Origin of the sequence: Aquitalea aquatilis, assembly GCF_005155025.1 — a bacterium.
Classification (GTDB): Bacteria; Pseudomonadota; Gammaproteobacteria; order Burkholderiales; family Chromobacteriaceae; genus Aquitalea; species Aquitalea aquatilis.
On the sequence record NZ_CP039731.1, the window covers coordinates 4,226,804 to 4,284,474 of the forward strand.

50 protein-coding genes and 2 riboswitches (2 of these 52 running past the window's edge) are annotated in these 57,671 nt (G+C 61.5%); of the genes, 20 read left to right on the forward strand and 30 right to left on the reverse strand.

The genetic code is table 11. The features are described 5' to 3' along the window. Both rpsA and cmk read right to left on the reverse strand, forming a co-directional pair. Nucleotides 1-1,626 carry the 5' portion of a 30S ribosomal protein S1 gene (gene rpsA / locus FAZ30_RS19620; RefSeq protein WP_103525166.1) on the reverse strand. 66 nt of this gene lie to the left of the window's left edge, so 1,626 of the gene's 1,692 nt are visible here — the first part of the coding sequence; it begins with the start codon at nt 1,624-1,626; the stop codon falls past the left edge of the window. A gap of 94 nt (nt 1,627-1,720) precedes the next feature. Continuing rightward, nucleotides 1,721-2,389 carry a (d)CMP kinase gene (gene cmk / locus FAZ30_RS19625; RefSeq protein WP_124642014.1) on the reverse strand — a complete coding sequence of 223 codons (669 nt, stop codon included), beginning with the start codon at nt 2,387-2,389 and terminating at the stop codon, nt 1,721-1,723. A gap of 283 nt (nt 2,390-2,672) precedes the next feature. Here cmk and aroA point away from each other — a divergent pair, with 283 nt between their 5' ends. The 3 genes from aroA to FAZ30_RS19640 all read left to right on the forward strand — a co-directional run bounded on the left by aroA (nt 2,673) and on the right by FAZ30_RS19640 (nt 5,157). Then, on the forward strand, nt 2,673-3,959 hold the full coding sequence (aroA, locus tag FAZ30_RS19630) for a 3-phosphoshikimate 1-carboxyvinyltransferase (protein ID WP_124642012.1): 1,287 nt from the start codon (nt 2,673-2,675) through the stop codon (nt 3,957-3,959). A 133-nt stretch (nt 3,960-4,092) separates the two neighbouring features. Continuing rightward, nucleotides 4,093-4,536, forward strand: a complete 444-nt coding sequence (locus tag FAZ30_RS19635) for a pyrophosphohydrolase domain-containing protein (RefSeq protein ID WP_124642010.1) — start codon at nt 4,093-4,095, stop codon at nt 4,534-4,536. A gap of 72 nt (nt 4,537-4,608) precedes the next feature. After that, a complete protein-coding gene (locus FAZ30_RS19640; protein ID WP_124642008.1) occupies nt 4,609-5,157 on the forward strand; it encodes a cytochrome b in 549 nt (182 codons plus the stop codon). A 54-nt stretch (nt 5,158-5,211) separates the two neighbouring features. Here FAZ30_RS19640 and FAZ30_RS19645 read toward each other — a convergent pair whose 3' ends face one another. Continuing rightward, nucleotides 5,212-6,729 carry an MFS transporter gene (locus tag FAZ30_RS19645; RefSeq protein WP_124642007.1) on the reverse strand — a complete coding sequence of 506 codons (1,518 nt, stop codon included), beginning with the start codon at nt 6,727-6,729 and terminating at the stop codon, nt 5,212-5,214. A gap of 90 nt (nt 6,730-6,819) precedes the next feature. On the opposite strand from FAZ30_RS19645, the gene FAZ30_RS19650 reads away from it, so the two are divergent. Continuing rightward, nucleotides 6,820-7,728, forward strand: coding sequence for a LysR family transcriptional regulator (locus FAZ30_RS19650; RefSeq protein WP_124642005.1), 909 nt, complete (start codon nt 6,820-6,822; stop codon nt 7,726-7,728). A gap of 49 nt (nt 7,729-7,777) precedes the next feature. Here FAZ30_RS19650 and FAZ30_RS19655 read toward each other — a convergent pair whose 3' ends face one another. Continuing rightward, on the reverse strand, nt 7,778-9,367 hold the full coding sequence (locus FAZ30_RS19655) for an MORN repeat-containing protein (RefSeq protein ID WP_137010081.1): 1,590 nt from the start codon (nt 9,365-9,367) through the stop codon (nt 7,778-7,780). 156 nt (nt 9,368-9,523) lie between these two features. After that, a complete protein-coding gene (locus FAZ30_RS19660; RefSeq protein ID WP_124642001.1) occupies nt 9,524-10,504 on the reverse strand; it encodes a LacI family DNA-binding transcriptional regulator in 981 nt (326 codons plus the stop codon). Nucleotides 10,505-10,745: 241 nt separating this feature from the next. On the opposite strand from FAZ30_RS19660, the gene ptsP reads away from it, so the two are divergent. The 9 genes from ptsP to FAZ30_RS19705 all read left to right on the forward strand — a co-directional run bounded on the left by ptsP (nt 10,746) and on the right by FAZ30_RS19705 (nt 24,434). Beyond that, nucleotides 10,746-13,250, forward strand: coding sequence for a phosphoenolpyruvate--protein phosphotransferase (gene ptsP / locus FAZ30_RS19665; protein ID WP_137010082.1), 2,505 nt, complete (start codon nt 10,746-10,748; stop codon nt 13,248-13,250). Continuing rightward, nucleotides 13,247-14,203 carry a 1-phosphofructokinase gene (pfkB, locus tag FAZ30_RS19670; protein WP_124641997.1) on the forward strand — a complete coding sequence of 319 codons (957 nt, stop codon included), beginning with the start codon at nt 13,247-13,249 and terminating at the stop codon, nt 14,201-14,203. The genes ptsP and pfkB overlap by 4 nt, the downstream gene beginning before the upstream one ends. A gap of 98 nt (nt 14,204-14,301) precedes the next feature. Continuing rightward, entirely contained in the window at nt 14,302-16,011 is a 1,710-nt protein-coding gene (locus FAZ30_RS19675) for a fructose-specific PTS transporter subunit EIIC (RefSeq protein WP_137010083.1), read from the forward strand. A 242-nt stretch (nt 16,012-16,253) separates the two neighbouring features. Next, nucleotides 16,254-17,627, forward strand: a complete 1,374-nt coding sequence (locus FAZ30_RS19680; protein WP_124641993.1) for an MFS transporter — start codon at nt 16,254-16,256, stop codon at nt 17,625-17,627. A gap of 1 nt (nt 17,628) precedes the next feature. After that, a complete protein-coding gene (locus FAZ30_RS19685) occupies nt 17,629-19,998 on the forward strand; it encodes a beta-glucosidase family protein (protein WP_124641991.1) in 2,370 nt (789 codons plus the stop codon). A 390-nt stretch (nt 19,999-20,388) separates the two neighbouring features. Beyond that, complete coding sequence (locus tag FAZ30_RS19690; protein WP_124641989.1) at nt 20,389-20,748, forward strand: translation initiation factor Sui1; 360 nt, start codon at nt 20,389-20,391, stop codon at nt 20,746-20,748. Between the two features lie 208 nt (nt 20,749-20,956). Beyond that, nucleotides 20,957-21,547 (forward strand): helix-turn-helix domain-containing protein, encoded by a 591-nt coding sequence (locus tag FAZ30_RS19695; protein ID WP_158613545.1) that lies wholly within the window; start codon nt 20,957-20,959, stop codon nt 21,545-21,547. Between the two features lie 299 nt (nt 21,548-21,846). Next, complete coding sequence (locus tag FAZ30_RS19700; RefSeq protein WP_124641985.1) at nt 21,847-23,154, forward strand: NAD(P)/FAD-dependent oxidoreductase; 1,308 nt, start codon at nt 21,847-21,849, stop codon at nt 23,152-23,154. Nucleotides 23,155-23,276: 122 nt separating this feature from the next. Beyond that, the gene (locus FAZ30_RS19705; protein WP_124641983.1) at nt 23,277-24,434 is read left to right on the forward strand and encodes a type III PLP-dependent enzyme; all 1,158 of its coding nucleotides are present in this window, start codon (nt 23,277-23,279) and stop codon (nt 24,432-24,434) included. 46 nt (nt 24,435-24,480) lie between these two features. Here the strand turns inward: FAZ30_RS19705 and FAZ30_RS19710 are convergent, their stop codons facing one another. The 3 genes from FAZ30_RS19710 to FAZ30_RS19720 are packed head-to-tail and all read right to left on the reverse strand — an operon-like array spanning nt 24,481 to nt 27,181. Then, nucleotides 24,481-25,515 carry a DUF2157 domain-containing protein gene (locus FAZ30_RS19710; RefSeq protein ID WP_137010085.1) on the reverse strand — a complete coding sequence of 345 codons (1,035 nt, stop codon included), beginning with the start codon at nt 25,513-25,515 and terminating at the stop codon, nt 24,481-24,483. 27 nt (nt 25,516-25,542) lie between these two features. Further along, on the reverse strand, nt 25,543-26,289 hold the full coding sequence (locus FAZ30_RS19715) for an SDR family oxidoreductase (RefSeq protein ID WP_124641979.1): 747 nt from the start codon (nt 26,287-26,289) through the stop codon (nt 25,543-25,545). 1 nt (nt 26,290) lies between these two features. Continuing rightward, complete coding sequence (locus tag FAZ30_RS19720) at nt 26,291-27,181, reverse strand: prephenate dehydrogenase (RefSeq protein WP_124641977.1); 891 nt, start codon at nt 27,179-27,181, stop codon at nt 26,291-26,293. A 119-nt stretch (nt 27,182-27,300) separates the two neighbouring features. Here FAZ30_RS19720 and FAZ30_RS19725 point away from each other — a divergent pair, with 119 nt between their 5' ends. Continuing rightward, nucleotides 27,301-27,591 (forward strand): DUF4936 family protein, encoded by a 291-nt coding sequence (locus tag FAZ30_RS19725; protein WP_124641975.1) that lies wholly within the window; start codon nt 27,301-27,303, stop codon nt 27,589-27,591. 38 nt (nt 27,592-27,629) lie between these two features. On the opposite strand, the gene FAZ30_RS19730 is transcribed toward FAZ30_RS19725, so the two are convergent. The 11 genes from FAZ30_RS19730 to FAZ30_RS19780 all read right to left on the reverse strand — a co-directional run bounded on the left by FAZ30_RS19730 (nt 27,630) and on the right by FAZ30_RS19780 (nt 37,359). Further along, nucleotides 27,630-28,508, reverse strand: coding sequence for an EAL domain-containing protein (locus tag FAZ30_RS19730; protein WP_124641973.1), 879 nt, complete (start codon nt 28,506-28,508; stop codon nt 27,630-27,632). A gap of 189 nt (nt 28,509-28,697) precedes the next feature. Further along, nucleotides 28,698-29,513: an aminodeoxychorismate lyase gene (pabC, locus tag FAZ30_RS19735; protein WP_124641971.1), complete on the reverse strand. Its 816-nt coding sequence runs from the start codon at nt 29,511-29,513 to the stop codon at nt 28,698-28,700. Then, nucleotides 29,513-30,805, reverse strand: a complete 1,293-nt coding sequence (locus tag FAZ30_RS19740; protein ID WP_137010086.1) for an aminodeoxychorismate synthase component I — start codon at nt 30,803-30,805, stop codon at nt 29,513-29,515. The genes pabC and FAZ30_RS19740 overlap by 1 nt, the downstream gene beginning before the upstream one ends. 128 nt (nt 30,806-30,933) lie before the next feature. Then, the gene (fabF, locus tag FAZ30_RS19745; protein WP_137010087.1) at nt 30,934-32,175 is read right to left on the reverse strand and encodes a beta-ketoacyl-ACP synthase II; all 1,242 of its coding nucleotides are present in this window, start codon (nt 32,173-32,175) and stop codon (nt 30,934-30,936) included. Nucleotides 32,176-32,339: 164 nt separating this feature from the next. Beyond that, the gene (acpP, locus tag FAZ30_RS19750) at nt 32,340-32,579 is read right to left on the reverse strand and encodes an acyl carrier protein (protein WP_019103041.1); all 240 of its coding nucleotides are present in this window, start codon (nt 32,577-32,579) and stop codon (nt 32,340-32,342) included. Nucleotides 32,580-32,687: 108 nt separating this feature from the next. Then, nucleotides 32,688-33,425 carry a 3-oxoacyl-ACP reductase FabG gene (fabG, locus tag FAZ30_RS19755; protein WP_103525189.1) on the reverse strand — a complete coding sequence of 246 codons (738 nt, stop codon included), beginning with the start codon at nt 33,423-33,425 and terminating at the stop codon, nt 32,688-32,690. 64 nt (nt 33,426-33,489) lie between these two features. Then, complete coding sequence (fabD, locus tag FAZ30_RS19760; protein WP_137010088.1) at nt 33,490-34,419, reverse strand: ACP S-malonyltransferase; 930 nt, start codon at nt 34,417-34,419, stop codon at nt 33,490-33,492. A 154-nt stretch (nt 34,420-34,573) separates the two neighbouring features. Beyond that, entirely contained in the window at nt 34,574-35,533 is a 960-nt protein-coding gene (locus tag FAZ30_RS19765) for a beta-ketoacyl-ACP synthase III (RefSeq protein ID WP_124641963.1), read from the reverse strand. Nucleotides 35,534-35,540: 7 nt separating this feature from the next. Further along, nucleotides 35,541-36,578 (reverse strand): phosphate acyltransferase PlsX, encoded by a 1,038-nt coding sequence (gene plsX, locus FAZ30_RS19770; RefSeq protein ID WP_124641961.1) that lies wholly within the window; start codon nt 36,576-36,578, stop codon nt 35,541-35,543. A gap of 65 nt (nt 36,579-36,643) precedes the next feature. Further along, nucleotides 36,644-36,823 (reverse strand): 50S ribosomal protein L32, encoded by a 180-nt coding sequence (rpmF, locus tag FAZ30_RS19775; protein WP_103525193.1) that lies wholly within the window; start codon nt 36,821-36,823, stop codon nt 36,644-36,646. Nucleotides 36,824-36,858: 35 nt separating this feature from the next. Further along, nucleotides 36,859-37,359, reverse strand: a complete 501-nt coding sequence (locus FAZ30_RS19780) for a YceD family protein (protein WP_124641959.1) — start codon at nt 37,357-37,359, stop codon at nt 36,859-36,861. A gap of 59 nt (nt 37,360-37,418) precedes the next feature. Between FAZ30_RS19780 and FAZ30_RS19785 the strand changes: the two genes are divergently transcribed. The 3 genes from FAZ30_RS19785 to pncB are packed head-to-tail and all read left to right on the forward strand — an operon-like array spanning nt 37,419 to nt 39,921. Further along, complete coding sequence (locus FAZ30_RS19785) at nt 37,419-38,000, forward strand: Maf family nucleotide pyrophosphatase (protein ID WP_124641957.1); 582 nt, start codon at nt 37,419-37,421, stop codon at nt 37,998-38,000. Continuing rightward, complete coding sequence (locus FAZ30_RS19790) at nt 37,997-38,701, forward strand: SAM-dependent methyltransferase (protein ID WP_124641955.1); 705 nt, start codon at nt 37,997-37,999, stop codon at nt 38,699-38,701. The genes FAZ30_RS19785 and FAZ30_RS19790 overlap by 4 nt, the downstream gene beginning before the upstream one ends. A gap of 20 nt (nt 38,702-38,721) precedes the next feature. After that, entirely contained in the window at nt 38,722-39,921 is a 1,200-nt protein-coding gene (gene pncB / locus FAZ30_RS19795) for a nicotinate phosphoribosyltransferase (protein WP_199730961.1), read from the forward strand. Nucleotides 39,922-39,950: 29 nt separating this feature from the next. Here pncB and FAZ30_RS19800 read toward each other — a convergent pair whose 3' ends face one another. Further along, on the reverse strand, nt 39,951-40,808 hold the full coding sequence (locus tag FAZ30_RS19800; RefSeq protein WP_137010089.1) for a Rossmann-like and DUF2520 domain-containing protein: 858 nt from the start codon (nt 40,806-40,808) through the stop codon (nt 39,951-39,953). A 109-nt stretch (nt 40,809-40,917) separates the two neighbouring features. Here FAZ30_RS19800 and FAZ30_RS19805 point away from each other — a divergent pair, with 109 nt between their 5' ends. From FAZ30_RS19805 to FAZ30_RS19815, 3 genes are all read left to right on the forward strand, one after another. Then, entirely contained in the window at nt 40,918-41,490 is a 573-nt protein-coding gene (locus FAZ30_RS19805; protein ID WP_137010090.1) for a LemA family protein, read from the forward strand. Between the two features lie 3 nt (nt 41,491-41,493). Next, complete coding sequence (locus tag FAZ30_RS19810) at nt 41,494-42,435, forward strand: hypothetical protein (protein ID WP_137010091.1); 942 nt, start codon at nt 41,494-41,496, stop codon at nt 42,433-42,435. Nucleotides 42,436-42,567: 132 nt separating this feature from the next. Then, nucleotides 42,568-43,026, forward strand: coding sequence for a BLUF domain-containing protein (locus FAZ30_RS19815; protein ID WP_137010092.1), 459 nt, complete (start codon nt 42,568-42,570; stop codon nt 43,024-43,026). A 59-nt stretch (nt 43,027-43,085) separates the two neighbouring features. Here the strand turns inward: FAZ30_RS19815 and FAZ30_RS19820 are convergent, their stop codons facing one another. The 10 genes from FAZ30_RS19820 to FAZ30_RS19865 all read right to left on the reverse strand — a co-directional run. Further along, on the reverse strand, nt 43,086-44,363 hold the full coding sequence (locus tag FAZ30_RS19820) for an O-acetylhomoserine aminocarboxypropyltransferase/cysteine synthase family protein (RefSeq protein WP_137010093.1): 1,278 nt from the start codon (nt 44,361-44,363) through the stop codon (nt 43,086-43,088). 169 nt (nt 44,364-44,532) lie between these two features. Next, entirely contained in the window at nt 44,533-45,207 is a 675-nt protein-coding gene (locus FAZ30_RS19825; RefSeq protein ID WP_137010094.1) for a TetR/AcrR family transcriptional regulator, read from the reverse strand. 189 nt (nt 45,208-45,396) lie between these two features. Then, entirely contained in the window at nt 45,397-46,980 is a 1,584-nt protein-coding gene (locus tag FAZ30_RS19830; protein ID WP_137010095.1) for an ABC transporter substrate-binding protein, read from the reverse strand. A 118-nt stretch (nt 46,981-47,098) separates the two neighbouring features. Further along, a complete protein-coding gene (locus tag FAZ30_RS19835; protein WP_137010096.1) occupies nt 47,099-49,081 on the reverse strand; it encodes a putative bifunctional diguanylate cyclase/phosphodiesterase in 1,983 nt (660 codons plus the stop codon). A 386-nt stretch (nt 49,082-49,467) separates the two neighbouring features. Continuing rightward, a complete protein-coding gene (gcvP, locus tag FAZ30_RS19840) occupies nt 49,468-52,320 on the reverse strand; it encodes an aminomethyl-transferring glycine dehydrogenase (protein WP_137010097.1) in 2,853 nt (950 codons plus the stop codon). Nucleotides 52,321-52,566: 246 nt separating this feature from the next. Beyond that, nucleotides 52,567-52,950, reverse strand: a complete 384-nt coding sequence (gene gcvH, locus FAZ30_RS19845) for a glycine cleavage system protein GcvH (protein WP_124641931.1) — start codon at nt 52,948-52,950, stop codon at nt 52,567-52,569. A gap of 65 nt (nt 52,951-53,015) precedes the next feature. After that, nucleotides 53,016-54,104 (reverse strand): glycine cleavage system aminomethyltransferase GcvT, encoded by a 1,089-nt coding sequence (gene gcvT / locus FAZ30_RS19850; protein WP_124641929.1) that lies wholly within the window; start codon nt 54,102-54,104, stop codon nt 53,016-53,018. Nucleotides 54,105-54,144: 40 nt separating this feature from the next. Next, a riboswitch (glycine riboswitch) is annotated at nt 54,145-54,251 on the reverse strand. Between the two features lie 10 nt (nt 54,252-54,261). After that, nucleotides 54,262-54,353, reverse strand: a riboswitch (glycine riboswitch). A 287-nt stretch (nt 54,354-54,640) separates the two neighbouring features. Beyond that, on the reverse strand, nt 54,641-55,585 hold the full coding sequence (gene arcC, locus FAZ30_RS19855; protein WP_124645612.1) for a carbamate kinase: 945 nt from the start codon (nt 55,583-55,585) through the stop codon (nt 54,641-54,643). 548 nt (nt 55,586-56,133) lie between these two features. Beyond that, nucleotides 56,134-57,144, reverse strand: a complete 1,011-nt coding sequence (locus FAZ30_RS19860; protein ID WP_124645613.1) for an ornithine carbamoyltransferase — start codon at nt 57,142-57,144, stop codon at nt 56,134-56,136. A gap of 92 nt (nt 57,145-57,236) precedes the next feature. Then, nucleotides 57,237-57,671: the 3' end of an arginine deiminase gene (locus tag FAZ30_RS19865; RefSeq protein WP_137010098.1), read on the reverse strand. Its footprint extends 801 nt past the window's final position; the window shows 435 of its 1,236 coding nt (coding positions 802-1,236); its start codon lies beyond the right edge, outside the window — the gene reads right to left on this strand; it ends in the stop codon at nt 57,237-57,239.

Below are 57,671 nucleotides of genomic sequence, written 5' to 3' on the forward strand. Positions count from 1 at the left end.
GCTGTCAACCGACAGGTTCTTCATGGCGGTGCTGTCTTCCTGAGCATCCTTGGCCTTGATGGACAGGCTGATATTGCGGGACTTGCGATCCACGGCAATGATCACGGCTTCCACTTCTTCGCCATCTTTCAGCAGGGTACGGGCATCTTCCACGCGGTCACGGGACAGCTCGGAAGCACGCAGGTAGCCTTCAACGTCCATGTCCAGGGAGATAACTGCACCCTTGGCATCAACAGCCTTCACGGTACCCTTGACCAGAGCGCCCTTGTCGTTCATGGCAACGTAGTTGTTGAACGGATCACCTTCCAGTTGCTTGATGCCCAGGGAGATGCGTTCTTTTTCCACGTCGATGGACAGAACAACGGCTTCAACCTCGTCACCCTTCTTGAACTTGCGCACGGCATCTTCGCCGGTTTCGTTCCAGGACAGGTCGGACAGGTGAACCAGGCCGTCGATACCGCCCGGCAGGCCAACGAACACACCGAAGTCGGTGATCGACTTGATGGCGCCCTTCAGCTTGTCACCCTTGTGGAAGTTGTCAGCAAACTCGTTCCACGGGTTGGCCAGGCACTGCTTCATGCCCAAGGAGATACGACGACGGTCTTCGTCGATTTCCAGGATCATGACTTCAACTTCATCACCAACCTGAACAACCTTGGACGGGTGTACGTTCTTGTTGGTCCAGTCCATTTCGGACACGTGTACCAGACCTTCGATGCCTTGTTCGATTTCAACGAAGGCGCCGTAGTCGGTCAGGTTGGTTACCTTGCCGAACAGACGGGTGCTGGCCGGGTAGCGACGGGACAGACCAACCCACGGATCTTCGCCCAGTTGCTTCAGACCCAGGGATACACGGTTCTTCTCTTGGTCGAACTTCAGGACCTTGGCTTCGACTTCGTCGCCAACAGCCAGAACTTCGGACGGGTGCTTCACACGACGCCATGCCAGGTCGGTGATGTGCAGCAGGCCGTCGATACCGCCCAGGTCAACAAACGCACCGTAGTCGGTGATGTTCTTGACGATACCCTTGATAACGGCGCCCTCTTTCAGGGTTTCCAGCAGAGCCTTGCGCTCTTCGCCCAGGGTTTCTTCCAGAACCGAACGACGCGAAACAACCACGTTGTTACGCTTGCGGTCCAGCTTGATAACCTTGAATTCGATGTTCTTGTTTTCGTACGGGGTGGTGTCTTTCACCGGACGCACGTCAACCAGGGAACCCGGCAGGAAGGCGCGGATGCCGTTGACCATAACAGTCAGGCCACCCTTGACCTTGCCGCTGATCAAGCCGGACAGGATCTTGCCGGTTTCCAGCGCTTCTTCCAGCTCAACCCATGCAGCCAGACGCTTGGCTTTTTCACGGGACAGCTTGGTTTCGCCAAAGCCGTTTTCCAGCGCGTCGATGGCAACAGTCACGAAGTCGCCGATGGCAACTTCAACAACGCCTTCGTCGTTCTTGAATTCTTCGGCCGGAATCAGGGATTCAGATTTCAGGCCGGCATTTACAGTTACGAAGTTGGAATCAACTGCAACGACTTCGGCAGTGATCACCTCGCCCACGCGCATGTCGTGAAGGGTCAGGCTTTCTTCGAACAGCTGGGCAAAGTTTTCCATAGAGAGGGTAGTCATCAAGCTTACTCTCGGTGCACACCTTGCGGCGTGCGGGGTTAGGGTTGAACACAGGGCGCTTCTTGCAGTGCAGCAAGCGTTGCCCTTTAAAAAATCATATGCCGGAGGCCTGGGACTGCCCGAAGCAACGAAGTACCGTTTCGACCGCCTGGTCGATGGTGAGCTCCGTGGTGTCGAGCAGAAAGGCGTCCGGCTCTTGGCGCAGCGGCGCTACCGCCCGGGCCGCATCGCGCGTGTCCCGATCGATAATGTCCTGCAGAATCCGTGGGAGGTTAGCAGATTCCCCCTTGCCGATCAACTGCTTATGGCGGCGCGCTGCACGCTCATCGGCACTGGCAGTCAAAAAAATCTTTGTCGCAGCCTGCGGAAACACCACCGAACCCATGTCGCGGCCATCGGTCACCAGGCCCGGAATCACGGCAAAATCACGTTGTCGCTGCAATAGCGCGGCGCGTACCGCTGGCAGGGCCGCCACTTTCGATGCGCCAATACCGATTTCTTCTGCCCGGATGTCTTCGCTGACATCGTTGCCATCCAGCCACACTCGCCCTTGCTCGAAAGCCGCCGGCAAGGTAGTGGCCAGCTCGGCCAGAGGCTGCTCGGCATCCCATGCCACATCCTGCTTGCGCGCATGCAGGGCAAGCAGGCGATAGAGCGAGCCGGAGTCCAGATAATGAAAGCCCAGGCGCTGGGCAACGATGGCGGCGACAGTACCCTTGCCGGAAGCGGAAGGGCCGTCGATGGTGATAACGGGAACTGACATGGGCTTGACTTGCATCCTGTAGCACACGACGACGAGCTGAACCGTCGCCAAACCGTTGATTTTAACGCAGTCGCCAAGTGGCAGGAACGGCTTTGGCAGGATTTTCTGCCGCAGCGCAACAGACAAAGCAGCAAGACGGCAAGATTGTAGTTTGCACGTTACCCCGCTGCCCTTTACAGTGATAGGCCGCAACGCCCGCCAGCCCTGCCTGCAGCAACCTGAGCGCGCGTGATGACAATACCCGGACAATTTCACGACACCTACAGAGACTCGACGCAACGCCATGGAACAGCTCCGCCTTACTCCGACTCCGCACCTTGCCGGCACCATCAAGCTGCCCGGCTCCAAAAGCATTTCCAACCGCACCCTGCTACTGGCTGCGCTGTCCAGCGGCACGACGCTGGTGCGTGACCTGCTGGATTCGGATGACATCCGCCACATGCTGGCCGCACTGGGCCTGCTTGGCGTAAGCGTTGAGCAGCTGGGCAATAGCCGTGACTTCCGGGTACAAGGCGTGGGTGGTGAGTTTCCGGTCAAAAGCGCCGACCTGTTTCTGGGCAATGCCGGCACCGCCTTTCGCCCGCTGACCGCCGCATTGGCGCTGATGCAGGGTAATTACCAGTTGTCTGGCGTGGCCCGCATGCATGAACGGCCGATTGGCGATCTGGTGGACGCCTTGCGCGCTGCCGGTGCCGAAATCAGCTATCAGGGCAATCCCGGCTATCCGCCGCTGGCCATTGCCCCGGCCAGCCTGCGCGCCGGTGAAGTAATTCCGGTCAAGGGCAATGTTTCCAGCCAGTTTCTGACCGCCTTGCTGATGGCGTTGCCGCTGACCGGTGAAACCGTCACCATCGAAGTGGTCGGCGAGCTGATTTCCAAACCCTATATAGAGATAACGCTCAACCTGATGGCACGCTTCGGTGTGCGCGTTGAGCGCCAGGGCTGGCAGCGCTTCGTGATTCCGGGTGGCCAACACTATATTTCGCCGGGCGAAGTCCATGTCGAGGGCGACGCCTCCAGCGCCTCCTACTTCCTGGCGGCTGGCGCACTGGCTGGTGGTCCGGTACGGGTAGAGGGCGTGGGTAATAACAGCATCCAGGGTGATGTGAAATTTGCTGACACCCTGCACCAGATGGGGGTTGCCATCACCATGGGCGACAACTGGATCGAGGCGGCAGCCAGCGGCAAGCTCAAGGCTATCGACGTCGACCTGAATCACATCCCGGACGCCGCCATGACCATTGCCATCGCCGCACTGGCAGCGGATGGCACCACCACCCTGCGCAATATCGAAAGCTGGCGCGTCAAGGAAACCGACCGCCTGTCAGCCATGGCAACGGAGCTGCGCAAGGTCGGTGCAATCGTGGAAGAGGGGCAGGACTACATCCGCATCACCCCGCCGGCCAGCCTGACCGCCGATGCCGAGATCGACACTTACGACGATCACCGCATGGCCATGTGCTTTTCGCTGGTCTCGCTGCTGGGCGTTCCGGTCATCATCAATGACCCGAAATGCGTGGCCAAGACCTTCCCCGACTATTTCGATGTATTGGCTACCCTGACCGCCTGATTTGGGGCCTTAGCCACAAATCATCACGCCCGCCCCAGCGGGCGTTTTTCATTTCCACGGCATAATCTGCTTGCCAAGCAACACTACAAAAACCACAATATACAGTAATAAATTCACAAAATATCACCATATAATGACAAATCCCTATCACTTGCGTCGCGATTTCATGCAGCGCTTTGACCTGCCCGCTCCCAGCCAGCCCGGCCTGTACCCGGACACCCTGCCGATGTGGGAAAACATGCTGCAGGAAGAGATGGCCGAATTCCTGCATGCGCTACAAGAATTCAAGCAACTGGAAAACTGCGACCCCGCCGAAAAAGTGCGCCGCATGGCCGAGCTGACTGCCGAGGGCGTGGATGTACTGAATGTGCTGACTGGCCTGCTGCTATCACAGGGAATGCCGCTGGAGGCCATGACTGATGCCATTCATCAGGCCAATCTGCGCAAGCAGATAGAGGGCAAGGTGGTGCGGCGTGCCGATGGCAAGGTGCTGAAACCGGCAGGCTGGCAGCCGGCCGACAAATGTGGCGTGATTCGCGCTGCCTTGCACAATGACAACAGCACGGCGCAAGATTAAGTCTGATTTAATACTGTCTGGCTATGATGCGGCCAGATCAAACCGGACACTCCCCACGCTGAAGGGACCATCATGCTAAAAAATTCACAACACAGTTACGGCCGTCTGGCCCGTGCCTTTCACTGGCTGGGCGCGCTGGCAGTCATCGCGGCACTGGCCTTTATCGAATTCAAGGACATCGCCCCCAAGGGCAGCCCCTTGCGTGACTTTCTGAAGTCCGGCCACTTCCAGGCTGGCGTCATTGTCCTGTTGCTGGTCCTGCCGCGCCTGCTGTGGCGACTGGCCAACCGTGTGCCGGATATCACCCCGGCACCGCAACCGGCGGCCATGCTGCTGGCGCATGCCGCACACTGGCTGCTGTATGGCCTGATGATCGCACTGCCGCTGCTGGGCATCGCCATCGTGCAGGGTAATGGCAAGGACGTGGTGCTGCTGGGCAGCACCTTGCCGATCTTGTTCAACGTCGGCAAGGAAACCGCCCGCAACCTGAAAGAAATTCACGAAGCGCTGGGCAATATGTTGCTATGGCTGGCCATCTTCCATGCCGCAGCCGCCGTATGGCACCACCGCTTCGTCAAGGATGACACCCTTACCCGCCTGACCGGGCCGCTGCGTCCCTGAACGATTCCACCCTACCAAACCCGGCCATGCCGGGTTTTTTTATTGCCTGTGCTCTCAGCGCAGATCGCGCTGCCACAGCGATAGCAGCAGCGCCAAGCCAGCCAGCGCAGCCAATGATAGCAAGGCATGATCACTGGCGATCAATACCGCCTGCTGGGTGACTTGCGTCGACAACTGCGCAAGACTCGCCGCATCCGCCCCTCCCTCCCACTGCCGCAACGTCACCCCATCCAGCCGGCCGAGCAGCGACAGCCGCGCCTCGGCCTCGCCGGCTTGCAGCTGCAGGGTGGCCAGACCGGTTCCCAAGGCCCCCGCCAGCTCACGCATGATGTTTTTCAGTTGATAGGCATGGGCAAAGTCTTCGACCTGCACCTCGGCATAAGTCATGGCGGCAATCTGCAAGACCGACAAGATCGGCACCAGCCCATGCAGCAGAATGGCCGGCAACAGATTGGCCAGCGCCGCCCCCGGCATGGCCGCCTGCGCCAGCCACAGACAACACAGCGCCAGCAAGGCAAAGCCAATGGCCAGTAGATGGTGACGGCGGGTCAGCCAGCGGCTGGCATACAGATAGACCAGCGCCATCGCGACCGTCACCATGCCACCCAGGCTGATGACCCTGCCGGTCGTGACAAAATCAAAGCCCAGCCCGCGCTGCAGCAAGGTGGACAAGAGGTAGGACCAGATACCGTTACACAGGTAATACAGGGCATAGAAGGCCAGCCCCATCAGATAGCGGCGGCGCAATAGCGCATGCAGTTGCAACCAGGGGTCGGGATGGGTGTGACTGCGCCGCCAGGCCAGCCCCAGCAACAATGTACCACCCAGCAAGGCCAGCCACATGCCGGGCCGGGCCGCCAAGCGCAAAAAGCGCAAATCCTCCAGCGTATGCAAGACCAGCAAGGCCCCTAAGCCCACAGCCGCCACCGCAACCCAGTCTAGTTCGCCAGCCTGCATGCGGGTCGGCGCTCCGGCATGGCGTGGATAGCTCAGCCGCACCAGCAGCAGCAATACCGGCACAAACGCCGCCTGCAACCAGAAAATGGCCTGCCAGCCCCAGTCTTCCACCAACAGGGCAGACAACCAGGGCGAGATGCCAGCCAGGCTGAACAGACCCAGCAGAAAACCGTACATCAAGGGCTTGCGTTCTCTTGGCTGAGCCACCAGCTGCAGCAGAATGCGCGAGGCGGTAAACAACCCGCCGCCGCCCAAACCCTGAAACAGCCGCGCCAGCGCCAGGCTGGCAATGCCCTCGGCCAGGGCACAGCCCACACTGCCAGCCATGAACAGCAACAATGCCCACTGGGTATAGCGGCGATAACTGATCAGGGTGGCAAACCGCCCCAGCAACAGATTGACCAGCACCGCCCCCACGGCAAAGCTGGTCAGCGCCCACAGATATTCCTGCGGAGCCGCCGACACCCCGCCCTGAATCGCGCCACCGGCCACCCCCATCATGCTGACGGCGACAAAGTCGGCCCCGGTGACCAGGCCCAGCGTCAGGCCAAACAATCTCACCTGCCATGGACGGCATTCGGGATGGGCTTGCAACAGCACGGGGTATGCATTCATTCGGGTAGGCGCTTTGAGCTTGGATGGATCGCGCTGACTATAAAGACCATGGTATTTTGAATAAACCGTCAAAATTGAAATGATTATTCAATGTCACGTACAAACGACTGGAATGACTGGTATCTGTTTAGCTGCATTGCGCAGCTGGGCAGTTTCAGTCGCGCCGCAGAACGGCTGCAACTGCCCAAATCAACAGTCAGCACTGCCTTGACACGGCTGGAACAAAAGCTGGGTACACGCTTGCTGGAACGCAGTACCCGCCAACTGCGGCTGACCGAGGCCGGCTTTCATTTACTGGAGGAAATCAGCCCGCTATTTGCCCGGCTGGAAGATGTGGCCGACCACCTGCAAGGTGTGGCCGAGGCCCCGCTCAGCGGCACGCTGCGCATTGCAGCGCCTTACGAATTCGCCAGCTTGCATCTGAGCCCGGTACTGTGCGACATCATGCAGGCACACCCGGGCCTGCATATCGAAGTGGACGTCATCAGCAATCAGACCGACCCGCTGAGCAGCGGACATGACCTGAGTTTTGTAATGACCAGCCAGCCCTTGCCCGACTCAAGTCAACTGGGCAAGCGCCTGTACACCTTGCAACAAGGCCTGTTTGCCGCACCGTCATTGCTGGCTGCACGCGGCAGGCCACAACACCCATCACAACTGCAGGACTGGCCCCTGCTAGGCGCTGCCAGCGCCCTGCCCTGGGTATTCCAGCATGCTGACGGTAGCCACTACGCCTTGCGCCAGGCGCTGCATCTGCAAACGGCCAATGCTGGCTTGCGCCTGCAGGCAGCCATTGCCGGGCGTGGAGCTTGTCTGGTCTCCTGCAATTTCGCTGCCCAGGCTGTCGCCAGTGGCCAACTACAAACCGTACTACCCGACTGGAAGCTGCCTGCGCTGAAAACCTATGCACTGGTACCCAATCGCAGCTTGCTGCCCACCAAGACGCGGTTGCTGCTGGATGGATTGGAGCAGCGCTTTGCCCGGCAGGAAACGCACTAGAATCACCCTGCCAGGCTGAGCCAGAGCCTGCGCTCACCCGGCACACACGCTATTCAGCCAGTTCGGGATTCTGACGTACAGCACAATCCCGCAGGCTGTCTGCCAAATCATCCTGTTGATTGGCACGGGCCCACCTGGCCATCTTGATTTGCGCCACTGGGTCACCCTGCAGGGCTGCACGCCAGCGCAGGCTTTCGATTAAAGACAGCGCTGGTGGACTTGCCGTCTCGCCGTCGTAGCTGCTCTGGATTTGCAACACGTCGGCCAGTTTGTTGTAAGCAGCGGGAACCTGCTGGCTGGCCAGCCATTGGATCATCGGCATGGCGTCCTCCCACATTTCGTCGTCCAGCATCAGCGATACCAGCCTGGCGGCTGCACGCCAATTACCCAGCTGCGCCGCCTCGACATAGGCCAGTTTCTGATGGTTACCTGCAGGCAGGGTGGCAGCCTCGGCAAAAGCCAGCTCAGCTTGCAAGCTCAGGGCAGGCTGATAAGTCTGGCAAGTAAACGCCCGACTGCTGATCGTGGCCTGCGGCAAGGCCGACCATTTGCGATGCTCCGCCAAGATAGCGTCGATACTGCTTGCCGGGTCGTTCTGGGCCGCTTTCGTCCACGCGCGCACTTTTTCCTTGAACAGCGCTTGTTCCTTGGCTTCAGCGTTCTGCTGGGCGCGGAATTCATCATCCCCGGTGCTACCGGAACGAATCTGTTGCATGCAGGCCTGCAGGGCTTTTACCGGGCGCTGCCAGCACTCGGCCGGCACCTCCCATTCCCAAAAATATCCACTGGGCAAGCTCATGCGATAGCTTGTCCCGCCGGCGGGGTCGGGGACAATAAAGGCACGCCCCTTGCTATCGACCACGCCGCGCGACAGCAGCTTGCCGCCAGCAGCACTCCAGACATAGGGCATCCCGCTCATCGGCGTATCACCCTCGGTACTTTGCATCATGAGCAGATAAGGACGGACACCCGCCTTGGCCTCGCGCCGGGCTTGCTGGGCAAAGGCCGCCTTGCGTTTTTCCACCAAAGGGAGGCAGGCGGCTTCACTGGCACAGGATAATTGTGGGGAACCACCTTCCCACCAGCCGGAGATCAGGAAGAACTGACCTTGCCATGCACCCAGCCGGCGCTTCTGGGCATCTGCAACCAGGCTCTCGTAGGCACCACGCGGCAGCGATACGCGGCCAAATCCGGCAAGCTGTCCGCGATGCGCACGGCCTGCAAACCGTGTTCCGGACTGGCAACTTTCCTCGAATTGCCCTTCCATCTCGCCGCGCACAAAACTGCTGCGGACAGTACAAACATCATCCTTGTCAGCAGTCTTCAGCACACCGTCGCCATGGTAGTTGCCCTCCAGCATCTCGCCATCGAAATGTACCCGCTCCTTGCCGTCATCGGTCACCGTCAGGCTGCCCTTACCCACCGCCTTGTCATTCTGGCAGGCCCCAGTCCATTTGATCTGGCGACTGGCTGATGCCTCCTGCTGCTCATCAATCCACACCTTGCAGCCTGCAGGCTCACTACTGGCCCAATGGCTGTCGGCATCATCGGCCGTGTCAGCACAGGCCGGCTGCGCCATGAGCAGCGGCAGGCCTAGCACGGCGCGGACAATCAGCTGCTGATATTTCATCTTTGACATGTCATCACTCACGAGAAATAGACGCCAGCCAAGCCAGCCCGAGCACGGGCAAAGACACGCTGGATAAAAAAATGGCCTCATCATGCATACATCATGATCAAGGCCATTGTCATTGTCACGTGATGAGGGCTGGTCGCCACCCATTCAGCAGTCTGGCTAAGCAGCAGTCGAGCCGCGCACCACCAGCCGCCCAGACAGCACCACCTTGCGCGCGCTGCGTGCCGGGTCTTGCAGCCGCTCCAGCAACATATTCATGGCGGTGCGGCCGATGTCGTACACCGGCTGCTCGATCACCGTCAGGCCGGGTCCGGCCAGTTCGGTCCAGTTGTCATTGTCAAAACCGGCCAGCGCCAGTTGTTGCGGGATGGCAATGCCAGTGGCACGGGCGCCGCGCAGCATGCCCAGCAGCACCAGGCCATTGCTGGCGATCAGCGCCTGCGGCACGGCCGGTTCGCCCAGCCAGGTACGCATGGCCTGCTCGGCAGCCTCCGGCGTGGGTGCGATAAAGCGCGCTTCGGCCTGCAAACCGTGCCGTTGCATGGCGGCCAGCACCCCGGCATGACGCTCCGCCCCGGTGGTACTGGTGTTGCCAAACAGGCCGCCGATGCGGCGATAACCCTGTGCCAGCAGATGCTCCACCAGCAGGCTGGCCGCCTCGGCATTGTCCAGCACCACAGCATCGGCGTGGCCGGGTGGTGCGGCACGATCGATCAGCACCACCGGAAAGCCCAGTTGCTGCGGGTCCAGTTTCTGCGCCGTGGCACGGGTGGGAGCAAAAATCACGCCGGTCACCCGCTCCTCCTGCATCAGCCGCAAATACATGGCTTCTTTTTGCGGGTTCTCATCGGTATTGCACAGGATGACGCGCATGCCCACGGCGTAGGCCGCGTCCTCCACCGCCCGGCTGACTGCGGTAAAGAAGGGGTTGCGGATATCCGACACAATCAGCCCGATGGTGTGGCTATGCTGCGAACGCAGCCGCCGCGCCGACAGATTGGGCAGATAGCCGGTGGCGGCCACGGCGGCCTCCACCTTCTTGCGCAGTTCATCGCTGACCGGGCCATCGCCCAGCGCACGTGACACCGTGGCTACCGAAACACCGGCAGCCAGGGCAACATCCTTGATGCGTACGGTCATTTTGCAATCGTTTTCAGTCAGATTGTCGTGATCCTGCATCAAGTCAAAAAGCTTTGCAAGCCTTTAATTACAAGGATCATTAGCAAGTTCGATGTTGTTTTATCAAGATGATCTACGATCAATATTGACAGGTGTTGTGTAATCGATTTCAATGCCATCAACACAACGCCAGACAACAGCCAGCACCGCCCCTTCTTGGGTGCGATGCAGCAAAATAACAGTACACAGGAGACCACTCCCGATGTCGCACGACCTGATCCATCCGGAACTGATTTGCCTTGCCACGGCACCAGCCAACAAGGAAGACGCCATCCGCCAGGCCGGCCAGCTGCTGGCCCGCGCCGGCTGCATCGATGCCGCCTATATCGACAGCCTGCTGGCCCGCGAAGCCGTGGCCAATACCTTTCTGGGTCATGGCGTATCCATTCCGCACGGCATGGTGGAAGACCGCCACCTGATCAAGCGCACCGGCATCGCCATCCTGCAGATTCCGCAGGGGCTGGAGTGGAATCCGGGTCAGGTCACCCATCTGCTGTTTGCCATTGCCGCCCAGTCGGACGAACACATCCAGCTGTTGCGTCGTCTCACCCGCCTGCTGCAGGACGAAACCCGCCTGCAACAGCTGTTTGCCACCAGCGATCCACAAGAGCTGATCGCCGCCCTGTCCGATAGCGCGGCCGCGCCGGTCCAGCCTGCTACTGCAGCCGGCGACCTGGCCGAACAGTTCGAATGGGTGGTGGACTACCCCAACGGCCTGCACGCCCGCCCGGCCACCGCCTGGGTGGAAACCGCCCGCCAGTTTGCCGCGCAGGTACAGGTACGCCACGGCCACCATGTGGCCGACGCCAAGAACATGATTTCCCTGCTGCAACTGGGCCTGCAACGAGGCGACCGGCTGGTGGTATCGGCAGAAGGCAACGATGCCACCGCCCTGCTGCAAGCCATGCAAGGCGTGATGAGCCGCCTGACCGCGCAGGAACAGACCGACGCCGCCCTGGCCGCGCAAAAAGCCCAGGCCCAGCGCAGCGAAAACAACTGGCAGCCACCCGGCCATCCGCTGGAAGTAGCCGGTATCAGTGCCAGCCCTGGGCTGGCCATCGGCAGCGTGCATGTGCTCACCCACGGCCTGCCGGCCATTCCCGATCACCCGCTGGCACTGGCCGAAGCCGGTGACAAGCTGCATGTCGCCCTGGCGGAAACCCGCGCCGAACTGGCCAAGCTGGCCGAAGACACCGCCCAGCGTCTGGGCAATGCCGAAGCCGCCATTTTCAAGGCGCAGGCTGAGCTGCTCAGCGATACCGACCTGATCACCCTGTCCTGCCAGTTGATGGTGGAAGGCCACGGCGTGGCCTGGTCCTGGCATCAGGCGGTGGAGCGGCTGGCCGACCGGCTGGCCGCGCTGGGCAACCAGCTGCTGGCCGCCCGTGCTGCCGACCTGCGCGACGTAGGCCGCCGCGTGCTGGGCAAGATCGACCCCAGCCTGCAGGCCACCACCCTGTCCGAGCTGCCTGACAACTGCATTTTGCTGGCCAGCGATCTGTCGCCGTCTGACACCGCCGGGCTGGATACCGACAAAGTGGTCGGCCTGGCCACCGCACAGGGCGGCCCCACTTCGCACACTGCCATTCTGGCGCGCACGCTGGGTTTGCCAGCGCTGGTTGCCGGCGGCCCCGGCCTGCTCGGCGTAGCCAATGGCACCCCCGCCATTCTGGATGGCCAGAGCGGCCGGCTCTACCTGAGCCCGAGCGAGCTTGATCTCAAATCCGCCCGCGAGTGGATGGCACAGCAAAACGAACGCAAGGCACGTGAGGAAGAACAGCGCAGCCTGCCGGCAGAAACCCGCGACGGCCACCGCGTGGAAGTGGCCGCCAACGTCAACCGCCCGGACCAGGTGGCGGCAGCCATTGCCTCCGGTGCCGAAGGCGTGGGCCTGATGCGTACCGAATTCCTGTTCCTCGAGCGCGACAACAGCCCGGACGAAGCAGAACAACTGGCCACTTATCAGGGCATGTTGCAGGCACTGGAAGGACGTCCGCTGATCGTGCGTACGCTGGATATCGGCGGCGACAAGCAAGTGCCCTACCTCAACCTGCCGCACGAGGAGAACCCCTTCCTCGGCATGCGTGGTGCCCGTCTGCTGCTGCGCCGCCGCGACCTGCTGGAACCGCAACTGCGCGCACTGTACCGCGCCGCCCGTGGTGGTCAGCCGCTGTCCATCATGTTCCCGATGATTACCTCGCTCAAGGAAATCACCCGCCTGAAGGGCTTGTGTGAAGGCATCCGCCGCGAGCTGGACGCCCCGGTGGTACCGATCGGCATCATGGTGGAAGTCCCCGCCGCCGCCACCCTGGCCGACAAGCTGGCCGAGCATGTGGACTTTTTCTCCATCGGCACCAACGACCTCACCCAGTACGCACTGGCCATCGACCGCCAGCACCCGGAACTGGCGGCAGAGGCCGACAGCCTGCATCCGGCCGTGCTGCGCCTGATCCACCAGACCGTACAGGGCGCCGCCCTGCATGGCCGCTGGGTAGGCGTGTGCGGTGGCATTGCTGGCGACCCCTTCGGTGCCGCCCTGCTGACCGGCCTGGGTGTCAACGAACTGTCGATGAGCCCGCGCGACGTCGCCAGCGTCAAGGCCCGTCTGCGCCACAGCGACTTTGCCAAGCTGGCCGAACTGGCACAGCAGGCGCTGGATTGCGATAGCGCCGAAGAAGTGCGCGCCTTGCAGAGCCTGCTGTCATGAACAGTCCGCTGATCACCATTACCCTGAACCCGGCCATCGACCAGACCGTCTGCGTGCGCGACTTTCAGTCCGGCGCGGTCAACCTGGCGCGCTCCAGCAGCAGCAATGCCGGTGGCAAGGGCGTCAACGTGGCCAGCTGCCTGGCTGACTGGGGGCTGCCGGTGCTGGCCACCGGCCTGCTGGGCCGCAATAACAGCGAGGCTTTCGAAGCCCTGTTCAAGGACAAGGGCATTGCCGACCGCTTCATTCGCGTGGCCGGTGATACCCGCGTCAACATCAAGCTGTCCGACCTGGCCAATGCCAGCACCACCGACATCAACCTGCCGGGTTTGACGGTGGGCGAAGCCCAATGGGAACGCCTGCTCACCCTGCTGGCCGCCGATGTGAATCCGGGCAGCCAGATCGTGCTGGCCGGCAGCCTGCCGCAAGGGCTGGAGCCGGAACGGCTGCCGGTGTTGATTGGCAAGCTGCGCCAGTGGGGCGCGCATGTGCTGCTGGACAGCAGCGGCCCGGCACTAGCCAGCGCGCTGGCCGCGCCGCGCGCCAGCCTGCCGGACTGCATCAAGCCCAACCGCCACGAACTGGAACAATGGGCCGGCCACCCCCTGCCCACCCTGCAAGACGTACTGGCCTGCGCCCGCCAGCTGCAACAGGCTGGCGTGAGCGAAGTGGTGGTATCGCTGGGCGAACAAGGCGCGCTGTTTGTGCTGGACGCCGGCCCGGCGCTGCTGGCCCGGCTGCCGGTACAAAACCCCTTAAGCACCGTCGGTGCCGGCGATGCGCTGGTGGCCGGCCTCAGTGCCGCCCGCCATGCCCGCCTGAGCGCCACCGACCGCGCCCGGCTGGCGGTGGCCTTTGCCGCCGCCAAGCTGGCACGCATCGGCCCGCACCTGCCGGAACGCAGCCAGGTGGAACAACTGGCACGGCAAGTGGAAGTACAGCACTTGTCCTAAACCATCATGCTGCGGGCAGGCAACGCTCACCCACCCCGCCACGCGGCAGATCATCAGCAAAGCAACAACAACAGGCAGACAAAACTAGGAGAAAGACAATGGCAAACCTGCTGGCAGTAATTGCAGCCCCAGACCGCAGCACCCAGGCCATGTTGGCTGGCGAAGCCCTGCGGCAGGCGGCAAGCAAGCTGAGACACAAGATCGATGTGGAAATCCATACCGCACAGGGCGTGCAACAGCCGCTGAGCGCCAGCGCCATCGCCGCTGCCGACGCCGTGCTGCTGCTTGGCGAGGCTGCCGCGCAAGACGTGCGCTTTGCCAACAGCCACACCCTGCTCACGTCGCTGGAAGCCGTACTGGCCGATGCCGAAGGCCAGCTCAAGGCCAGCCTGATCACCCCTGCAGCCAGCAGCGCGCTGCGCATTGTCGGTATTACCTCCTGCCCCACCGGCATCGCCCACACTTTCATGGCAGCCGAAGGCCTGAGCCAAGCTGCACAGAAACTGGGTCACGCCATCCGCGTGGAAACCCAGGGTTCGGTCGGTGCGCAGGACACCCTGACTGCCGATGAAATCCGTCTGGCCGATGTGGTGATCATCGCGGCCGACACCCAGGTCGATCTGGCACGTTTTGTTGGCAAACGGCTGTTCTCCAGCGGCACCAAGCCGGCCATCAACGATGGCGAAAACCTGGTGCGCCGCGCCATTGCCGAAGCAAAACCGCATGCGGCCAGCCAGGCCAGTGCCAGTCAGTCTGCCGCGACACCGGCAGCCGCCAGCCAAAGTGAACAACGTAGCGGCCCGTACAAGCACCTGATGACTGGCGTGTCCTTCATGCTGCCCTTCGTCACCGCCGGCGGCATCATGATTGCCCTGGCCTTTGCGCTGGGCGGCATCTACGCCTTCGATGACGCGCACAAGGGCACGCTGGCCTGGGCCTTGTTCCAGATTGGTGCCAAGTCGGCCTTTGCGCTGATGGTGCCGATTCTGGCCGGTTATATCTCCTACTCCATCGCCAACCGTCCGGGCATTGCCCCTGGCATGGTGGGCGGCATGCTGGCCGCCAGCCTGGGCTCCGGCTTTCTGGGTGGTATCGCCGCTGGCTTCATCGCCGGTTACGGCACCGACTGGCTGAACAAGAAAATCCAGCTGGGACGTAATCTGGACGGCCTGAAGCCGGTACTGATCCTGCCGGTGCTGGGCTCCTTGCTGGTGGGCCTGCTGATGATCTACGTCATCGGCACCCCGGTAGCCGCCCTGCTGGCCATGCTGACCGAAGCGCTCAAGAGTATGCAGGGCAGCAGCGCCCTGCTGCTGGGTGCCATTCTGGGCGCGATGATGGCCTTTGACATGGGCGGCCCGGTGAACAAGGCAGCCTATGCCTTCGCCACCGGCCTGATCGCCAGCCAGGTCTACACCCCGATGGCTGCAGTCATGGCTGCCGGCATGACCCCGCCGCTGGGCATTGCCCTGGCCACCAAGCTGTTTGCCGACCGCTTTACCGCCGACGAGCGTGAAGCCGGCAAGGCTGCCGGTGTACTGGGTATTTCCTTCATCAGCGAAGGGGCGATTCCCTTCGCCGCACGCGATCCGCTGCGGGTGATTCCGTCGCTGATGGTCGGTTCGGCCGTCACCGGTGCCATTTCCATGGCCATGGGCGTGGAGCTGAAAGTGCCGCACGGTGGTGTGTTCGTGCTGCCCATCCCCAATGCGGTGACCAATCTGGGTGCCTATCTGGTGGCACTGGTGGTGGGCACGGTGCTGACTGCAGTCATGCTGCGCGTACTGAAGAAACCGGTGACCCAGTAAACCCTCACGCCGGCAGACCGCACCAGATGGTGGCCGGCTAGCGATTTCCCTCTCTCTCGGGCCAACTCCTTTGCGGGTTGGCATTTTTTTTGTCTGCCACATGGAAATGGCATCTTAAAAAAACGGAAATTTCCAGAACGGAATGGCCAGAGCACAGCCTGGCAGCGCTGCTAAGGTAGAGCCCATTCCCGCCGAGGCAGGCAGCCTTCCCCCACGCCCGGCTTACTCTGGAGAACCACCACATGTCTGCCCCCGCCCTGTCCGCCGCCGATGTCAAACTGGGCCTGCGTGAAAAAGTAGCCTATGGACTGGGCGACATGGCGTCCAATCTGTCGTTTGGTGCCGTCTCGCTGTTCCTGCTGTTTTTCTACACCAATATCTTTGGCCTGAGCGCCGGCGAAGCCAGCCTGATCTTCCTGATCGCCCGCATCGTCGACGCGCTGTTCAACATCCTGCTGGGCTACGCCATCGACAAGACCCACAGCCGCTACGGCAAGCTGCGGCCCTATCTCTTGTATGGCGCGCTGCCACTGGGTGGGCTGACCGTGCTGTGCTTCACCACCCCGGACACCAGCTACAAATTCGCCTATGCCCTGGTCAGCTACACCGTGTACTGCCTGGCCTACACCACAGTGAACACGCCCTATTCGGCCATGAACAATATGCTGACCCAGCACGCCATGTCGCGCTCCTCGCTGTCGGTCTATCGCATGGTGTTTGCCACGCTGGGCTACTTCGTGGTGTCGGTGTATGCCGACCAGCTGATTCGCCGCTTTGCCGATCCGCGTACCGGCTACCAGCTCACCATCGCCCTGTTCGCCGTACTGGCCACCCTGCTGTTCTACGCCTGCTTTGCCATGACAAAGGAGCGCATCCACCAGGACAAGGACGAAGCGCCCAGCCTGCGCCAGATGGTGCAGGCCATCACCGGAAACCTGCCGCTGTTTCACCTCTCCATGTTCACCGTGTTTACCTATATCGCCTACAGCGTGTGGATGGCCGCCGCCATTTACTACATCAACTACGTCTTGCGCGATGAGGCTTACACCGCCAGCTTTTTCGCCATCCAGACCGTGGCCAATGTGGCCGGCACCATTGCCTCGGAAAAGCTGATTGCCGGGCTGGGCAAGAAAAGACTGACCCTGCTCACCCTGGCTGCCGGCGCGTTGGCACTGGCCTACCAGTACTGGCTGGCGGGCGACAGCAGGCTGGCCATCATGGCCTGCGTCAGCGTGTACAGCGCCGCCATGGGCAGCATATTTGTCTGCATGTACGCCATGGTGGCCGACACCGTGGAGTACGCCGAATGGAAGCACCATGTACGCACCGAGGGCGCCATCTACGGCTACTTCAACTTCATCACCAAGGTGGCCATGGCCATTGCCGGCGGGCTGGCCGGGCTGATCCTGCAGTATGCCGGCTACGACGCCGCCCATATCACGCCGCGGGCGCAAGACTGGATCGCCCTGATGATGACCCTGATCCCCGCCGCCATGTTCGTGCTCGCGCTGCTATTCGTGCTGCTCTACCAGCTGGATGAAGACAGCTATCTGCGCATGGTGGGCCAGATCGAAGCACGCAAGCAGTCCGTCGCCGCTCAGCCACAGGAGTCCTGAAATGACAGCCAATCACCAAGAACTGATCGCCCGCATGAGTCCGCAAGACAAGGTCACGCTGCTGAGCGGGCATGGCCTGTGGCGCAGTGCCAGCCTGCCGCAGCTGGGCATCAGCGACTTTGTCATGACCGATGGCACCTATGGCGTGCGCTACAGCAGCGCCCAGATCGACCAGCAGGAAAGCTGGAACATCAGCGACTTTCTGTCGGTGATTCAGCAGGACGCAGGCCAGCAGGCGACTGACAGCGACAAGGGCGGCTCGGAAGCGCTGTTCGGCCACTCGCGCCCGGCCACCTGTTTTCCCAATGGCTCCAGCCTGGCCTGCAGCTGGGATGTGGCGCTGGTGGAACAAATGGGCCGCGCACTGGCCATCGAATGCCAGTCCATGGGCGTGGGCCTGCTGCTGGGGCCGGGCATCAATATCCGCCGCACGCCGCTGGCTGGCCGCGGTTATGAATATTATTCGGAAGACCCGCTGCTCAGCGGTGACCTGGCCGCCGCGCTGATCAACGGCTTGCAACAGGAAGGCGTGGGTGCCAGCCTCAAGCACTTTGCCTGCAACAACTCGGAATACATGCGCACCGAGATGGACTCCATCGTCGAGGAACGGGCGCTGCGCGAAATCTACCTGTACGGTTTCCAGCGCGCCATTGCCAGGGCCAATCCGTGGACGGTGATGTCCTCCTACAACCGGCTGAACGGCGAACAGACCTCGCAGCACCACTGGCTGCTGACCCGGGTATTACGCGAGGAATGGGGCTATCAGGGGCTGGTGATGTCCGACTGGTACGGCATCAAGGACCGCCCGGCCTCGCTGCTGGCCGGTAATGAACTGGCCATGCCGGAAAACGCGCTGGACAATGCCGAACTGCTGACGGCCCTCGAACAGGGCCGCATCCCGGATGAGCTGCTGGACAGCGCCTGCCTGCACATGCTGCAGCTGATCGCCAAGGTACATGCCGGCCGCCGCCCCGGCACCGTGGCTGACTTTGCCACCCATCACCGCCTGGCGCAGCAGATCGCCGCCGAATCACTGGTCTTACTGAAGAACGACCACGACTTGCTGCCGCTGGATGGCCAGCAGTTGCACCGGCTGGCGGTGATCGGCAAACCAGCACTGCAGCCGGTGATACAGGGCTCGGGTTGCGCTACCACCCAGCCCTGGCAGCTGGACTGCCCGCTGGATGAAATCCGGCAACAGGCAGGGCCGGCAGTACGCATCGATTACGCCGTCGGTGCCCCGGATGATGAACACGACGACGAGGCCGCACTGCAGGAAGCCTGCAGCGTGGCCGCAATAGCCGAGGTCGCCGTGGTCTTCGTCAGTACCGCCATCGGGATGGATGGTGAGAATGGCGACCGCCAGCAACTGGGCTTGCTGCCCAGCCATGAGCGGCTGATCAGCCGACTGGCCGCCGCGCAGCCCAAGCTGGTGGTGGTGCTGTGCAATGGCGATGCGGTACTGATGCCCTGGCTGCAACAGGTGCCGGCCGTACTGGAATGCTTCTTTGCCGGCCAGGGCATGGGCCATGCGGTGGCTGCCACGCTGTTTGGTGTCAACAATCCCAGCGGCAAGCTCACCACCACCCTGCCCAACAGCCTGGAAGAAACCCCGGCCTATCTGCACTACCCCGGCGAAAATGGCCGTCACCATTACGGCGAGGGCCTGTTTGTCGGCTACCGCTATTACGACAAGCGCCAGATAACACCGCTCTTTCCCTTCGGTTTTGGCTTGAGCTACACCCGCTTCGACTACCGCAATCTGCAACGCTCCCACCACAGCATGGATGAACACGACACCCTCACGGTCAGCGTCGACATCCACAATACCGGCGGGCGCGCCGGCAAGGAGATCGTGCAGCTGTACATCGCCCCGCCGCCATCCGCGCTGGCGCGTCCGCCACAAGCCTTGCGCGGCTTCGTCAAACTGGATATCCCGGCGGGTGAAAAGCGCCGGGCGCAGTTCACCTTGCAGCGCGAGGATTTGGCCTATTACGACCCGGCACACGCCGCCTGGGTAGTGGACAGCGGCCAGTATGAAATCCGTATCGGCGCATCCAGCCGCGATATCCGCCTGCAGGCCACGGTAGCGGTTACCGCACAGCCACCCTACCCCAGGCTCAAGGCCGACTCCTCGCTGGTACAGCTCACCCGCCATCCCCCCATGCTGCAGGCGGTGGCCGAACTGGTGGCGAGCAAATGCCCGCTCAGTGTGGACGAAGCGCGCGCCAAGCTGGTGACCATGGCCCCCGACATGTTCGGCGGCCTGTTCATCACCCTCACCGCCATGCTGGAGCTGGATATCAGCCGCGCTGAGCTGCAGCAGATTCTGGAGCGGTTTAACGGCATGCGGCCTGAGGATGGCCGCTAGCTATCGCGGTTTTTTCATCGAGACGTCAAGCCGCTGTCACATAACAAGGCGACAATCTGTCCCGAGCCAGCGGCTTGCGCTGGATTGTCTCTTGTTCCGTTGTTTCTTCTCGGCTTTACTCTCGGGCCAACCCTTCACCGGGTTGGCACTTTTTTTGGCCATGCCACCCCGCCAGCCTGATTAGACCCGCTAACAAAACCCCCGCTCCTGCGTTGCGCCTCCTTGCCGTACCAGCTGTACTGTCTGCGTCGGCGCGCCTTGGCCCGGGTTCTCTACGAGGTTTTGTTAGCAGCTCTTCATGCTCATGCCCGCCACAGAGCCAAGGACAGATATCGTGTTGTCCGCCATTTGGCGCTAGACTGCCGGCTGCCCTGTTTACCTGCCATCATCATGAAATCGAAATCCTCCTCCGGCGGCCTGGTTTACTCCACCGAACACGGCCGCATGTGTCCCGACTGCCGCCAGCCCCTTGAGGCCTGCAGCTGCCAACAGGCCGCTTTGCCCAGCGGCGATGGCATCGTGCGCGTCAACCGCGAAAACAAGGGTCGTGGCGGCAAGACCGTCACCCTGGTCAAGGGCGTGCTGCGCGACAGCGCCGGCCTGACTGCACTGGGCAAGCAGCTGAAGAACGCCTGCGGCAGCGGCGGCACCGTCAAGGATGGCATCATCGAAATCCAGGGCGATCATGTTGTTACCGTGATGGCCACCCTGCAAAAACTGGGCTTTCAGGTCAAACGCGCGGGAGGCTGAGGCGGCCAGCCAGGACGACCGCACACGGCCCTGCGTCCTCGTGGCGCACACTGCCTAATGCCTAATGCCTGATGCCTGATGCCTGATGCCTGATGCTGCGCTCAGCAGCACCTCCGACAATTGAAAAAATACAACACAAATTTTTCACAGGTGAAAATTTAGTATTATTTTTTCACACAATCATTCCTTCCCCCGTATGATGGCTGGCATGACATCCGCCCATACCGACCCGCTCTCGTCCAGCAGCCAGCCCGATCCAGCCTGGCTGGGCGAGCAAATCCGCCAGCTGCGCAAGTTGCGCAAACTGTCGCTGCAACAGCTCAGCGCCGCCACCGGCCGTTCCATCGGCTTTCTGTCGCAGCTGGAACGCGGCAAAAGCCAGCCCAGCGTGTCCGACCTGAACAAGCTGGCCAGCGCGCTGGCCGTCCCCTACAGCGTATTTTTCAGCCAGGCACCGCAGCACGAGCGCGGGCTGGTGGTGCGCCAGGCGCATCGGCCGGTGCTGCACTACGCCGAAGGGGTCAGCGATGCCCTGTTGTCCCCCGGCTTTGGCGGTGAGCTGCAACTGATGCTGAGCCGCTTTGCCGCCGGAGCCAGCTCCGGCGCGCAGACCCTGACCCACGGCGGCGAACAAGGCGGCATGGTGTTGTGTGGCGAGCTGGAATTGTGGGTGGACGAACAACGCCATCACCTGCAGGCCGGCGACAGCTTCAGCTTCAACAGCAGCCGCCCACACCGCTACCGCAACCCCGGCACCATCGAAACCCAGGTGATGTGGGCTTATACCGTCAGCGACTAGGGCCTGTTAACACTATGTTTTCTGCGGCGCAGGCCCTGATAGGTTGTCAATGCAAGGCGGAGGGTGCAGCGCTTGGTGGCCCCAAGCGCAAATCCGACAACGCAGCAGTGGCAAGCTGGTCGGGCCTGCCCTGCGGGGCGGGTGTTGAGCGGCGCACTGCCTTGTCAAACCCCGCTGGCAGGGAATGCCCTGCGGCGCGCGGTTTTTCGCGCATTGCATCCCCTCAACATCCGCCGCCGTGAAAAAAATAGCGTTAACAGGCCCTAAGCCCCAGACCGCACTGCCACACAGGAGACGCCATGTTTGAATCCAGCGCGCATTACCCGCCCACCTGGTATGCAGCCACCAGCCAGGCTGAACAAATCGAACGCCCGCCGCTGCGACAGGATCTGGACGTGGACGTGCTGGTAGTGGGGGCCGGCTATACCGGCCTCTATACCGCGCACAATCTGGCCGATGCCGGAGTCAACGTGGCGGTGATCGAGGCCAGCCGGGTTGGCTGGGCGGCAAGCGGACGCAATGGCGGCCAGATCATTCTGGGCTTTTCCTGCGACATGCCGCCCATTGAAGCCGCGCTGGGGCTGGAGGCAGCACAGGAAATCTGGCAACTGCTGCGCGGTGCGGCTGCCGACATCCGCCACAAGATTGCCCAGCATCAGATCGACTGCGAACTGGCACAGGGCCATCTGTGGACCTCGGTGCTGTGGCAGCGCATCAAGCTGCTGTCGGAGTGGCAGGAGCATGCGGCCCGTCATTACGACTATCAGGCGCTGGAGTTCGTCCCGCGCAAGGATCTGGCGCAGCATGTCGGCTCGGAGCGCTATGTGGCGGGGCTGATCGACCATGAAGGCGGCCATTTTCACCCGCTCAAATACATTCTGGGGCTGGCACGTGCCGCCGAAGAAAAAGGCGTGGCCATCTTCGAACAGACCCGCGCTCTGTCCTATGCCACCACGGCGGATGGCTGCGAGGTGCAGACGGCACAGGGCAAGATCCGCTGCCGCAAACTGGTGCTGGCCACCAATGCCTATATCGACCAGCTGGACCCGGCGCTGGAACGCAAGATCATGCCGGTAGGCACCTATATGATCGCCACCGAACCGCTGCCCGAAGAGCTGGCACGCCAGCTGCTGCCCAGCAATATGGCGGTGTCCGACAACCAGTTCATCCTGGACTATTTCCGCCTGAGTGCCGACCGCAGCCTGTTGTTCGGTGGCAAATGCACCTATTCCGGCAACACCCCGGCCAATCTCACCGCCAGCATGCGCGCCGACCTGCTACGGGTATTTCCGCAGCTGGTGCCCTATCGCATCACCCATACCTGGGGCGGGCATATCGACATCACCGTGCCGCGCACCCCGGATTTCGGCTGCCGTGGCGACGTGTACTGGGCGCAAGGTTTTTCCGGCCATGGCGTGGTGCCCACCTGCGCGGCAGGCCGGGTACTGGCCAATGCCATTCTGGGCGATAGCCATCTGCTGCAGCAGTTCATGCGCCTGTCCACCCCCGACTTTCCCGGCGGCAAGTTGCTGCGCGTGCCACTGCAAGCGGCCGGCATGTTCTATTACCGCCTGCGCGACTACGCCATCCCCGGCCTGAGCTACTAAACCTGCCTGAAGCGGCTAACAAAAACCCTGCTGCTGCGGTGCGGCCAGGAGAGACAAGACAACACTGGGCGTTTTGTTAGCCACGCCAAACCCGGATTTCCCACCGTCAACAGGAGTTGCCCATGACCGCCCACCCCGGTTCACAAGCTGCCTACCAGTTGTTGAAGCACACCGCCCGCCAGGCGCTGGCCAGCGCACCGTACACCGGCCCACTGTGGCTGCTGGACCCGGCGCTGGTACGCCAGCAATACCTGGCACTGCAACAAGCCCTGCCGCGCGCCCGCATCCACTATGCAGTCAAGGCCAATCCGCATCCGGCCATCCTGCACACCCTGCAGACACTGGGCAGCGATTTCGAGATTGCCTCGGAGCAGGAGCTGGACAGCCTGCTGCAACTGGGTGTGGATGCCGCACGCATCCTGTACTCCAATCCGATCAAGGCCAGGCGCGCCATTCGCTACGCTTACCAGCATGGCGTGCGCTGGTTTGCCAGCGACAGCGTGGAAGAAACCCTGAAAATTGCCGCCGAAGCACCGGATGCCACCCAGTACCTGCGGCTGGAGGTGGACAACGACAGCAGCGACTACCCACTGGGCACCAAATTTGGTCTGGCCATTGCCGAAGTACCCGACCTGCTGGCGCAGGCGCGGCAACACGGCGTGGATATCGGCGGCGTGCACTTTCACGTGGGCAGCCAGTGTCGCGACCCGGCAGCCTGGCTGCGTGCCATCGATACGGTGTGGCCGGTGATGACCCTGCTGGGCGAACAAGGCTTCCGGCCACGCCTGCTGAATCTGGGGGGTGGCTTTCCCATCACCTATGACAAGCAAGCACCGGACATCGCCAGCATCGGCGCGGCGCTGATGCCACGGCTGGCGCAACTACCCGCCAACTGCGCAGTGGTGGTGGAACCCGGCCGTTACATGAGCGGCCCGGCAGGCCTGTTCATTTGCGAGGTGATCAATGTGCAGCGCAAGCACGGCAAGCGCTGGGTGTATGCCGATGCCGGCATGTTCAGCGGACTATACGAACTGATGGACGGCTTCCACTACCCGCTGGAACTGAATGGCGCGCCAGCCGGCCCCAGCGGCCAGGCCATCCTGGCAGGCCCCACCTGTGACAGCTGTGATGTGCTGAGTGAAGCCATGCCACTGCCGGATACGCTGCGTGAGGGGGATTTGCTGTGGTTCTATCACAGCGGTGTCTATACCCAGAATCTGGTGACTGCCTTCAACGGCATGCCGGCTCCGCGCGTGGTGGTGTGTCCGGAGCAATCGTGATGATAAGAGCCGGTTAACACGCATTTTGATGGTGGCGGGGCAGGCCCTAATCGGCCAGACCCGCCAGTAACTGGCGCAAGGGGCGTGGCAGCAAGGCATGCAGGCGCTGGCGCAAAACCGCTTCGCGCCGCTGCCACCACACCCCCAGCCCAACCACCGCCAGCCCCAGCAGACTGAGCGCCAGCGGAAACAGCAGGCTGTCGCGGAACACGCTATAGGCCAGATGGCCCAGATAAGCAGCAACACCCAGGCCACCCAGCACGGCGAGCACCCGCCGCGCCAGGGCCGTGCCACAGGCAATCAGCAGCAGGTTGACGCACAGATAGCCAAACTTGCCCAGTTCGCTGTCGCTGTCCAGCAAGGACAAGCCGCCCCAGAAGGCAAGACCGCCAAACAGATACAGCCAGAAGGCGTAATCGGGTTGGCGGCCACTGCGCACATCCACCCAGAAGGCCAGCCCGAGCATCAGCAAACCGAAATAGACCGACACCAGCCGCGACAAGGTCCAGTCGGCATAATCCAGCCCGGCCAGATAGGGGGCCAGATCCATGCTCATATACCATAGCGTCACGGCAACAGGCAGCATGATGAAGGGCAGTCGATACCGCCACAGCAACACCACACCACTGGCCAGCGTGGCCAGTTCCATCAGCATCCAGCGCCAGTCGATCAGCCGGTGGTAATCGCGATAAGGGGTGTCACCCGCCCACCAGCCCAGCGCATGCTGCGCACCGTACACAGCCAGTGGCGTCAAGCTGACGGCCAGCGCCAGCAGAATGCCGGCAGGCAAGGCCAGCTGCCGCCGCAGCAGTACGCGGCCCAGCCACAGGCTGCCGCTGCCATAGGCCAGGGCGATGCCGGTCAGTCCCCAGCCACCAAAACGCTCCCAGCCCAGGGTAATGAACAAGCTCATGGCGGCCAGCGCAATCAGGCCCCCCAGGTAATACAGCACATGGCTGGCCTGGAAACGCGGAACATGCTGATTCTGCACTGACAAAAAGCGCCACAATGCATCAGCTTGCTGCGATTCCAGCAAGCCCTGCTCCACGGCCTGCTGCAGTTGGCTGCGTTTGACGTGCATGGCGATCTCCCTGCTTAAGCTGGCGGCTCAACGTCCGCCGGACACATCCAGAATGCTGCCGGTGCAAAAGCTGGCGGCATCGGATAGCAGCCAGACAATGGCGGCAGCCACTTCCTGCGGCTGGCCGCCGCGCTGCATGGGCACGCCGGGCGCCAGCCGCGCCACGCGGCCGGCTTCGCCGCTGAGGGCGTGGATGCCGGTTTCGATCAGGCCGGGGCGCACCGCATTGACGCGGATGCCTTCGCCGGCCACTTCGCGCGCCAGGCCCAGCGTGAGGGTGTCAATGGCTCCCTTGCTGGCGGCGTAATCGATATATTCGCCGGCCGAGCCCAGCCGTGATGCCGCCGAAGACACATTGACGATGATACCGCCACGCCCACCATGACGGGTGGACATGCGGCGCACGGCCTCGCGGCAGCACAGCATCGGCCCCGCCACGTTCAGTTGCAGCATGTGCTGGATGCGTTCGGCACTGAAGCTGTCCAGCCGCCCCATGGGAGCGGTGGCACCGGCATTGTTGACCAGGCCATCGATGCGGCCAAAGCGGGCGGCTACGGCAGCAAACAGCTGGATGATCTGCGCCTCGTCCGACACATCAGCCTGAAAGGCCTCGGCCTCGCCGCCCTGGGCGCGGATGGCTGCCACCACTTGCTGCGCGGCCACCTCATCCTGCCGGTAATTCACCGCCACCTGCCAGCCGGCAGTGGCCGCTTGCACGGCGGTAGCCGCACCAATGCCACGGGAAGCACCGGTAATCAGCAGGGTCTGGCTCATATCAGGTTTGTCCTTCGCGCAGAAAGCGCTGGTACCAGCCCACGCGGGCGGTGCGGGCGGTGTCGAATGTGCTGGCCAGGCCGGCCTCGTCGCTGTCGGCGACCTGCGCGGTCAATGCCGCCAGCGCCTGGCGGTAGCGTTCCAGCTCGTCCAGCAGGGCCGAGCGGTTGGCCAGGGTAATGTCCTTCCACATTTCAGGATGGCTACCGGCAATGCGGGTGAAATCGCGAAAACCGGTGGCCGCGAAATCAAAGCAGCGCTCGGCATCCGGCTTGCCCGCCACCATGCCGACATAGGCAAAGGCCAGCAGATGCGGCAGGTGGCTGACCGTGGCAAACACGCTGTCGTGTTCGGCCGGACTCATGCGATGGATCACCGCACCACAAGCCTGCCACAGCGCGGCCACGGTATCGCAAGCGCCGCTGCTGCTTTCCGGCAAGGGGGTGAGCACCACCTTGCGTTTTTCATACAGGCCGTACTGGGCGGCAGCCGCGCCGGAAAGCTCAGAACCGGCAATGGGATGGGCCGGCACACAGCCAGCCAGATGATCCGCCAGATGCGTACGGAACAGCTCGGCCACATCGCCCTTGGTACTGCCGGCATCGCTGACGATGGCATGCGGCTGCAAATGCGGGGCCATGGCCTGCATCATGCGGCCCATCTGCCCCACCGGGCAGGCCAGCAAGACCATGTCGGCACGGCCGGCCACCGCGGCCAGATCCTGGCTGATTTCATCCACCACGCCCAGTTCCAGCGCGCGGGTCAGGTTGTCCAGCGTCCGGCCCACGCCGATCACATGCTGCACCTTGCCCGCCCGTTTCAGCGACAGCGCAAATGATCCACCGATCAGCCCGACCCCGACCACCACCAAGGTGGTAATACCCTGCTGCACCTGACTCCCCTTTCCTGCCCTGTTACCATCTGGCCCTGCCCCACCTGCGGCGGGCGAAAGGCCTATGATAAGCGATTTTGCGCCCGCGCCAAGCCTGCAAACCATAGAAGGAGCCGGCCATGTCCTGCACCGTGTATGTCTATTTCAAGATTGATCCGGCCAGCGGCCGCCAGTTGTTGCCGGCACTGCGCCAGATGCAGGCCGCACTGGCGGTCGATGGCATCCGCGCCAGCTTGCTGCGCCGCGCCGACGAAGCCGCAGCTGCGCCGGTACAGACCTGGATGGAGGTTTATCAGGGAGTGGAGGATGTGGCGCAGTTTCGCCAGCAGATGCAGCAGGCGCTAGCCTGTTTTGTCGGTGTGGAACAGATGCCGCCACGCCATCTGGAATGCTTTCAGCCGCTGGAGTGATCAGGCGGCACGGGCGCTAACGCCAGCCGGCAGCGACGCTAGACCGGCAGATTGAGCTGCTCGCCGGGGCGGGCCAGATGAAAACCCTGCACGAAGTCACAGCCGGCAGCGCGCGCGATATCCAGCTGCATGGCGCTTTCGATGCCCTCACCCACCACTTTGGCACCGTGCAGATGCAGGATGTCCACCAGCCGCGCCAGCTTGTCGCGCACACCGGGGCGCATCAGCGCGTGGCGCATCAACACCTTGTCCAGCTTGACGTAATCCGGCTCCAGCAGCCATACGCGCTCCAGATTGGATGCGCCCTGGCCGAAATCATCCAGTGCAATCTTGAAACCCAGGCTGCGGTAACGCTGTACCGCCTCGTACAAGCGCATGGGGTCGCTCACCGCGTCTTCCACCACTTCCAGACAGATCTGGCTGGTCGGAATCTGCAGATACTGCAGTACCTCGGCAAAGAACTGGCCATGGGTTTCGCTGACATTGACCAGATGCTGGGCATTCACATTCAGTGACAGCACCAGATCAGCCGGCGGGTGTTGCAGCAGGAAATTGAGCAGATGCAGACAGCGCAGCTGGCGATCAAGAAAAACCGAACGGCGTGGCGAGGTTTCGGCGGCAAACAGCACGGTAGGAATCAGCTGGCCACCAAAGCTGTCAGTCACCCGCGCCAGTGCTTCTACCGACCACAAGCGGGTTGCGCCATTGGCTTCCAGCGCATAAATCGGCTGGTACACCGAGCGGAAACGCCATTCTTCGTGCCGGCCGCGTACCCGGCCGGCCTGCAGGCTGAGCGCCTGCTGTTCGAACTGGTGTGCGTTCAACAACTGGTTGATATGCGCCAGATCACGCTCGATCGGCGCCAGTTGCGCAGGCTGGGCAAGGGCTTGCTGTTCCAGCAGGCTGGCTGCCACCATGCTGATTCTCCTTGGCGCAGCGTGAATGCACGCTGGTTTGACGCAGGGAAAGGACTCCCCGCAATGTGGCAGCCACTATAACCAGCCCCATTTAGCGCCAGAAATAATTTAATCAGCAAACCTTATGCAAAATTTATCTAAGAAGCCATCAGGAAACTGCAGGCTGCCAGTGCTGGCAGCCTGTCACCATCAGACTTGTTCAGCCAGCAGGGCTTGTAGCTGCCGGCAGCAGTCATGCGTTTGTATCAGCGGCTGACCATCGAGGCTGGCCACCGGCCACAGGCCGATCAGGCTGTTGGAGAGGAACACCTGCTCGGCTTGCCACAGCCGGGCCGGGGCGATGTCCGCCTCTTCCAACTGATAGCCCAGCTGCGGCGCATGGGCAAACAGCCAGTCGCGCAGCATGCCCTGTACGCCGTTCTGGTCCAGCCGGGGTGTGACGATGAGCTGCCCTTCCACCAGATAGACATTGCTCATGGTGGCTTCAATCAGCAAACCGCGCTGGTCCAGCATCAGCCCTTCATGCATGTCCGGGTCGCTCCATTCGGAACGGGCCAGTACGTTTTCCAGCCGGTTCAGGTGCTTGATGCCCGCCAGCAAGGGCTGACAGGACAGCCGGGTATCACACCAGCGCACATTCACCCCGTCACGGGCGCGCTCCAGCGGATAGCCCGCCCACGGAGTAACCGACACCATACGGGTGGGCTGGCAAGCAGCCGGCATGGCATAGCCGCGTGCGCCCACGCCACGGGTGAGCACGATCTTGGCCACGCCCAACTCCACTCCGCTGGCCAGCTGGCTGATTTCATCCAGCAGCAAGGCTTCATCCGGCAGCGGCAGTTTCAGCCGGGCCGCGTCGGCCAGCAGCCGCGGGTATTGCCAGGCCCACAGCCGCGGCTGGCCGTGGCGGATTTCGATGGTGCGATAGATGCCGTCGCCATAGGCCAGGCCACGGTCCAGTGCGGAAATCTGCTCGCCGGGCTGGCCGTTGATCAGCATGGCCATCAGGCTTGCTCCACGCCCAGCGCACGCAGCAGGCCACGCGCCTTGTGGCGGGTTTCCTGCAATTCGCGTTGCGGGTCAGAATCGGCCACGATGCCGCCACCGGCGCGGAAGCGCAGCTGCTGCCCTTCCTGCATGAAGGTACGGATCAGGATGTTCAGGTCCATGCTGCCATCGCGGTTGAGATAGCCCAGGCTGCCGGTATAGGCACGGCGTGCGCTGTTTTCCAGCTCGCGGATGATCTGCATGGTGCGTACTTTGGGGCAGCCGGTGATGGTGCCGCCGGGAAACAGGGCGCGGATGGTGTCCAGCGGCGAGACATCGTCACGCAGGCGGCCACGGATATTGGATTCGATGTGATGAACATAGGCGTAGCTTTCCACTGCCATCAGTTCGTTCACCTCTACCGTGCCGGGCTGGCTGATGCGGCCCAGATCGTTGCGCTCCAGGTCGATCAGCATCACATGCTCGGCCCGCTCCTTGACGCTGGAAATCAGCCGCTGCTTGAGCACGCCATCTTCGACGGGGTCGGGCGAGCGCGGATGGGTGCCGGCAATCGGCCGGGTATCTGCCCAGCCATCGCGTACCCGCACCAGCCGCTCCGGCGAGGAGCTGACAATCTGCGCGCTGCCAAAATCGGCCAGCGCGGAAAACGGTGCCGGGTTGGCCCGGCGCAGGGCAGCAAACAGGTCGGGGGCCTGTACTTCCGGCCCCAGTGCGGCCCGCCAGCCACGCGAAATGTTCACCTGGAACACATCGCCTTCGTAAATGTAGTTTTTCAGCCGCAGTACAGCGTCGGTATACCAGTGCGGCGAGTCTTCTTCCAGCGTCTGCAGGCTGACCGCTTGCGGCACAAAAGCAGGAATGCTGCGAACCAGCTCACCCAGCCGCTGCCAGTCGTCGGCGCTTTCCGCCACGATCCACGCAGTCTGCTCACGGCGGTTGATCAGAATGGCTGCCGGTACCCGCGCCATGGCGGCTAGTGGGAAACTGTCGGGCAGGGACTCGGCCACGCGTGGCTCGAACTGCGACAGCAAGTCGTAGCCCAGGTAGAGGAAATGCCCGCCGACAAAGGGCAGATGGTGTGGATTGTCCACCGCTTGCGGCTGAAACTGGCGCAGGGCCTCGACCAAGGCCTCGCCCTCACCAGCGTGGTACAGCGTGGTGCTGTGGGCGGCAAACAGCATGTCCCAGCCCTGCTCGCCGGAGGACATCAAGAGATAGGGGAAGTCAGCGCGACGGGCGGCATGCAGGGCCAGCAGGTCGGGCAGGAAGTCGAGTCGTTCGGTGAACATGCCAGATCCGGAAAGGCGGCATGAAGACGCCGCACAAATAAGAAAACCGCCGCGAGTGTATCGCAGCGGTTCGGGCTGTCAATCCATTTGCGCGCTGCACCGCAGTATGCGGCACGGCGCGCCAGGCATTACATGCGCTTGAATATCAGCGTGCCGTTGGTACCACCAAAGCCAAACGAGTTGGAAATGGCGATATCGATGTGCATGTCACGCGCGGTATTGGCCACGTAGTCCAGATCGCAACCGGATTCCACATCCTGCTCGTGCAGGTTGATGGTGGGTGGCGACACCTGGTTGTAAACAGCCAGGATGGAGTAAATGGCTTCCACACCACCAGCGCCACCCAGCAAGTGGCCGGTCATCGACTTGGTCGAATTCACCACCAGCTTTTTGGCGTGGTCACCAAAGGCGATTTTCAGCGCATTGGTTTCGTTGGCATCACCCAGCGGAGTGGAAGTACCGTGCGCATTCACATACTGCACCTGGTCCGGATTGATCCGGGCATCGCGCAGTGCATTCTGCACGCCGCGGGCCGGGCCTTCCGCACTCGGAGCGGTGATGTGGTGGGCATCGGAGCTCATGCCGAAGCCGATCAGCTCGGCATAGATACGCGCACCACGCTTGACCGCGTGCTCGTACTCTTCCAGCACCAGCACGCCGGCACCTTCGCCCATCACAAAGCCGTCGCGGCCCTTGTCCCAGGGACGGGACGCGGTTTCCGGATCGTCATTGCGGGTGGACAGCGCCTTCATGGCGGCAAAACCGCCCATGCCCAGCTTGGAGATGGCACCTTCGGCACCGCCGGCCACCATCACGTCGGCGTCGCCATACTGAATCATCCGTGCCGCATCACCGATGCAATGCGCACCGGTGGTGCAGGCAGACACGATGCCATACGACGGGCCTTGATAGCCCTTCAGGATGGATACGTGGCCGGCGATCAGGTTGATCAGCGAACCCGGAATGAAGAAGGGGCCGATCTTGCGGGCACCGCCCTGCTGTACCGCTACACCGGTTTCCTCGATCAGCGGCAGGCCGCCGATACCGGAACCGATGTTGACGCCAACGCGGGTCTTGTCCAGATCGGCAACATCGTCCAGACCGGAATCGGCTACCGCTTGCAGCGCTGCTGCAATGCCGTAGTGGATGAACAGGTCGGAGCGACGGGCTTCCTTGGGCGAGATATACGCGCTGATGTCGAAGTCTTTGACTTCGCCGGCGATCTGGCAGTTGAGCTCGCTGGCATCAAAACGGGTTACTTTGCCGATGCCGCTCTTGCCGGCCAACAGATTGGCCCAGCCGGTAACGACATCATTGCCGACCGGGGAAATGTGTCCCAGACCGGTTACTACAACTCTGCGTTTGGACACGAAGAATCTCCGTGAGAGGTGGGAGGCAGTCTCCCGATGATCCCACAAGGTCTGTTTGATCATTATTACAATCAAACGGGCGTTTGGAATCCTCTATAACAAAAGAACCTCTGCTGGCGAGCCAAGGCCGCACCGCGCAGAGGTCCTGTACAGGCCTGAAAATATTACTTGTTCAGGTGGGCGGTAACGTAATCCACGGCTTGCTGAACAGTGGTGATCTTTTCAGCTTCTTCGTCCGGGATTTCGCACTCGAACTCTTCTTCCAGAGCCATTACCAGCTCAACGGTGTCGAGGGAGTCAGCGCCCAGATCATCAACGAAGGACGATTCGATCTTGACTTCAGCTTCGTTTACGCCCAGTTGTTCGGCAACGATCTTTTTAACGCGCGCTTCGATGTTTTCCATTTGTCTAAACCCTTGACCTTTCTGATTCGGGATAACAAAACCCGTGTATTCTACAAAAAAAAATTAGAGCAGCCCACCTAAATCTTGTCTTTTGTTCGACAAGCTAGTTCAGGGCATGAACATGCCACCATTTACATGCAGTGTCTGACCGGTGATATAGGCTGCGCGGTCGGATGCCAGGAAGGATGTTGCATCGGCAATATCCTTGGCATCGCCCAGACGGCCCAGGGCAATTTGCCCCACCAGCGCCTCGCGCTGCGCTTCCGGCAGCGCGCGGGTCATGTCGGTATCGATGAAGCCCGGTGCCACGCAGTTGACCGTGATATTGCGGCTGCCAACTTCGCGTGCCATGGACTTGGTGAAGCCCATGATACCGGCTTTGGCTGCCGCATAGTTAGTCTGACCTGCATTGCCGGTGGCACCCACCACCGAGGCGATGTTGATGATACGGCCCCAGCGGGCCTTCATCATGCCGCGCAGCACGGCCTTGGATGCCTTGAACACCGACTTGAGGTTGGTGTCCATGATGGCATCCCAGTCGTCGTCCTTCATGCGCATCAACAGGCCATCGCGGGTGATACCAGCGTTGTTGACCAGAATGGCCACGCCGCCGAATTCCTTGTCGATGGCATCCACCAGCGCTTCGATGGCACCGTCTTCGGTCACGTTCAGCACGCGACCGGCACCACCGGCAGCCGCCAGGCGTTCGTTGATGGCAGCAGCACCGGCTTCCGAGGTAGCAGTGCCGATGACAATGGCGCCCTCGGCTTGCAGCGCATCGGCAATGGCTGCGCCAATGCCGCGCGAAGCGCCGGTGACCAGGGCTACTTTGCCTTGCAGACTCATTTCGGATGTCTCCTTGTTATGGGCGTCAGCACGCGGCGGGCCGACTGGCGACCCGCCACGGATATCATTGCAGTTCGGCCTTGGCCGTTTCCAGCGCAGCAGTGTCGGTCAGCGCCAGGCATTTGACGTTGCCGTCAATGCGCTTGGCCAGACCTGCCAGCACCTTGCCCGGGCCACATTCGGCCATGGTGACGATGCCGTCGCCAGCCAGCTTCTGGATGGTTTCGGTCCAGCGCACCGGGCTGTACAGCTGACGCACCAGTGCATCACGGATGTCGGCGGCGTCGCTGTAGCTGACGACGTCGGCATTGTGCAGCACCGGAATGGCCGGGGGATTGATGTGTACTTGCAGCAGCGCTTCAGCCAGCTGCATGCCGGCCGGCTTCATCAGCGCACAGTGCGAAGGCACCGACACCGGCAGCGGCAGCGCACGCTTGGCACCACGGGCCTTGCAGGCTTCCATGGCGCGCTCGACGGCCGCCTTGGAGCCGGCAATCACCACCTGGCCCGGCGAATTGTAATTGACGGCTTCCACCACCTCGCCATTGGCCGCCTCAGCACACGCAGCGCGCACTTCGTCATCGGACAGGTTGAGGATGGCCGCCATGGCCCCCTGCCCGGCCGGTACGGCGTTCTGCATGGCTTCGGCGCGCAGGCGCACCAGCTTGACGGCTTCGGCAAACGGCAGCGCTCCGGCAGCCACCAGTGCGGTGTATTCACCCAGGCTGTGTCCGGCCACCACCGACGGCTGCTGACCGCCTACTTCCTGCCAGGCCAGATAAGTGGCCACACCGGCAGCCAGCATGATGGGCTGGGTATTGACGGTGGCATTGATGGCCTCGGCGGAATCCGCCTGCAACATGGCCCACAGGTCCACGCCCAGCGCGGTGGAGGCTTCTTCGAAGGTGTGCTTGACGACCGGCAGGTCGGCAAAGCCATCCATCATTTTCAGGCTTTGCGAGCCCTGACCGGGAAAGAGAAAGGCAAACGCCATAGACAGTCTCCGCAAATACGACGGAATAATAATCGACGGAAGAATGCGGCAAACCAGACCATTCTGCCAAGCACTCAGATCAAACGCCCATGCAAATGGGCGTTATCTCATGCCAGGCAGCGCATGGCCGTGACCGGCCTTCCGTCGCGAAGAATCAGTACTTCAGCAGCACGGCACCCCAGGCAAAGCCACCGCCAATCCCTTCCAGCAGAATGGTCTGGCCACGCTGGATGCGACCATCACGCACCGCGTGATCCAGCGCCAGCGGAATGGAGGCAGCCGAGGTATTACCCTGTTGCGGCAATGTCACGATCACCCGCTCCATCGACATGCCCAGGTGTCTGGCCGTGGATTCGATGATGCGCAGATTGGCCTGGTGCGGCACCAGCCAGTCGACTTGCGCCTTGTCCACGCCAGCCTCGGCCAGGGTGGTGGCAGCAATCTCGGACAAGGCCTTGACCGCAAACTTGAATACCGCCGGGCCGTCCATGTGCAAGAAGGGAATGCCCTGGATCTTGCCACCGGAAATCTGCGCCGGGGTATTGAGGATGTCCTTGTAGCGGCCATCGGAGGCCAGCTTGGCATGCAGGATGCCCGGCTCGTCCGATGCGCCCAGCACGACCGCGCCCGCACCATCGCCAAACAGCACGCAGGTACGGCGGTCTTCCCAGTCCATCACGCGCGACATCACTTCGGCACCGACCACCAGCACCTTGCTGGCCATGCCGCCCTTGATGTAGTTGTGCGCGGTAGTGAGGGCAAACATGAAGCCGGCACACACCGCCTGCACGTCGAAGGCAGCACAACCGTGAATACCCAGCTTTTCCTGCAACAGGCAGGCGGTGCTGGGGAAAATCATGTCAGGCGTGGTAGTGGCGACGATGATCAGATCGATCTCGCCCTTGTCGATGCCAGCGCTCTGGATCGCCGCCTCGGCGGCTTTCAGGGCCAGATCACTGGTGGTTTCTTCATCGGACACGATGTGGCGGGCGTGAATGCCAGTGCGCGAAACAATCCATTCGTCACTGGTTTCCACGCGCTCGGCCAGCATCGCATTCGTGAGCACATTGGATGGCAGATAACTGCCAGTGCCTAGAATGCGGGAATGGGCCATGTATTAATCAGTTCGCTTCCGGCTCGGGCTGCTTGAGGTTGTTTAATTGGTGTGCAACCCGGTCGGTAATATGACCAATCACGTCGGAGCCGGCTTCCTCGCAAGCCTGTTCCAGCGCGAAACGGAATCCTACGGCATCAGTTCCGCCATGGCTTTTCACCACGATGCCGCGCAGGCCCAGCAGGCTGGCACCATTGTAGCGACGCGGATCGACGCGGTTGCGGAAATGCTTGAGCACCGGCATGGCAGCCAGCGCGCACAGGCGGGTCCACCAGTTACGGGTGAATTCCTGCCGCAGGAAGTAGGCAATCATGTGCGCCAGCCCCTCGGCTGATTTGAGCGCCACATTGCCGGTAAAACCGTCGCAGACTACCACATCTACCGTGCCTTTGTAGACGTCGTTGCCTTCGACATTACCGATGAAATTCAGCTCGGACTGGCGCAGGTATTCGCCGGCGCGCTTGACGCTGTCGTTACCCTTGATGTCTTCCGAACCGATATTGAGCAGCCCGACACGGGGATTGGCATTGCCGGTAATGCTGGATACCAGCTCCGAACCCATGATGCCGAACTGCAAGAGTTGTTCTGAGGTGCAATCGACGTTGGCGCCCAGGTCCAGCATGCAGGTGCTGCCCTTGACTGACGGCATCATCTTGGCGATGGCCGGTCGTTCGATGCCCGGAATGGTTTTGAGGACAAAGCGTGCGGTTGCCATCAGTGCGCCGGTATTGCCGGCAGACACGGCAGCTTGCGCTTCGCCTTCCTTGACCAGATTGATCGCCACCCGCATCGACGAGTCTTTCTTGTTTTTCAGGGCCAGTTGCGGCGACTCGTCCATGCCTACCACTTGCGTGGCATGACGGATATGGACGCGCGAACGCGCAACACCCTGATGGCGGGACAATTCAGCCTCGATGGCTGCCTGGTCTCCGACAAGAATCAGATGGGCGTTGGGATGGTCTTGCAGGAATTGGATCGATGCTGGGACGGTGACCTTGAGGCCAACGTCACCGCCCATTGCATCAACCGCGACGGTGATAGTCATCAACGTGTACGGTAGTGAAACCTACCTGTTTTTATGAAGGTAAGTATTGGGTGAAAAAGGACGAATTATTCGCCTTTGGTCTTAACGACCTTGCGACCACGGTAGAAGCCGTTCGGGCTGATGTGGTGACGCAGGTGGGTTTCACCGGTCGTCGGCTCGCTAGCCAGCGACGGAGCGGTCAGAAAATCGTGTGCACGATGCATGCCGCGCTTGGACGGGGACTTTTTGTTCTGTTGAACAGCCATGTTCGACTCCTAGGAAAATCGCGTGTATTGATAATTCAAGACTTGGAGATCTTCAACGTGGCCAGCACCGCAAACGGATTGGGCTTGTCAGCCTTGGCACGCGTCAGAGCTTCCGAACCGCATTCGTCGTGTTTCGTCGAGTGCGGCAAGCCCATGATGATTTCGTCTTCGATCATTGCCACCACATCAAGCTCTTCCAGGGCGAGAATGGCGTCCAGCGTTTCGTCCAGTTCTACGGCTTCATCCAGCTTTTCCTGCCGGGTGAACAGGGTCACCACCACATCGGTGGCTACCTGGTAAGGCATGGCTTCCAGACAACGCTGGCAGCTTACCATTACGTCTGCATTCACCCGGAGGCGAAGGGACAAACGGGACGAACCATCACGAAAACCTTCCACGGTGTATTCCACCGTACCGGAGGTATCGGACAGGTCGCTGTGCACACGCTCGTCAAGTGCGCTGACGGGCATTTTGCCGGTCATTTCGCGGCCCTCACGGGCGAACTTGAGCGGGTCGATCAAAATCGGGTTAGACATAAACCCAGCATGATATAATCTGCCCCCCTGATTTGTCAAAATAATCAAGCAATACCATCATGCAGATCATACTGGCTTCCACCTCCCGCTATCGTCAGGAAATCATCAGTCGGCTGGGCCTTCCCTTTGAGGCCGTCGCTCCCGTTTGTGACGAAACGCCCCTGCCCGGCGAAACCGCACTGGACACCGCAGTACGCCTGGCGCGCAGCAAGGCCCAGTCGCTGGCTACCCGCTACCCTGCGGCCTTGATCATCGGCTCCGATCAGGTAGCCTTGCTCGACGGCCAGCAGATCGGCAAGCCCGGCTCCTTTGAAAAAGGTGTGGCCATGCTGCAGTGGATGAGCGGCCGTACCGTGGTGTTTCACTCGGCACTGGCGCTGTACAACAGTGCCAGCGGCCACCTGCAGGAAACCGTGGGCATGACCCGTGTCACCTTGCGCCAACTCACCGAACAGCAGATCCGCAACTATCTGACCCGTGAGCCGGATGCCCTGCACTGCGCCGGCAGCGCCAAGAGCGAGGGCCTGGGCGGCGCGCTGTTGCAAAAAGTGGAATCGGACGACCCCAGTGCCCTGATCGGCGTGCCTCTATTCGACCTGATCAGCATGCTGAACGCCGAAGGCGTGGAGATACTGCAATGAGCGGAACCCTGTTTCTGATTCCCGCCCCGCTGGGCGATGAAAGCATCGCCTGGCTGCCGGCAGCCGAGGCGGCCAAAGTGCTGCATATCCGCCACTTTGTGGTGGAGGCTGAAAAAACCGCGCGCAAGCACCTGAAAGCACTGGGGGTCAGCACGCCGATCCGCGAGCTGGCCATGAGCACGCTCAACGAACATACCAAACCCGGCGATGTGGCCGCCCTGCTCGCTCCCTTGCTGGCGGGCGAAGATGTGGGCCTGATCTCCGAGGCTGGCTGCCCGGCAGTGGCCGACCCCGGCGCACAGCTGGTGGCACTGGCGCATGAGCGCGGCATCCGCGTCGCGCCGCTGATCGGCCCCTCGTCCATTTTGCTGGCACTGATGGCCTCGGGGGCCAATGGCCAGTGTTTTGCCTTCCACGGCTATCTGCCGGTGGATGCCACCGAAAAGGCCAAGCTGGTGAAGGAGCTGGAACAACGCTCGCGCCAGCGCAATGAGACCCAGGTATTTATCGAAACGCCTTACCGCAATAATGCCTTGCTACAACAATTGCGCGAAACGCTGGCTCCGGCCACCCGGCTGGCAGTGGCTTGCGATCTGACCCTGCCCAGTGAAACCATTGTCAGCCGCCTGGTGAAAGACTGGCCGCAAGCTGCGCCAGACTTCCACAAGCGCCCGGCCATTTTCATTCTGCACGCTGCCTGAAAGGCCACGCCATGCCCAAGCTGCCGCCGCTGATCCACTCGCTGCTGGATACCGACCTGTACAAGTTCACCATGCTGCAGGCGATTCTGCACCAGTTTCCGGCGGCTTACGGGCAATATGAATTCCGCTGCCGCAACCAGCCGGACTTCCCGCTGGCCCAGCTGCACCAGGAACTGGAAGCGCAGCTGGACTGGTTATGCCAACTACAGTTCACCCAGCCGGAGCTGGCCTATCTGCGCAGCCTGCGGTTCATCAAGAGCGATTTTGTTGATTATCTGGAACTGTTCCACCTGCAGCGCCGCTTTATCAAGGTGAGCTGCCAGGGCGATGCGCTGAGCATTCATATCGAAGGCCCGCTGGTGCAGGCCATGTTCTTTGAAATCTTCGTGCTGGCCATTGTCAACGAGCTGTATTTCCGCCGGCTGGACACCCCGCAGGCGCGCGAAGAAGGTCAGCGCCGGCTGGACGCCAAGATTGCTACCCTGCTGCGCTTCGAAGCCGAAGAAAGCGCCCAGCAGCGCTTCCCCTTGCTGATTTCAGACTTCGGCACCCGCCGCCGCTTCAGCCGCGAGTGGCAGCAACAGGTGGTGGAACAACTCAATGCCGCCCTGCCCAAGGTGTTTCGCGGCACCAGTAACGTGTGGCTGGCATGGAAACTGGGCATCACCCCCATCGGCACCATGGCACACGAATTTTTCCAGGCCTTTCAGGCATTGGGCGTGCGCCTGCGCGATTTTCAGAATGCGGCACTGGAAGCCTGGGTACAGGAATACCGCGGCGACCTGGGCATCGCGCTCACCGACGTGGTGTGCATGGATGCCTTTCTGGCCGATTTCGACCTGTACTTTGCCAAGCTGTTCGACGGCCTGCGCCACGACAGTGGCGACCCGCAGGAATGGGCGGACAAGGCCATTGCCCACTACCGCAAGCTGCGCATCGACCCGGCCACCAAGATGCTCACCTTCAGCGATGGCCTGAGCGTGGACAAGGCGCTGGCACTGCACCGCCGCTACAGCCCGCACATCCAGGTGAGCTTTGGTATCGGCACCCACTTTACCAATGACATGGGGCTGGAGCCGCTGCAGATCGTGCTGAAACTGGTGAGCTGCAATGGCCAGCCGGTGGCCAAGCTGTCGGACAGCCCTGGCAAGACCATGTGCAGCGACCAGACCTTCCTCGCCTATCTGCGCCAGGTATTCAAGGTGGCGCAACCGGACTGAGCCTTCGTTCGCTAGATCATCAACAGGTTTCAGCCGCCAGCCAGTACAGCCCGTAGCGACTGCCCGGCCTCGGCCGGCAGCCGCGCTCCGGCCAGCGCCACGGTACGCTCGCCCAGCGCCCGGTACACTGCTTGCATGTCGGCAGGCAAGGCTGCCAGATGCCGCGCCACGGTAGCCACATCCCCCCGCACAATCGGCCCGGTCAGCGCCGCCTGCGGCCCCATGCTCAGCGCATTGGCCAGACTGCCCTGCATCAGCGGCCCCAGCAGGGCTGGCAACAGCTGCTCGCCCACACCGCCTTGCAAGGCCAGCTGGCGGGCCAGTTCAGTCAGCGTAACCAGATAATTGGATGCCACCGACAAGGCCGCGTGATACGCCGCCTTGCCACCGGGGGCCAGCGCAAACGGCCGCGCACCGATGGCGGCGGCAAAATCCTGCAGCGCCACACAAGCCGCCGCATCGCCCTCCAGCGCACACAAGGTGCCGGCAAATTGTTCGACCGCCCGGGCCGGGTCGGCAAAGGAAAATGCCGGATGCAGGCTGGCAACACTGGCCCCCGCCGCACGTAGCGGCGCCAGCACCTCGGCTTCGGCCGCGCCACTGGCATGGAACACCACGCTACCGGACCGCACCGCGCCACTGGCCAGCAGGGCTTGCGCCACACCGGCAATGGCGTCGTCCGGTACCGACAGCAGCAGCAGATCCGCCGCCGCCAGATCTTTCAGCGCATCCACAGCACGCCCCTGGCCAATAAATGACACCGCCTCCCGTGCCGACTCATGGCTGCGCGCCAGGCAATCCACCACCCGACAAGCCCCACTAACCACCGCCAGGCGGCCCAGGGTACGGCCCACACGTCCGGCTCCGATGATGTTCAGACTCTGCATTCCAGACTCTTTCTTGACAGTCACAACGGCATGGCAGACCATGCCGCTACAATAATTTTGCTTAACAGCATTTTACTCGCCACTACCGCACTCTCGGGGAGCCAGAGCCATGAAGCTGGTGATTTTCCTTGGCGTCATCGCCGTCATCCTGTTTTATTTCATCACCCTGTACAACGCGCTGGTCAATCTCAAGCATGCCGTGGCGCGTAGCTGGGCCAATATCGACGTGCTGCTCAAACAGCGCCACGACGAATTGCCCAAGCTGGTGGAAGTGTGCAAGCAGTATGCCCAGTTCGAGCAGCAAACCCTCAGCCGCGTGATGGAAGCCCGTTCGGCAGTGGCGCAATATGCCCAAAGCCGCAATATGGAAGGGCTGGGCCACGAGGAAGGCAAGCTGCGCGGCTTGATCGGCCAGGTGCTGGCCGTGGCGGAAGCCTACCCCGAACTCAAGGCCGACCAGCAGTTTAGCCATTTGTCCGAGCGCATCAGCCAGCTGGAAGACCATATTGCCGACCGGCGCGAACTGTACAACGACGCCGTCAACCTCAACAACGTGCGCATCGAGCAATTTCCCGATGTGCTGATCGCCCGCCTGTTCAATTTTCCCACCGCCCGCGCCCTGCAGTTTTCCGCAGCGGAAAAGCGCGATGTCGACCTGCGCCAGCTGTTTCAGCGGGACTAAACCATGTTGTGGCTCAGTTCGCACTGGACTCGCAGCGGCTGGGCCGCTTTCAGCCTCTACCCCCTGCTGGCTTTCATCGGATTCAAGCTCGGCCTGCCTTCTTTCCTGCATGGCGTACTGCCCGCGCTGCTGGCCTGCGGGCTGATCGGCTGGTGGCTGAATTATCGCCGCTACCGGCTGATTGCCGACACGCCAACCGCCCATGCCGCTTCTGCGGCGCTGGGTCATGTGGAATTGTGCGGCGTCGCCCGCAATCACCCACTGGCGGCCAATTACAGCCCTTACTCCGGCCGCCGCTGCGTCTGGTATCGCTGCTGGCGTTATCACAATGACCGGCGCGGGCTGAATGGAGGCAGCACGCTGGATCCCTTTGAGCGCAGCAATGGCCTGGCATCGCTGCCGGAAAACTCCGAGCTTTCCTTCCTGCTGCTGGATGGCAAACAGGAGGTCATCATCAACCCGGAAGGGGCAGAGGTGATTGCGCCGCACCGTGAAAGCTGGCAGGAAGGCAATGAAACGCTGGTAGAGGAATGGATAGCAGAAGGCGACCCGCTCTACGTGCTGGGCCAGCTGCAAAGCCACGGCGGCAGCCGGCCGGATCAACACAGCTTCCGCCAGGATGTCGGCGCCAAGCTGGCCGAATGGAAACAAGACCAGCCCGCCCTGCTACGCCGCCACGACCTGGACGGCGATGGCAAGATCAGCGAGCAGGAATGGCTGCTGGTGCGAGCAGCAGCTGAACGCGAGGTGCGACAAAACTACCAGCAACTGGCCAGCACACCGCCCACCTTGCATATTGGCAAGCCGGATGACGGCAAGCCCTACCTGATCAACACCCTGCCTCCCCGGCAGGTGGCGCGCAGTTATCGCCTGCGCGCCTGGCTGCATGCGCTGGCAGCCCTGCTCAGCTTTATCGCCTGGCTGTACAGCGGCCTGTCCGCTTAGCCGCAGCCCACACCATTGCCACGGCTGCGCAGACTTTCACTGCGACGAGTGCATGACAAAGCAATTCCACCTATCATTAGCCAGCCTGCATACCCCGCAGCCACAAGAGCGCCACAGCGCCGGGAGACACGCATGATCCGCCTGATTTATTCCAGCGCCCTTAACCCCGCCTATGCCGTGCAGGAGCTGCACGGCCTGCTGGCCACCTACCGGGCGCGCAACCAGCGCATGGGCATCAACAGCCTGCTGCTGCTGATGAACAAGGATTTCCTGCAAATGCTGGAAGGCGAGGAAGCCGCCGTAGATGAGCTGTATGAATTCATCCAGCACGACCAGCACCACCTGCAGCTCACCCTACTGTCACGCGAAACGGTGAGCGAGCCCAGCTTTGCCAATCAGCCGCTGGTCTTCGTCGATACCGAAGAACTGGCACACAAGCTGGGCCACCCGGTGCACCTGAGCAATATCGCGCCGCACGGCGAGCTGGATCACGCCGAACGCGCCAAGCGCTTTGTGCAGGAGTTCATCAATGGCAAGTGGCACCACCATCTGCCCAATGGCCAGAACCCTCAGGTGGTGCACCGGCGCTGATCCTGCGCGCAAGAAAAAAGGCTGCCGGATGGCAGCCTTTTTTTATCGGCAGATCACGCTTACAAGGCAGCAGCCTGCAGCGCCTGATCCACGTCGGCCAGGATGTCGTCGATATGTTCGATGCCGATGGACAGGCGAATCAGCTCGGGACGGACGCCGGCCTTAAGCTGCTCTTCCGGCGACAGCTGTCGGTGAGTGGTGGAGGCCGGATGGCAGGCCAGGCTCTTGGCATCGCCGATATTGACCAGACGGGTCACCAGTTGCAGGGCATCGATAAAGCGGCCACCGGCCTCGATGCCACCCTTGATGCCGAAGGACAGAATGCCCGACGCGCGGCCACCCATATACTTGTCCACCAGCGGCTTGCTGGGGCTGCCCGGCAACGCACCATACTCCACCCACTCCACCGCCGGGTGGGCCTGCAGGCGCTCGGCCACCTTGAGCGCGTTGTCGCAGATGCGGTCCAGCCGCAGCGCCAGGGTTTCGATGCCCTGCAGGATGAGGAAGGCATTGAACGGCGAAATGGCCGCGCCCATATTGCGCAGCGGCACCACGCGGGCGCGGGCGATATAGGCCGCCGGCCCCAGCACCTCGACATAATTCACACCGTGGTAGCTGACATCCGGCGTATTCAGGCGCACAAAGCGCTCTTTGTGCTCACCCCAGGGGAATTTGCCGGAATCAACAATGATGCCGCCGATGCTGGTGCCGTGGCCACCCAGATACTTGGTGAGGCTGTGTACCACGATGTCGGCACCATGCTCGAAGGGGCGGCACAGATAAGGCGACGGCACAGTGTTGTCGACGATCAGCGGCAGGCCGTGCTTGTGGGCTTCTTCGGCAAAGGCGGCAAAGTCCACCACATTGCCCAGCGGATTGCCCACCGACTCGCAGAACACCGCCTTGGTCTTGCCATCGACCAGCTTGCTGATGGAGGCCGGGTCTTTGTAATCGATGAAGCGCACTTCAATGCCCAGCTGCGGGAAAGTGTGGGCAAACAGATTGTAAGTACCGCCATACAGGGTGCTGGTGGCAATGATGTTGTCGCCGGCTTCGGCAATGGTCTGGATGGCATAGCTGATGGCCGCCATGCCGGAGGCCACCGCCAGCGCGCCGATGCCGCCTTCCAGCGCCGCTACGCGCTTTTCCAGCACATCGGTGGTGGGGTTCATGATGCGGGTGTAGATATTGCCCTGCACCTTGAGGTCGAACAGGTCGGCACCGTGCTGGGTGCTGTCAAAGGCATAGCTGGTGGTCTGATACAGCGGAACGGCCACCGCCTTGGTGGTGGGGTCCGGGCTGTAGCCGCCGTGCACGGCCAGTGTTTCCAGTTTCATCTTCTTCTCTCCTGTGGCTTTGCGCCTGTTGCATATCGGCCTAACCATACCGGCAGCAGGGATGGAAGCCAAGCCGGATTTCCTGCAAAGCTTATGAATTTCCGGCACAGAAAAACAAATGGCCAGTCAAAGACTGGCCATGCCCGGCAACACTCACCACAGGAAGGGGCTAGACGGCAGGCAGCGCCTGCACCGGAGCCATGCTGGCCAGCACCCGCTCGAAGGGCTGACGGAAACGGCTGGACACATAGGGGGCCAGGAAATACAGCAGGCTCAGGCAACCCTCGCGGGCCACTACCTGCGCCTCCTGCGGACAGCGGGCGATGTCAGGCCGGGCAATCCAGCCGGTTTGCAACAGCTGGAAATTGCGCGCGAGGAAACCGATCTGCACGTCGTCACCTTCCAGCATGCCCTGGTCACGCAGCTTGAAGAACAGCTTTTCCACGCCACGGCTGATCAGCCCGGCCTCGATCTTGCTGTAGCTTTCCCGCAGCGACTGATTGACCGAAAACAGGCTGGAAATGCTCTGAGGGATGAAACGGAAGGTCCACAGGTGGCGCAATACCTTTTCCAGCAGCGACACCAGGCCTTCGATCGAGGCGTTCACGCTCAACTCACCGGCGGCATTGAGATAATCGGCCATCCCCTTGGAGTAGCGCCGGTACAGCTCGTTGATGATGTCTTCCTTGCAGGCAAAGTGGTAGTACAGATTGCCGGTGCTGATATTCAGATAGCGCGCGATGTGATTGGTGGTAACGCTGCGCTCGCCCTGCTGGTTGAACAGCTGCAGGCTGGCTTCGACAATGCGGTCAAAGGTTGGACTTTTGCTTTCTTTACGGCTCATGGCAGGTTCTTCCCGGTGCGCGGAACCCCGGGACAGACTGTTCCCGGCACCCGCTGCGTCTGTGATCGACAAACACCCGCGTATGATACCGCAAGCCAGCCGCTACCAGCACCTGCTTCGCGGTCGGCAAGGTGTGCTAGCAATAGAAAAAGGCAGCATTACGCTGCCTTTTTCTGTCTGCGCATATGCCTACTGCACACTCACCGTACCGAAATTGACGCGACCGAAGGGGTTGGCGACAAAGCCGGCCACTTCCTTGCGCTCCAGCACATAAGCAGTGGGGTGGGCCAGCGGTAGCCACAAGGCCTGATCGCTGATCTGCTTTTGCGCTTGCTGGTAAAGCTTGCTGCGCTGGGCGAAATCGCTGGTTTTCTTGCCGTCGCTAATCAGCTTGTCCAGTTTCGGGTTGCAGTAGCGGGCGAAGTTGGTGCCAGACTGTACCGCCGCGCAGGAAAACTGCGGGGTGAGGAAATTGTCCGGGTCGCCATTGTCCCCAGCCCAGCCCATGAACAGCAGATCATGCTCGCCAGCCTTGCCACGCTTGATCAGTTCGCCCCACTCGATCACCTTGATCTGCGCCCGGATGCCAACCTTGGCCAGATCGGCCTGCAGCAGTTCCGCCCCGGCCTTGGGGTTGGGATTGAGCGTGCTGCCACTTGGCCTTACCCAGATGGTGGTGTCAAAACCATTGGCAAAACCAGCCTGTGCCAGCAGTTTTTTCGCCCGTGCCAGGTCTTGCGGATAAGGCTTGATGGCCTTGTTATAGCTCCAGGTATTGGGCGGGTAAGGCAGGGTGGCGGCGGTGGCGGTGCCATCGAACACGGTTTTCAGATAGGTGTTTTTGTCAAAAGCCAGATTGACCGCCTGGCGCACCAGTACGTTGTCAAAGGGCTTGTGCTGGCTGTTGATGGCGACGAAGGCCGTCATGAAGGCAGGCGTTTCCAGCACGCGGATCTTGCTGTCGTCCTTCACTGCCAGCACATCCTGCGGCTTCGCTGACAGGGCCAGCTGACACTCGCCGGCTTTCAGCTTTTGCACCCGTACCGTGGCGTCCGGGGTAATGGCATAGACCAGTGCCGACACCTTGGGCTTGGCGCCCCAGTAAGCCGGATTGGGCTGGTAGCGCACCACGCTGTCTTTCTGGAAGCTGCGCAGCACGAACGGCCCGGTGCCGATGGGCTTGCTGTTCAGCTCGGCCTGTTTGCCCGCGGCCAGCAGCTGGCCGGCATACTCGGCAGAGTAGATGGAGGCAAAACCCATGCTGAGCGTGGACAGGAAGGTGGACTCGGGGTAGTTCAGCTCGAAACGCACGGTGTTGTCGTCCAGCTTACTGACCGCCTTGATCAGCTTGGGCAGCTGCATGGACTGGGCATGCGGGTAGCCATTGGCCGCCGTCTTGTACCAGGGGTGCTCGGGGTTGAGCATGCGCTGGAAGGTAAACACCACGTCGTCGGCATTGAGCTTGCGCGTGGGTTTGAAATAGTCGGTACTGTGAAACGCCACGCCCGGGCGCAGCTTGAAAGTGTAGCTGAGGCCGTCCGGGCTCACCTGCCAGGCCAAAGCCAGCCCAGGCTGCAGTTTGCGGCTGGCCGCATCGTATTCCACCAGCCGGTTCATCAGCACATCGGCCGAGGCATTGGTGGTCACCAGCGAGTTGTACTGCACCACGTCGAAGCCTTCCGGATTGGCATCGGTACAGACGGTAAGCGGTTTGGCGGCCAGCGCCAGCGGGCTGGCCAGCGTCAGGGCCAGCGCGAGGGTTCGCAGAGTCATGTTGGTCTCCATGCGGGGGAAGGCCGCTATGCTGCGGGGCCCCGCCTGGACATCAGCTTAAGGGAAGATGCGGCAAAATCAAATGACGCATTCCCGCTAAGCTTATTCACCATCGTCATCAGACCGGGGCGGTGCTGTGCTCCAGCAATTCGTTGAAGTGCGGCAGCGATAGTGGCCGGCTGCACAGATAGCCCTGATACTGCTGGCAACCCTGCTGGCGCAGCCAGTCCAGCTGAGCGTGGTTTTCCACGCCTTCGGCCACCATATTCAGCGAGAGAATCCGACACAAGCTGGTGATGAGCTCCGGAATCGCCGAGCTTTGTGGCAAACCGGAAATAAAGGAACGGTCGATTTTCAGGGTGTTGAGGGGATAGTTCTGCAAATAGGCCAGATTGGAATAGCCGGTGCCAAAATCATCGATGGCGATGGCAAAACCCATGGTGCGCAAGCTGGCCAGCGTATCCAGCGTGTTCTGGTCATGCGCCAGCAGCAGCGATTCGGTAATTTCCAGTTCGATGGCCGCAGCACGACAGGTACTGGCTTGCAGAATCTGCTGCAAGGCATCCGGCAGCGCCGGATCACCAAACTGGCTGGCCGACAGATTGACCGACACCTGCAACACCCTGCCCTGCGCTTCCCAGCTGGCCAGTTGAGTGGCGACCTGCGCCAGTATCTGGCGGTCCAGCTCGCGGATCAGGCCACTTTCCTCGCAGGCCGGGATGAAACTGTCGGGAAACAACAGGCCGCGCTCAGGATGCCGCCAGCGCGCCAGCGCCTCGGCCCCAACAATTTGGCCATTGAAGCAATCCACCCGTGGCTGGTAGAAGGCTTCGAATTCGCCGTTTTCCAGGCCGCGGCGGATTTCATACTCCAGGGCGAGGCGGGTGCGCGCCCGAGCGTCCATCGCCTGATCATAGAACTGGATGCCGTTGCGGCCGGCATCCTTGGCGCTATACATGGCCAGATCGGCATGCCGCATATGGCCCTGGATATCCTCGGCCCCATCCTGGCACAGGCTGATGCCAACCGAAGCCGTTAGCCGGACCTCCTGTCCGCGCAACCATAGCGGCCGCGCCAGCGCCTCGACAATGGCAGCGGCCAGCGTGGCGGCCTGTTCCTGCACTTGCGGCGCGCACAGCAGCACCAGGAACTCATCCCCGCCCTGCCGTGCCAGTTGCTGTTGCGGGGTCAGCAGCGATTTCAGCCGCTCGCCCATCTGCACCAGCAGCAGGTCGCCAAAGGCATGGCCCAGGCTGTCATTGATATTCTTGAAACGGTCCAGATCGATACACAGCAAGGCCGCTTGCCAGCCCTGGCGCTTGGCCTGCTGCAGTAGCGTGGGGTAACTCTGCAACACGAAATTGCGGTTGGGCAGGCCAGTCAGGGTGTCGTGCATGGCCAGGTAACGGGCGCGGGCTTCGGCATCATTCAGCTCGCTGACATCCACCTCGCTGATCAGCACGGCGTCTTCGCCGGACACCGCATCGCGACAATGGCGTGCCGACACTTCGTGCCAGCGCTCGCCATGGCGGGTCATCACCTGGGCGACCAGCCGCCCCTTGCCCTGCTGTTGCAATTGCAGCTGTAACAGTTCGCGGTCGGCAGCATGAATCAGATGCGCCTGCCAGCACTCGGCAGGATCGACCACTTTCTCACGCGCGGCCGGATTGCGGTACAAGGCCGGGCCATCCGTCTGATAAAGGGTGATCAGCACCGGCAAGTGCAATAGCGCCTCGGCGCTGCGCAGGGTATTCGGGTCGGCCTGCAATTCGCCCAGTGCCTCACACAGCATCATCATGCGGCCCTGATGCCGCAGACCGGTGAACACCACTTGCAGGCTGCGCGGCTTGCCATTGGGGTAGAGCGTCCACGATTCGGAAAACTCCATCTCGAAACGCTCGAAGTCACTCTGATACTGACGCAGCCGGCGGGCTACCGACTCGGACATGTCGCAGCCCATATCGCGCTCGCGCAGTTCATCCAGGCTGCTGGCATCCCATACCTTGAGTGCTGCCGCATTGGCCCAGAACACCCGCTGCTGGTCGATATCGAACACCCATACCGGATGCCGCAGCCGTGCCAGCAAGGCAAAGCGTGCCATCGTTTCTTCAGTAAGCTGTGTTAGCTCGTGCAGCATAGCGACTTTCAACCTGGCCCAAACATGAATATTGCCGTCGCGTTCATTTCACCCTCCCCGGCAGTGGAAGGACGGCTATTCTAGCAACCATCCGCCATGCGACTGCTGTTTTTTAAGACCTGCCCTTAAAATAAATCTCGCTTCTTTAACATTTATTTGCTCACCATCGAAATACCTTCATGACAAACAACTGATGCAGATTAACGAATCCAGCGCATAGAGCATTTGCTCCAGAACAAAACAAGCTGTTAATCATGGAAAAACCTGCGCCGTTGCCGGCCCACCCACAAAAAAACCCCGCAAGCGCGGGGTTTTTGCAGAAGCGGCGGGCGGTGACCCGGACGGCTGGCTTACAGATAGCTGTCGGTGCTGGGGCAGCTGCACACCAGGTTGCGGTCACCGTACACATCGTCGATACGGTTCACGCTCGGCCAGAACTTGTTTTCCAGCACGTACGGCAGCGGGAACAGGCCGGTTTCGCGGCTGTACGGACGCTCCCAGTCGCCAGCGATATCGGCCTTGCTGTGCGGTGCATTGCGCAGCGGGTTGTTGTCCGCCGGCCATGTGCCGTTTTGTACCTGGTCGATTTCCTGACGGATGGCGGTCATGGCGGCGATGAAGCGGTCCAGTTCGGCCTTGGGCTCGGATTCGGTCGGCTCGATCATCAGCGTGCCCGGCACCGGGAAGCTCATGGTCGGCGCGTGGAAGCCGTAGTCCATCAGGCGCTTGGCCACATCCACCTCGGTCACGCCACTGGCGGCCTTGAGCGGGCGCAGGTCGATGATGCACTCGTGCGCCACGCGGCCATTGGCACCGGTGTACAGCACCGGGAAGTGCTCGCCCAGCTTCTTGGCCATGTAGTTGGCCGACAGCAAGGCGTTTTCGGTGGCTGCCTTCATTCCCTCGGCACCCATCATGCGGATATACATGAAGGAGATGGGCAGGATGGAAGCAGAGCCAAACGGCGCAGCGGAAACCGCAGTCTGCCCGGCAAGCGCACCCGGCACTTCAGCCACTACATGGTTGGCCATGAACGGTGCCAGATGCGCCTTCAGGCCGATGGGGCCCATGCCCGGGCCGCCACCGCCGTGCGGGATGCAGAAGGTTTTGTGCAAATTCATGTGCGACACGTCGGCACCGATATCGGCCGGGCGGCACAGGCCGACCTGGGCGTTCAGGTTGGCACCATCCATATACACCTGGCCACCGTGGCTGTGGATGATGTCGCAGATTTCGCGGATCGGCTGTTCGAACACACCGTGGGTGGACGGGTAGGTAATCATCAGCGCGGCCAGATTGGCCGAGTGCTGTTCGGCCTTGGCCTTGAGGTCGGCCACGTCGACGTTGCCGGACTCGTCACACTTCACCACCACCACCTGCATATTCATCATCTGCGCGGTAGCCGGGTTGGTACCGTGGGCAGATTGCGGAATCAGGCAGATATTGCGTTGAGCTTCGCCACGCGCTTCGTGGTAACGGCTGATGGCCAGCAGGCCGGCGTACTCGCCCTGCGCGCCGGAGTTGGGCTGCATGGAGATGGCGTCAAAACCGGTGATGGCTTTCAGCTGGGTTTGCAGGTCGTCGATCAGTTGCAGATAACCGGCAGCCTGATCGCGCGGGGCAAACGGGTGCATATTGGCGAATTCCGGCCAGGTGATGGGAATCATCTCGCTGGTGGCATTCAGCTTCATGGTGCAGCTGCCCAGCGAAATCATCGAGTGATTCATCGCCAGGTCGCGGTTTTCCAGCTTCTTCAGGTAGCGCAGCATCTCGTGCTCGCTGTGGTGGGTGTTGAACACCGGATGAGTGAAGAAGGCGGACTCACGCTTGAGGCCAGCCGGGATGGCATCGGCAGCGGCAGCATCCAGCGCGGCGATGTCGGCATCCTTGCCGGTAAACAGTTTGATCAGCGCGGCCAGATCAGCCTCGGTAGCCGCTTCGTGGAAGGCGACGCCCAATACGGTGGCGGACACGCGACGCAGGTTGTAACCGGCAGCCAGCGCCGCAGCGTAGATGGCGTCGGCATTGGCCGCTTCCACCTGTACCGTGTCGTAGAAGCGGTCGAATACCAGCTTGCCACCGGCACTCTTCACCGCATGGGCGAAGATGGCGGCCAGACGGTGGATGCGGCTGGCAATGCGCTGCACGCCTTCGGCACCGTGGTACACCGCGTACATGCCGGCGATATTGGCCAGCAGTACCTGGCTGGTACAGATATTGGAGTTGGCCTTTTCGCGGCGGATGTGCTGCTCGCGGGTTTGCAGTGCCATGCGCAGCGCGGTCTTGCCCTTGGCATCCACCGAAACACCGATGATACGGCCCGGGGCCGAGCGCTTCATCTCGTCCTTGAAGGCAAAGTAGGCAGCGTGCGGGCCACCGTAGCCCATCGGCACGCCAAAGCGCTGGGTATTGCCAATGGCCACGTCGGCACCCATTTCTGCCGGCGACTTCAGCGCCACCAGCGCCATGATGTCAGCAGCCACCACGGCTACCCCACCCTTGGCCTTGATGGCGGCAATGTAGGGGGTCAGGTCGAACAGGTCGCCCGCTTCACCCGGATACTGGAACAGCGCGCCAAAGTAGTCGCCATTACCGGCCTGTTCCGGATGGCCGGAAACCAGCTCGAAACCGAAATACTTGGCACGGGTCTTCATCACATCCAGCGTTTGCGGCAGTACGCGGCTGTCGACAAAGAACTGCTCGGACTTGCTCTTGGACACACGGCGCGCCATGGCCATGGCTTCGGCGGCGGCGGTGGCTTCATCCAGCAGCGAGGCATTGGCCATTTCCAGCCCGGTCAGGTCCATTACCATTTGCTGGTAGTTGAGCAGCGCTTCCAGGCGACCCTGGGCGATTTCCGCCTGATACGGGGTGTAAGCGGTGTACCAGCCCGGGTTTTCCAGCACATTGCGCAGGATGACGGTGGGAGTCAGCACCGGGTAGTAACCCAGGCCGATAAAGGATTTGTTGACGATGTTGCGGCTGGCCACATCTTTCAGCGCGGCCAGGGCTTCGGCTTCCGGCACCGGGGACGGCAGGTCCAGCGGGCGGTTCAGGCGAATGTCGGCCGGCAGGGTCTGGGCGACCAGATCATCCAGCGAGGCAGCACCGATTTCGGCCAGCATGTCGCTGCGCTCGGCATCGGAAGGCCCGATGTGGCGGGCAATGAATTCGTTGCGATTAAACAGGGAAGCAAGTGTCATGGGGGTGTCCGGTAATGAAGAGCTGTACCTGAGAATCCATTCAAGATCTCGCGAGCTAGAGCGAGACAAGGCGAAAACGATCGATAAAAAATGGGGAAGCGGAATTTACATAGCGTAAATGCGCATTCCGTAAATCTTTTTAACACCGTATCGCCCCATATCTATTAGCCCAGCAGATATTGAGCAAGTTCTGAAAGTGAAAAAGCCCCGCGATGGTGTGCATCACGAGGCTTTTTTACCGTGCGATCAGGCGCCGATTTCCTTGGCGTAGCCAGCAGCATCCAAGAGGCTGTCCAGATCAGCGGCATTGGCCGGCTTGATCTTGAAGAACCAGCCAGCGGCATAGGGCTCGCTGTTGGCCAGCTCGGGGGCGGCTTCCAGTTCGGCATTCACTTCCAGGATTTCACCGGCAATCGGAGCGTACACATCGGAAGCGGCTTTCACCGATTCCACTACGCCGGCTTGCTCTTCAGCAGCCAGCTGCGCGCCCACTTTCGGCAGCTCGACAAACACGATGTCGCCCAGCAGCTCTTGTGCGTGTTCGGTAATGCCCACGGTTACGGAACCGTCAGCTTCCAGACGCAGCCATTCGTGGCTGGCAACGTATTTCAGGTCGGCAGGAATGCTCATTTGACTCTATCTCCACTAAGTATGCGATGTCGGTGCGGGCAGCCGCTGGCCGCCCGAGCCAGTGTTCAGTTGAAAACTTTCTTGCCGTTGCGCACGAACGGCATCTTCACCACGCGGACAGCGGTGAGCGTACCACGCAAATCCACCTGCGCGCTGTCGCCGGTTGCGGCCGGGACACGGGCAATGGCAATGGAATGCTTGAGGGTGGGCGAGAAGGTGCCGCTGGTGATGATGCCCTCACCCACGCCCTCTACCACCACTTTCTGACCTTCACGCAGCACGCCACGGCCTTCCAGCACCAGGCCAACCTGCTTCATCGGCACACCGGCGGCTTTCTGGGCTTCCAGCGCCTTGCGGCCGATGAAATCGCGGCTGGCCGGTTCCCAGGCAATGGTCCAGCCCATGCCGGCCTGCAGCGGCGACACGGTTTCGTCCATATCGTGGCCGTACAGGTTCATGCCGGCTTCCAGACGCAGGGTATCGCGTGCGCCAAGACCGATGGGGGCTACGCCGGCGGCAACGAGTTCATTGAAGAAGTTGATGGCTTCGCCGGCCGGAATCATGATTTCCAGACCGTCTTCCCCGGTATAGCCGGTACGGGCAAAGAACCAGTCGCCTGCAGGCAAGCCCTGGAATACCTTGAGTGATTGAATGGCATCGGCCAGTTGCGACTTGACCGCACAGACCTTGGCAATGGCAGTGGGGCCTTGCACGGCCAGCATGGCCAGATCGCGGCGGACATTGAGGGAAACATCAAAACCGGCCTTGTGGCTATCCATCCAGGCCAGGTCTTTGTCGGTGGTGCCGGCATTGACCACCATGCGGTAGCCATAGGAAGTCAGGTAGACAATCAGGTCGTCCACCACGGTGCCCTGTTCGGTCAGCATGCCGGAATACAGGGCCTTGCCTTCGAAGGGCAGCTTGGCCACATCGTTGGCGATCAGTTGTTGCAGCCAGGCTTTGGCGTCGCTGCCGCTGATGTCGATCACGGTCATGTGGGACACATCGAACATGCCGGCGTCGCTGCGCACGATCTCATGTTCCTTCAGCTGGGAGCCATAATGGATGGGCATTTCCCAACCGGCGAAATCAACCATCTTGGCGCCGGCGGCGACATGAGCGTCAAACAGGGGGGTACGTTTCGGGGCCGTCATCTGTGCGTCCTTGCAAAGGGGGTGTTTTGCCTGTCTTGTACAACACCCCTCTGTCCTGACACCTGAGATTTTCCGGCGGGCGTTTTCAGCCGCCGTTAGCCCCTTCGGTGGCTACCTCGATGGGCAGCGCTCTCCAGAGTAAAGCAGATACGTGATATCCGATGATGCAGTCCTTTTGCCTGAGCGATTGCGGGTGCGCTTGCGCCTTCGGCGGCGGTCTTGCTGACCGCTCTCTCCTGCATGATGCGGCGATTATCGTTGCAGAAACAGGCAAAGGCAAGCCGAGAATATCTTCAGACAAAGCGATTTATCCTGTTGTTTCTGCTTAATTTTCAATATCGAAAATTTACGAAAAATAAAATTGTCACAATATATTCGTTAACAATCATCGTTTCGTGACAAGCACAAACAAGGGCTGCCATGGCAGCCCTTGTGCACTACACGTAAAACGCCTGATGCCAGGCGCGCCGCCGCAGACAGTACAAGCAGTACGGCAAGGCGGCGCAACGCAGCAGCAGGTGTTTTAGCGCCCTAGCTCAGTACCACTCGGTCCCGGTCTTCTCGGTCGAGATGATGGTGCCGGCTTCGCCCTTCACGATCTTCTCGATGTCTTCCAGCGCGCCAATCACCGCACGCTTGCCGGTCAGACGGGCAAACTCGCAGGCGGCTTCCACTTTCGGACCCATCGAGCCGGCGGCAAAGCCCAGCTTGTCCATTTCGTCCGGGTGGGCGTGACGGATGGCCTTGGCTTCCGGGGTGCCCCAACCAACAAACACGCTCTTCACGTCGGTGGCGATGACGAAGTAGTCTGCGTCCACTTCACGGGCCAGCAGGGCCGAGGCCAGGTCTTTGTCAATCACGGCTTCCACGCCCACCAGCTTGTCGCCCTGGTACATGGTGGGGATGCCACCGCCGCCAGCGGCAATCACTACGGCGCCTTTTTCGATCAGCCATTTGATCGGGCGCATTTCGAAGATGCGCTTCGGTTTCGGGCTCGGCACCACGCGGCGGTAGTAGTCGCCATCGGCTTTCACGGTCCAGCCGTGGCTGGCGGCCATGGCTTCGGCTTCTTCCTTGCTGTACACCGGGCCAACAAACTTGGTCGGGTTCTGGAAGGCCGGGTCGGCTGCGTCCACTTCGGTCTGGGTCAGAATGGTGGCCAGCGGCACTTCGAACGGCAGGACATTGCCCAGTTCCTGTTCGATCATGTAGCCGATCATGCCTTCGGTCTGCGCACCCAGTACGTCCAGCGGATACGGAGTGACCTTGCCATCGACGTGGCGGGCATAGGCGTCGTTTTGCAGGCCCAACAGGCCTACTTGCGGGCCGTTGCCGTGGCACATCACCAGGTTGTGGCCCAGGCGGGTGACGGCGGCCAGTTGTTCGGCGGCCACTTTGACGTTGGCGCGTTGGTTGTCAGCGGTCATGGCTTCGCCACGACGTTGCAGGGCATTGCCGCCCAGGGCTACGACGACTCGCATGGTGTTTCCTTTCCTGCCCCGCCCCGCTGTGCTTGGGGTGGCGGCGTTGACGGCCTGCTTGGGCAGTCCATCTGATTTTTGATGTGGTGGCCGGTCTGCCCGAGGGAAGACGGGGCCGGGATGGGGGTGAGATCCGGCTGAGTGAGGGGGGGCCGGATCTCGGGCCACTCCACGGCTTCAGGGGTGTGCCGTCGCGGAGGGTAAAACGGTGTGGCTGTCAGACTTCAATGACTGGCAATCCGGTAGGGCTTTGCTACCTTGCCCATTCCGCTGTCGCTGAAGACTGATTCCACTCTGGCGAGGCAGCAAAGCCAGCGTAGCGCCTGCTGCCAGGCGCGCCGCCGCAGACAGTACAGGTCGTACGGCAAGGCGGCGCAACAACGCAGCAGGGCTTTGCCACCTTGCCCATTCCGAGGTGGCTGGCGAGCGAGCCACAGCAGGCCGGTGAGCGCCGCAGCACAGCTGCCGCAGTGGACATCAAGTCCATGAGGACAGCGCGCAGCGCCGACCACCGGGATGCAAAGGCGCAGCCGTCAGACGCCCGGAATTCAGTCACCCAGGGTGGCGACCAGGATGGCCTTGATCGTGTGCATGCGGTTCTCTGCTTGCTCGAAGGCAATGCAGGCTTCGCTCTCGAACACGTCTTCGGTCACTTCAATGCCATTGGACAGGTCCGGGTATTGCGCGGCAATTTCCTTGCCTACCTTGGTTTCGCTGTTGTGGTAGGCCGGCAGGCAGTGCATGAACTTCACTTGCGGGTTCTGTGCAGCAGCCATCAGCGCGGCATTCACTTGGTAAGGCTTCAGCAGGCGGATACGTTCGGCCCAGACTTCGGCCGGTTCGCCCATCGATACCCACACGTCGGTGTGGATGAAGTCGGTGCCCTTGACGGCTTCGGCGGCATCTTCGGTCAGGGTGATGCGGGCACCGGTCTTGGCGGCGATTTCACGGCATTCGGCTACCAGCTCGTCGGTCGGCCACAGGTGTTTCGGGGCGCCGATGCGCACGTCCATGCCCAGCTTGCTGCCGATTACCAGCAGGGAGTTGCCCATATTGTTGCGGGCGTCACCCAGGTAGGTGTAGCTGATTTGCGAGATCGGCTTGTCGCTGTTTTCCCACATGGTCAGCACGTCGGCCAGCATCTGGGTGGGGTGCCATTCGTCGGTCAGGCCGTTGTAAACCGGTACGCCGGCGAATTTAGCCAGTTCGTTCTCGACCATCTCTTGGTCGAAACCACGGTATTCGATGGCGTCATACATGCGGCCCAGTACGCGGGCGGTGTCTTTCATCGATTCCTTGATACCGATCTGCGAGCCGGACGGTCCGAGGTAGGTAACGTTGGCGCCCTGGTCGTAGCAGGCCACTTCGAAAGCACAGCGGGTACGGGTGGAGGTCTTTTCAAAGATCAGGGCGATGTTCTTGCCCTTCAGGTGTTGCTGTTCGGTGCCGGTGTACTTGGCGCGTTTCAGGTCGCGGGCCAGATCGAGCATGTAGCGGATTTCGCGCGGGGTGAAGTCCAGCATGCGGAGGAAATTGCGGTTGCGCAGATTGAAAGCCATGGTAACACTCCTTGTTTCGGTGCCGGGTGGCGGGCTTGGGCCAACGCCACCGGGCGATATTGATGTGCTTGGTTTGCTGCTGGTGCAGCGACTTAGATCTTCACTTCGTCACGGATGATCGGGCAGGTCATGCAGTGACCACCGCCACGGCCACGGCCCAGTTCGGAGGCCGGAATCTCGATCACTTCCACACCGTGCTGACGCATCAGCTTGTTGGTATGGGTGTTGCGGTCGTAGGCCACCACCACGCGGCGATCCAGTGCCACCACGTTGTTGCCGTCATCCCATTGTTCGCGTTCGCGCTGGTAGGCATCGCCAGCGGTCTGGATGATGTGCACTTCTTTCAGGCCCAGTGCCTGACGGACCACTTCGGTGAAGGCCACGCCTTCGTGACGTTCGAAGCGGATTTCGCCTTCCTTGTCACCGGCATAGATGCTGGTGCAGACGATTTCGTTGACCACGTCCGGGAACACCGACAGCAGGTCGATATCCAGGAAGCTGAACACGGTGTCCAGGTGCATGGCAGC

Coding starts and splice junctions, on each gene's coding strand:
- plsX (WP_124641961.1), bottom strand. CDS start 36,578: ATGACTATCACCGTCGCGGTTGATGCAATGGGCGGTGACGTTGGCCTC.
- FAZ30_RS19860 (WP_124645613.1), bottom strand. CDS start 57,144: ATGGCTTTCAATCTGCGCAACCGCAATTTCCTCCGCATGCTGGACTTC.
- FAZ30_RS19830 (WP_137010095.1), bottom strand. CDS start 46,980: ATGACTCTGCGAACCCTCGCGCTGGCCCTGACGCTGGCCAGCCCGCTG.
- FAZ30_RS19645 (WP_124642007.1), bottom strand. CDS start 6,729: ATGAATGCATACCCCGTGCTGTTGCAAGCCCATCCCGAATGCCGTCCA.
- FAZ30_RS19780 (WP_124641959.1), bottom strand. CDS start 37,359: ATGTCTAACCCGATTTTGATCGACCCGCTCAAGTTCGCCCGTGAGGGC.
- FAZ30_RS19700 (WP_124641985.1), top strand. CDS start 21,847: ATGTTTGAATCCAGCGCGCATTACCCGCCCACCTGGTATGCAGCCACC.
- FAZ30_RS19740 (WP_137010086.1), bottom strand. CDS start 30,805: ATGTTCACCGAACGACTCGACTTCCTGCCCGACCTGCTGGCCCTGCAT.
- arcC (WP_124645612.1), bottom strand. CDS start 55,585: ATGCGAGTCGTCGTAGCCCTGGGCGGCAATGCCCTGCAACGTCGTGGC.
- FAZ30_RS19660 (WP_124642001.1), bottom strand. CDS start 10,504: ATGACCGTACGCATCAAGGATGTTGCCCTGGCTGCCGGTGTTTCGGTA.
- cmk (WP_124642014.1), bottom strand. CDS start 2,389: ATGTCAGTTCCCGTTATCACCATCGACGGCCCTTCCGCTTCCGGCAAG.
- FAZ30_RS19655 (WP_137010081.1), bottom strand. CDS start 9,367: ATGTCAAAGATGAAATATCAGCAGCTGATTGTCCGCGCCGTGCTAGGC.
- pabC (WP_124641971.1), bottom strand. CDS start 29,513: ATGGCCATGCTGATCAACGGCCAGCCCGGCGAGCAGATTTCCGCACTG.
- FAZ30_RS19715 (WP_124641979.1), bottom strand. CDS start 26,289: ATGAGCCAGACCCTGCTGATTACCGGTGCTTCCCGTGGCATTGGTGCG.
- FAZ30_RS19765 (WP_124641963.1), bottom strand. CDS start 35,533: ATGGCCCATTCCCGCATTCTAGGCACTGGCAGTTATCTGCCATCCAAT.
- FAZ30_RS19680 (WP_124641993.1), top strand. CDS start 16,254: ATGTCTGCCCCCGCCCTGTCCGCCGCCGATGTCAAACTGGGCCTGCGT.
- FAZ30_RS19800 (WP_137010089.1), bottom strand. CDS start 40,808: ATGCAGAGTCTGAACATCATCGGAGCCGGACGTGTGGGCCGTACCCTG.
- FAZ30_RS19685 (WP_124641991.1), top strand. CDS start 17,629: ATGACAGCCAATCACCAAGAACTGATCGCCCGCATGAGTCCGCAAGAC.
- FAZ30_RS19730 (WP_124641973.1), bottom strand. CDS start 28,508: ATGGTGGCAGCCAGCCTGCTGGAACAGCAAGCCCTTGCCCAGCCTGCG.
- FAZ30_RS19790 (WP_124641955.1), top strand. CDS start 37,997: ATGAGCGGAACCCTGTTTCTGATTCCCGCCCCGCTGGGCGATGAAAGC.
- ptsP (WP_137010082.1), top strand. CDS start 10,746: ATGTCGCACGACCTGATCCATCCGGAACTGATTTGCCTTGCCACGGCA.
- pfkB (WP_124641997.1), top strand. CDS start 13,247: ATGAACAGTCCGCTGATCACCATTACCCTGAACCCGGCCATCGACCAG.
- FAZ30_RS19705 (WP_124641983.1), top strand. CDS start 23,277: ATGACCGCCCACCCCGGTTCACAAGCTGCCTACCAGTTGTTGAAGCAC.
- FAZ30_RS19725 (WP_124641975.1), top strand. CDS start 27,301: ATGTCCTGCACCGTGTATGTCTATTTCAAGATTGATCCGGCCAGCGGC.
- gcvT (WP_124641929.1), bottom strand. CDS start 54,104: ATGACGGCCCCGAAACGTACCCCCCTGTTTGACGCTCATGTCGCCGCC.
- FAZ30_RS19675 (WP_137010083.1), top strand. CDS start 14,302: ATGGCAAACCTGCTGGCAGTAATTGCAGCCCCAGACCGCAGCACCCAG.
- FAZ30_RS19640 (WP_124642008.1), top strand. CDS start 4,609: ATGCTAAAAAATTCACAACACAGTTACGGCCGTCTGGCCCGTGCCTTT.
- gcvP (WP_137010097.1), bottom strand. CDS start 52,320: ATGACACTTGCTTCCCTGTTTAATCGCAACGAATTCATTGCCCGCCAC.
- acpP (WP_019103041.1), bottom strand. CDS start 32,579: ATGGAAAACATCGAAGCGCGCGTTAAAAAGATCGTTGCCGAACAACTG.
- FAZ30_RS19815 (WP_137010092.1), top strand. CDS start 42,568: ATGATCCGCCTGATTTATTCCAGCGCCCTTAACCCCGCCTATGCCGTG.
- FAZ30_RS19810 (WP_137010091.1), top strand. CDS start 41,494: ATGTTGTGGCTCAGTTCGCACTGGACTCGCAGCGGCTGGGCCGCTTTC.
- aroA (WP_124642012.1), top strand. CDS start 2,673: ATGGAACAGCTCCGCCTTACTCCGACTCCGCACCTTGCCGGCACCATC.
- rpmF (WP_103525193.1), bottom strand. CDS start 36,823: ATGGCTGTTCAACAGAACAAAAAGTCCCCGTCCAAGCGCGGCATGCAT.
- FAZ30_RS19690 (WP_124641989.1), top strand. CDS start 20,389: ATGAAATCGAAATCCTCCTCCGGCGGCCTGGTTTACTCCACCGAACAC.
- FAZ30_RS19785 (WP_124641957.1), top strand. CDS start 37,419: ATGCAGATCATACTGGCTTCCACCTCCCGCTATCGTCAGGAAATCATC.
- FAZ30_RS19635 (WP_124642010.1), top strand. CDS start 4,093: ATGACAAATCCCTATCACTTGCGTCGCGATTTCATGCAGCGCTTTGAC.
- FAZ30_RS19820 (WP_137010093.1), bottom strand. CDS start 44,363: ATGAAACTGGAAACACTGGCCGTGCACGGCGGCTACAGCCCGGACCCC.
- fabG (WP_103525189.1), bottom strand. CDS start 33,425: ATGAGTCTGCAAGGCAAAGTAGCCCTGGTCACCGGCGCTTCGCGCGGC.
- fabD (WP_137010088.1), bottom strand. CDS start 34,419: ATGGCGTTTGCCTTTCTCTTTCCCGGTCAGGGCTCGCAAAGCCTGAAA.
- FAZ30_RS19825 (WP_137010094.1), bottom strand. CDS start 45,207: ATGAGCCGTAAAGAAAGCAAAAGTCCAACCTTTGACCGCATTGTCGAA.
- FAZ30_RS19695 (WP_158613545.1), top strand. CDS start 20,957: ATGACATCCGCCCATACCGACCCGCTCTCGTCCAGCAGCCAGCCCGAT.
- gcvH (WP_124641931.1), bottom strand. CDS start 52,950: ATGAGCATTCCTGCCGACCTGAAATACGTTGCCAGCCACGAATGGCTG.
- FAZ30_RS19650 (WP_124642005.1), top strand. CDS start 6,820: ATGTCACGTACAAACGACTGGAATGACTGGTATCTGTTTAGCTGCATT.
- FAZ30_RS19710 (WP_137010085.1), bottom strand. CDS start 25,515: ATGCACGTCAAACGCAGCCAACTGCAGCAGGCCGTGGAGCAGGGCTTG.
- FAZ30_RS19835 (WP_137010096.1), bottom strand. CDS start 49,081: ATGGCACGCTTTGCCTTGCTGGCACGGCTGCGGCATCCGGTATGGGTG.
- FAZ30_RS19805 (WP_137010090.1), top strand. CDS start 40,918: ATGAAGCTGGTGATTTTCCTTGGCGTCATCGCCGTCATCCTGTTTTAT.